Annotated in this window: 59 protein-coding genes (1 of these 59 only partly in view); 40 read left to right on the top strand and 19 right to left on the bottom strand. The window is 62.4% G+C overall.

Annotation, left to right across the window (positions count from 1 at the left end):
* The 7 genes from AC07VH_RS03055 to AC07VH_RS03085 all read left to right on the top strand — a co-directional run.
* On the top strand, positions 1-101 hold the 3' portion of the coding sequence (locus tag AC07VH_RS03055; protein WP_493046236.1) for an NRDE family protein. It extends 637 nt beyond the left edge of the window; only the last 101 of its 738 coding nucleotides appear in the window; its start codon lies beyond the left edge, outside the window; the stop codon is at positions 99-101.
* A 266-nt stretch (positions 102-367) separates the two neighbouring features.
* Positions 368-1369, top strand: a complete 1002-nt coding sequence (locus AC07VH_RS03060; RefSeq protein ID WP_494786737.1) for a LacI family DNA-binding transcriptional regulator — start codon at positions 368-370, stop codon at positions 1367-1369.
* Positions 1370-1400: 31 nt separating this feature from the next.
* Complete coding sequence (gene xylB, locus AC07VH_RS03065; protein ID WP_494787109.1) at positions 1401-2885, top strand: xylulokinase; 1485 nt, start codon at positions 1401-1403, stop codon at positions 2883-2885.
* Positions 2886-2887: 2 nt separating this feature from the next.
* A complete protein-coding gene (tal, locus tag AC07VH_RS03070) occupies positions 2888-3838 on the top strand; it encodes a transaldolase (protein WP_489627224.1) in 951 nt (316 codons plus the stop codon).
* 66 nt (positions 3839-3904) lie between these two features.
* Positions 3905-4840: an ABC transporter substrate-binding protein gene (locus AC07VH_RS03075; RefSeq protein WP_121669532.1), complete on the top strand. Its 936-nt coding sequence runs from the start codon at positions 3905-3907 to the stop codon at positions 4838-4840.
* Positions 4841-4915: 75 nt separating this feature from the next.
* The gene (locus AC07VH_RS03080; protein ID WP_475414360.1) at positions 4916-6415 is read left to right on the top strand and encodes a sugar ABC transporter ATP-binding protein; all 1500 of its coding nucleotides are present in this window, start codon (positions 4916-4918) and stop codon (positions 6413-6415) included.
* 173 nt (positions 6416-6588) lie between these two features.
* Positions 6589-7599, top strand: a complete 1011-nt coding sequence (locus AC07VH_RS03085; protein ID WP_494786738.1) for an ABC transporter permease subunit — start codon at positions 6589-6591, stop codon at positions 7597-7599.
* A gap of 119 nt (positions 7600-7718) precedes the next feature.
* Here the strand turns inward: AC07VH_RS03085 and AC07VH_RS03090 are convergent, their stop codons facing one another.
* From AC07VH_RS03090 to AC07VH_RS03105, 4 genes are all read right to left on the bottom strand, one after another.
* Positions 7719-8144: a GNAT family N-acetyltransferase gene (locus tag AC07VH_RS03090; protein WP_475414358.1), complete on the bottom strand. Its 426-nt coding sequence runs from the start codon at positions 8142-8144 to the stop codon at positions 7719-7721.
* A 60-nt stretch (positions 8145-8204) separates the two neighbouring features.
* A complete protein-coding gene (locus AC07VH_RS03095) occupies positions 8205-9200 on the bottom strand; it encodes an NADP-dependent oxidoreductase (protein ID WP_494786739.1) in 996 nt (331 codons plus the stop codon).
* 84 nt (positions 9201-9284) lie between these two features.
* On the bottom strand, positions 9285-9587 hold the full coding sequence (locus tag AC07VH_RS03100; RefSeq protein ID WP_475414356.1) for a Dabb family protein: 303 nt from the start codon (positions 9585-9587) through the stop codon (positions 9285-9287).
* Positions 9588-9713: 126 nt separating this feature from the next.
* Complete coding sequence (locus tag AC07VH_RS03105; RefSeq protein WP_494786740.1) at positions 9714-10892, bottom strand: acetyl-CoA C-acyltransferase; 1179 nt, start codon at positions 10890-10892, stop codon at positions 9714-9716.
* 232 nt (positions 10893-11124) lie between these two features.
* Between AC07VH_RS03105 and AC07VH_RS03110 the strand changes: the two genes are divergently transcribed.
* Positions 11125-12825, top strand: a complete 1701-nt coding sequence (locus AC07VH_RS03110; RefSeq protein ID WP_489627221.1) for an MFS transporter — start codon at positions 11125-11127, stop codon at positions 12823-12825.
* Between the two features lie 109 nt (positions 12826-12934).
* Here AC07VH_RS03110 and AC07VH_RS03115 read toward each other — a convergent pair whose 3' ends face one another.
* Both AC07VH_RS03115 and AC07VH_RS03120 read right to left on the bottom strand, forming a co-directional pair.
* Positions 12935-13138: a hypothetical protein gene (locus AC07VH_RS03115; RefSeq protein WP_475414353.1), complete on the bottom strand. Its 204-nt coding sequence runs from the start codon at positions 13136-13138 to the stop codon at positions 12935-12937.
* Positions 13139-13253: 115 nt separating this feature from the next.
* Positions 13254-14207: a LysR family transcriptional regulator gene (locus AC07VH_RS03120; RefSeq protein ID WP_489627220.1), complete on the bottom strand. Its 954-nt coding sequence runs from the start codon at positions 14205-14207 to the stop codon at positions 13254-13256.
* Positions 14208-14317: 110 nt separating this feature from the next.
* On the opposite strand from AC07VH_RS03120, the gene AC07VH_RS03125 reads away from it, so the two are divergent.
* The 3 genes from AC07VH_RS03125 (at position 14318) to AC07VH_RS03135 (ending at position 16014) form a co-directional block, all read left to right on the top strand.
* Positions 14318-14557 (top strand): DUF2798 domain-containing protein, encoded by a 240-nt coding sequence (locus AC07VH_RS03125; protein WP_494786741.1) that lies wholly within the window; start codon positions 14318-14320, stop codon positions 14555-14557.
* A 101-nt stretch (positions 14558-14658) separates the two neighbouring features.
* Positions 14659-15057, top strand: coding sequence for a VOC family protein (locus AC07VH_RS03130; RefSeq protein WP_494786742.1), 399 nt, complete (start codon positions 14659-14661; stop codon positions 15055-15057).
* A 108-nt stretch (positions 15058-15165) separates the two neighbouring features.
* Positions 15166-16014, top strand: coding sequence for an alpha/beta fold hydrolase (locus AC07VH_RS03135; RefSeq protein WP_494786743.1), 849 nt, complete (start codon positions 15166-15168; stop codon positions 16012-16014).
* 146 nt (positions 16015-16160) lie between these two features.
* On the opposite strand, the gene AC07VH_RS03140 is transcribed toward AC07VH_RS03135, so the two are convergent.
* Entirely contained in the window at positions 16161-18248 is a 2088-nt protein-coding gene (locus AC07VH_RS03140) for a 3-hydroxyacyl-CoA dehydrogenase NAD-binding domain-containing protein (protein ID WP_494786744.1), read from the bottom strand.
* 554 nt (positions 18249-18802) lie between these two features.
* On the opposite strand from AC07VH_RS03140, the gene AC07VH_RS03145 reads away from it, so the two are divergent.
* Genes AC07VH_RS03145 through AC07VH_RS03160 form a run of 4 tightly spaced genes read left to right on the top strand, consistent with a single transcriptional unit; the run spans position 18803 to position 23743 of the window.
* On the top strand, positions 18803-20866 hold the full coding sequence (locus AC07VH_RS03145) for a methyl-accepting chemotaxis protein (RefSeq protein ID WP_494786746.1): 2064 nt from the start codon (positions 18803-18805) through the stop codon (positions 20864-20866).
* Positions 20867-20869: 3 nt separating this feature from the next.
* Positions 20870-21694, top strand: a complete 825-nt coding sequence (locus AC07VH_RS03150; RefSeq protein WP_489627215.1) for a CheR family methyltransferase — start codon at positions 20870-20872, stop codon at positions 21692-21694.
* Positions 21691-22221, top strand: a complete 531-nt coding sequence (locus tag AC07VH_RS03155; RefSeq protein WP_494786747.1) for a chemotaxis protein CheD — start codon at positions 21691-21693, stop codon at positions 22219-22221. Before AC07VH_RS03150 ends, AC07VH_RS03155 begins: the two co-directional genes overlap by 4 nt.
* On the top strand, positions 22208-23743 hold the full coding sequence (locus AC07VH_RS03160) for a chemotaxis protein CheW (RefSeq protein WP_494786748.1): 1536 nt from the start codon (positions 22208-22210) through the stop codon (positions 23741-23743). Before AC07VH_RS03155 ends, AC07VH_RS03160 begins: the two co-directional genes overlap by 14 nt.
* Positions 23744-23749: 6 nt before the next feature.
* On the opposite strand, the gene AC07VH_RS03165 is transcribed toward AC07VH_RS03160, so the two are convergent.
* Complete coding sequence (locus AC07VH_RS03165) at positions 23750-25402, bottom strand: 3-(methylthio)propionyl-CoA ligase (protein ID WP_489627212.1); 1653 nt, start codon at positions 25400-25402, stop codon at positions 23750-23752.
* A gap of 211 nt (positions 25403-25613) precedes the next feature.
* Between AC07VH_RS03165 and AC07VH_RS03170 the strand changes: the two genes are divergently transcribed.
* The 7 genes from AC07VH_RS03170 to AC07VH_RS03200 all read left to right on the top strand — a co-directional run bounded on the left by AC07VH_RS03170 (position 25614) and on the right by AC07VH_RS03200 (position 31151).
* Complete coding sequence (locus AC07VH_RS03170) at positions 25614-27119, top strand: protein adenylyltransferase SelO (RefSeq protein ID WP_494787110.1); 1506 nt, start codon at positions 25614-25616, stop codon at positions 27117-27119.
* A 9-nt stretch (positions 27120-27128) separates the two neighbouring features.
* Positions 27129-27530 (top strand): peptide-methionine (R)-S-oxide reductase MsrB, encoded by a 402-nt coding sequence (gene msrB, locus AC07VH_RS03175; RefSeq protein WP_070288499.1) that lies wholly within the window; start codon positions 27129-27131, stop codon positions 27528-27530.
* Positions 27531-27613: 83 nt separating this feature from the next.
* Positions 27614-28243 (top strand): septation protein A, encoded by a 630-nt coding sequence (locus AC07VH_RS03180; protein ID WP_489627211.1) that lies wholly within the window; start codon positions 27614-27616, stop codon positions 28241-28243.
* On the top strand, positions 28240-28542 hold the full coding sequence (locus AC07VH_RS03185; RefSeq protein WP_475414341.1) for a BolA family protein: 303 nt from the start codon (positions 28240-28242) through the stop codon (positions 28540-28542). Before AC07VH_RS03180 ends, AC07VH_RS03185 begins: the two co-directional genes overlap by 4 nt.
* Positions 28543-28626: 84 nt before the next feature.
* Positions 28627-29406, top strand: a complete 780-nt coding sequence (locus AC07VH_RS03190; RefSeq protein ID WP_475414340.1) for a peptidylprolyl isomerase — start codon at positions 28627-28629, stop codon at positions 29404-29406.
* A gap of 111 nt (positions 29407-29517) precedes the next feature.
* The gene (locus tag AC07VH_RS03195; protein WP_436474411.1) at positions 29518-30294 is read left to right on the top strand and encodes a peptidylprolyl isomerase; all 777 of its coding nucleotides are present in this window, start codon (positions 29518-29520) and stop codon (positions 30292-30294) included.
* A 176-nt stretch (positions 30295-30470) separates the two neighbouring features.
* On the top strand, positions 30471-31151 hold the full coding sequence (locus AC07VH_RS03200; RefSeq protein WP_494786749.1) for a DNA alkylation repair protein: 681 nt from the start codon (positions 30471-30473) through the stop codon (positions 31149-31151).
* Here the strand turns inward: AC07VH_RS03200 and AC07VH_RS03205 are convergent.
* Positions 31114-31800, bottom strand: coding sequence for a TetR/AcrR family transcriptional regulator (locus AC07VH_RS03205; RefSeq protein ID WP_489627209.1), 687 nt, complete (start codon positions 31798-31800; stop codon positions 31114-31116). The two genes, AC07VH_RS03200 and AC07VH_RS03205, sit on opposite strands and share 38 nt — an antisense overlap.
* A 107-nt stretch (positions 31801-31907) precedes the next feature.
* On the opposite strand from AC07VH_RS03205, the gene AC07VH_RS03210 reads away from it, so the two are divergent.
* Positions 31908-32612: a DAPG hydrolase family protein gene (locus AC07VH_RS03210; protein WP_489627208.1), complete on the top strand. Its 705-nt coding sequence runs from the start codon at positions 31908-31910 to the stop codon at positions 32610-32612.
* Between the two features lie 6 nt (positions 32613-32618).
* On the opposite strand, the gene AC07VH_RS03215 is transcribed toward AC07VH_RS03210, so the two are convergent.
* On the bottom strand, positions 32619-33512 hold the full coding sequence (locus AC07VH_RS03215) for a GNAT family N-acetyltransferase (RefSeq protein WP_489627207.1): 894 nt from the start codon (positions 33510-33512) through the stop codon (positions 32619-32621).
* A 167-nt stretch (positions 33513-33679) separates the two neighbouring features.
* On the opposite strand from AC07VH_RS03215, the gene ypfJ reads away from it, so the two are divergent.
* On the top strand, positions 33680-34576 hold the full coding sequence (gene ypfJ, locus AC07VH_RS03220) for a KPN_02809 family neutral zinc metallopeptidase (RefSeq protein WP_475414335.1): 897 nt from the start codon (positions 33680-33682) through the stop codon (positions 34574-34576).
* Between the two features lie 48 nt (positions 34577-34624).
* Here the strand turns inward: ypfJ and AC07VH_RS03225 are convergent, their stop codons facing one another.
* From AC07VH_RS03225 to AC07VH_RS03245, 5 genes are all read right to left on the bottom strand, one after another.
* A complete protein-coding gene (locus tag AC07VH_RS03225; RefSeq protein ID WP_489627206.1) occupies positions 34625-35704 on the bottom strand; it encodes a TIGR03118 family protein in 1080 nt (359 codons plus the stop codon).
* Between the two features lie 106 nt (positions 35705-35810).
* The gene (locus tag AC07VH_RS03230) at positions 35811-36518 is read right to left on the bottom strand and encodes a substrate-binding periplasmic protein (protein WP_475414333.1); all 708 of its coding nucleotides are present in this window, start codon (positions 36516-36518) and stop codon (positions 35811-35813) included.
* Between the two features lie 56 nt (positions 36519-36574).
* Positions 36575-37441: a carboxylating nicotinate-nucleotide diphosphorylase gene (gene nadC, locus AC07VH_RS03235; protein WP_475414332.1), complete on the bottom strand. Its 867-nt coding sequence runs from the start codon at positions 37439-37441 to the stop codon at positions 36575-36577.
* Positions 37438-38571, bottom strand: coding sequence for a quinolinate synthase NadA (nadA, locus tag AC07VH_RS03240; RefSeq protein WP_034756048.1), 1134 nt, complete (start codon positions 38569-38571; stop codon positions 37438-37440). The genes nadC and nadA overlap by 4 nt, the downstream gene beginning before the upstream one ends.
* Before the next feature lie 235 nt (positions 38572-38806).
* Positions 38807-40405: an ABC-F family ATPase gene (locus tag AC07VH_RS03245; protein WP_034756044.1), complete on the bottom strand. Its 1599-nt coding sequence runs from the start codon at positions 40403-40405 to the stop codon at positions 38807-38809.
* Between the two features lie 207 nt (positions 40406-40612).
* Between AC07VH_RS03245 and AC07VH_RS03250 the strand changes: the two genes are divergently transcribed.
* From AC07VH_RS03250 to AC07VH_RS03270, 5 genes are all read left to right on the top strand, one after another.
* Positions 40613-41167 carry a DUF2939 domain-containing protein gene (locus tag AC07VH_RS03250; protein WP_494786750.1) on the top strand — a complete coding sequence of 185 codons (555 nt, stop codon included), beginning with the start codon at positions 40613-40615 and terminating at the stop codon, positions 41165-41167.
* Between the two features lie 115 nt (positions 41168-41282).
* Positions 41283-41510 (top strand): hypothetical protein, encoded by a 228-nt coding sequence (locus AC07VH_RS03255; RefSeq protein ID WP_494786751.1) that lies wholly within the window; start codon positions 41283-41285, stop codon positions 41508-41510.
* A 102-nt stretch (positions 41511-41612) separates the two neighbouring features.
* Complete coding sequence (locus AC07VH_RS03260) at positions 41613-42179, top strand: hypothetical protein (RefSeq protein WP_494786752.1); 567 nt, start codon at positions 41613-41615, stop codon at positions 42177-42179.
* A 155-nt stretch (positions 42180-42334) separates the two neighbouring features.
* A complete protein-coding gene (locus AC07VH_RS03265) occupies positions 42335-43006 on the top strand; it encodes a hypothetical protein (protein WP_475415065.1) in 672 nt (223 codons plus the stop codon).
* A 48-nt stretch (positions 43007-43054) separates the two neighbouring features.
* Positions 43055-43507: a GNAT family N-acetyltransferase gene (locus AC07VH_RS03270; RefSeq protein WP_436497190.1), complete on the top strand. Its 453-nt coding sequence runs from the start codon at positions 43055-43057 to the stop codon at positions 43505-43507.
* A 43-nt stretch (positions 43508-43550) separates the two neighbouring features.
* On the opposite strand, the gene AC07VH_RS03275 is transcribed toward AC07VH_RS03270, so the two are convergent.
* Complete coding sequence (locus AC07VH_RS03275) at positions 43551-44243, bottom strand: DUF3334 family protein (RefSeq protein ID WP_494786753.1); 693 nt, start codon at positions 44241-44243, stop codon at positions 43551-43553.
* Positions 44244-44549: 306 nt separating this feature from the next.
* Positions 44550-44807: a DUF1488 family protein gene (locus AC07VH_RS03280; protein WP_494786754.1), complete on the bottom strand. Its 258-nt coding sequence runs from the start codon at positions 44805-44807 to the stop codon at positions 44550-44552.
* A gap of 390 nt (positions 44808-45197) precedes the next feature.
* Between AC07VH_RS03280 and AC07VH_RS03285 the strand changes: the two genes are divergently transcribed.
* The 5 genes from AC07VH_RS03285 (at position 45198) to AC07VH_RS03305 (ending at position 49703) form a co-directional block, all read left to right on the top strand.
* Positions 45198-46868, top strand: coding sequence for a DUF6138 family protein (locus AC07VH_RS03285; RefSeq protein WP_494786755.1), 1671 nt, complete (start codon positions 45198-45200; stop codon positions 46866-46868).
* Between the two features lie 111 nt (positions 46869-46979).
* Positions 46980-47669 carry a hypothetical protein gene (locus AC07VH_RS03290; RefSeq protein ID WP_494786756.1) on the top strand — a complete coding sequence of 230 codons (690 nt, stop codon included), beginning with the start codon at positions 46980-46982 and terminating at the stop codon, positions 47667-47669.
* Positions 47670-47694: 25 nt separating this feature from the next.
* Entirely contained in the window at positions 47695-48021 is a 327-nt protein-coding gene (locus AC07VH_RS03295) for a hypothetical protein (protein WP_494786757.1), read from the top strand.
* Positions 48022-48106: 85 nt separating this feature from the next.
* Positions 48107-48748, top strand: coding sequence for a hypothetical protein (locus AC07VH_RS03300; RefSeq protein WP_494786758.1), 642 nt, complete (start codon positions 48107-48109; stop codon positions 48746-48748).
* Positions 48749-48833: 85 nt separating this feature from the next.
* Positions 48834-49703, top strand: a complete 870-nt coding sequence (locus tag AC07VH_RS03305) for an alpha/beta hydrolase (protein ID WP_494786759.1) — start codon at positions 48834-48836, stop codon at positions 49701-49703.
* Between the two features lie 9 nt (positions 49704-49712).
* Here the strand turns inward: AC07VH_RS03305 and AC07VH_RS03310 are convergent, their stop codons facing one another.
* Positions 49713-50606 carry a LysR substrate-binding domain-containing protein gene (locus AC07VH_RS03310; RefSeq protein ID WP_475415057.1) on the bottom strand — a complete coding sequence of 298 codons (894 nt, stop codon included), beginning with the start codon at positions 50604-50606 and terminating at the stop codon, positions 49713-49715.
* A 169-nt stretch (positions 50607-50775) separates the two neighbouring features.
* Here AC07VH_RS03310 and AC07VH_RS03315 point away from each other — a divergent pair, with 169 nt between their 5' ends.
* The 6 genes from AC07VH_RS03315 (at position 50776) to AC07VH_RS03340 (ending at position 54129) form a co-directional block, all read left to right on the top strand.
* Positions 50776-51396, top strand: coding sequence for a LysE family translocator (locus tag AC07VH_RS03315; RefSeq protein ID WP_494786760.1), 621 nt, complete (start codon positions 50776-50778; stop codon positions 51394-51396).
* 77 nt (positions 51397-51473) lie between these two features.
* Entirely contained in the window at positions 51474-52328 is an 855-nt protein-coding gene (locus AC07VH_RS03320; protein ID WP_494786761.1) for an undecaprenyl-diphosphate phosphatase, read from the top strand.
* Between the two features lie 60 nt (positions 52329-52388).
* Positions 52389-52958, top strand: a complete 570-nt coding sequence (gene mntP, locus AC07VH_RS03325) for a manganese efflux pump MntP (RefSeq protein ID WP_099411820.1) — start codon at positions 52389-52391, stop codon at positions 52956-52958.
* Positions 52959-53064: 106 nt separating this feature from the next.
* Entirely contained in the window at positions 53065-53271 is a 207-nt protein-coding gene (locus tag AC07VH_RS03330) for a hypothetical protein (RefSeq protein WP_289904861.1), read from the top strand.
* Positions 53272-53504: 233 nt separating this feature from the next.
* Entirely contained in the window at positions 53505-53810 is a 306-nt protein-coding gene (locus AC07VH_RS03335) for a hypothetical protein (RefSeq protein WP_494786762.1), read from the top strand.
* 73 nt (positions 53811-53883) lie between these two features.
* Entirely contained in the window at positions 53884-54129 is a 246-nt protein-coding gene (locus tag AC07VH_RS03340) for a hypothetical protein (protein WP_494786763.1), read from the top strand.
* Between the two features lie 7 nt (positions 54130-54136).
* Here the strand turns inward: AC07VH_RS03340 and AC07VH_RS03345 are convergent, their stop codons facing one another.
* Positions 54137-54358 (bottom strand): hypothetical protein, encoded by a 222-nt coding sequence (locus tag AC07VH_RS03345; protein ID WP_475415051.1) that lies wholly within the window; start codon positions 54356-54358, stop codon positions 54137-54139.
* Between the last annotated feature and the right edge of the window lie 104 nt (positions 54359-54462).

Below are 54462 nucleotides of genomic sequence, written 5' to 3' on the forward strand. Positions count from 1 at the left end.
CCGTCTGCATCGAAACGCCGGGCTACGGCACGCGCACGTCCACCGTGGTGAAACTGTTCCCGGACTCGCCCGGCGAACTGCATGAGCTGGTGATCCAGTAGGTCGGGTTAGCGCGCAAGCGCGTAAGCCGACACCACCACACCGGCATCACCGCCGTCCCCGCTGTCGGATTACGCGCGCCTCCGGCGCGCTAATCCGACCTACGCAAGCTTCCCCTATCCTCATCGAAAACCCACCCACGACCCATCCGCACAAAAAAGAAAGCGCTTGCGCAAGCGCTTTCTTTTGTTTACGATAGCTTCAATCGCGGCGACACAGCCGCACACTATCGCAGCACACAATAAGAATAAAACCATCAGGAGACACCATGGCCACCATGGAAGATGTAGCGCGGGCGGCGGACGTATCGCTGTCGACCGTTTCGCACGTACTCAACGGCACCCGCAAGGTCAGTCCGAAAACCGTCGCCGCCGTCAACGCGGCCATGCAGCAGATCGGCTATGTGCCGAACATGCTGGCGCGCGCACTGGCCGGTTCCTCGTCGGGCACCATCGGCGTGGCCATTTCCGCCTTCACCAATCATTATTTCAGCGAAACCGTGCGCGCCATCGAGGCGGCCTGCACGCGCCACGGCTTGATGATGCTGTTTTCCGATACGCATGACGATCCCGAACAGGAACTCAAGGTGGTGCAGAACCTGCACCAGCGCCGGGTCGACGGCATCGTGCTGGCGCCCTCGGGCGACGCGCACAACCGCACGCTCGACTACTTGACCAGCAACAAGATCGCTTCCGTGCTGGTCGACCGCATGTCGCCGCAGCCGTTCGACCAGGTGGGCGTGGAAAACATCGAGGCGACGGCAGAACTGGTCAGCCATCTGATCGCGGCCCACTGCCACCGCCGCATCGGCTTCATCAGCGGCGCGCCCGGCCTGTCGACGACGCACGAGCGTATCGAAGGCTACCGCCTGGCCCTGCAGCGCGCCGATATCGCCTTCGACCCGGACCTGCTGCGCTCGGGCGACTCCAACCTGGAGCGCAGCGGCGCGGCCACGCGGGAACTGCTTGCGCTGCCGCAGCGTCCGACGGCCATCGTGGCCGGGAATAACCTGATGACCATCGGCACCATGCACGCCTTGCGCGACGCCCACATTGCGGTGCCGCAAGACGTGGCGCTGGCCGGCTTCGATGATTTCGACTGGGCCGATTATTTCAGCCCCCGCCTGACCGTGATGGCGCAGCCGCTCGAAGAGCTGGGCGCCATGGCCGTCGACCTGCTGATCGACCGTATCGCCAACCCGGGCCGCGCCCAGCACGTGCAGCGTTTGTCGCCGACCTTGCGCGTGCGCAATTCCTGCGGCTGCCCCTGACCTTTCACCATAAATCAACATGCATCCAGCGATTTCCCTCGGTATCGACCTCGGTACCTCCGAACTGAAAACCGTGCTGATGGACGGCACCGGCGCCGTGCGCGGCCAGGCCTCCGTGCGCATCGATACCAGCCGCCCGCAGCCGGGCTGGTCCGAACAGTCGCCGCAGGACTGGTGGGCCGCCTGCGTCAACGCACTGGCGCAGCTGCGCGCCGGCTGGCCGCAGGACTATGCGCAGATCGCCTGCATCGGCCTGTCCGGCCAGATGCATGGCGCCGTGCTGCTCGATAGTCACGATAACGTGATCCGCCCCGCCATCCTGTGGAACGATGCGCGCGCCGAAGCCGAAGCAGCCAGCCTGGCGCGCGACTATCCCGCCTACGCGGACGTGACGGGCAGCCTGCCCATGGCGGGCCTGACGGCGCCGAAACTGCTGTGGCTGCAAAAACATGAGCCGGCCGCCTTTGCCGCCATCGCCTGCCTGCTGTCGCCGAAAGACTATCTGCGCCTGCGCTTGACGGGGGTCAAGCTGACGGACATGTCCGACGCGGCCGGCACCCTGTGGCTGGACGAGGCCGCTCGCGCCTGGTACGCCCCCATGCTGGCCGCCTGCGGTTTGCGTGCGGAACAGATGCCGGCGCTGGCCGAAGGCGACGCGGCCACGGGCACCGTGCCGGCCGCCATCACCGACAAGCTGGGCTTGCCCATGGACGTGGTGGTGGCGGGCGGCGGCGGAGATAATCCCGTCTCGGCCGTGGGCATCGGTGCCGTCAACGGCGGCGACAGTTTCATTTCGCTGGGCACCAGCGCCGCCATCATCAGTGTGACCGAAGCGCCCCTGGGCAACCCTGCCGGCGGCGTGCACAGCTTTTGCCACGCCCTGCCCGGCCGCTGGTATGCGATGGGCGCGATCCTGTCGGGCGCCAGCTGCCTGCGCTGGGCCACTGGCGTGCTGGGCCAGCCCGACGAGGCAGCCCTGCTGGCCCTGGTGGAAAGCGCCCTGCCACTCGATGCGCCCATCGCGCCATCCGCCCCCCTGTTCCTGCCCTACCTGTCGGGCGAGCGCACGCCGCACAACGACCCGCAAGTGCGCGGCGCCTTCCTGCAGCTGGGCCACGACAGCACCCCGGCGCAGCTCGGCTACGCCGTGCTCGAAGGCGTGGCGTTTGCCTTGCGCGACGCCATGGCAGCCGTCACCTCGACGGGTGCCGTCGTGCCGCACTGCATGCTGGTGGGCGGCGGCGCGCGCAGCCAGTACTGGGCGCAGCTGCTGGCCAATGTGCTGGGACGCGAAATGCGCACCTTGCACAACAGCGAGCTGTCGGCCAGCCTCGGTGCGGCCAAGCTGGGCTTTGCCGCCATCGGCGACGCCAGCCTGCTGACGCAGGGCTTGCCTATCAAAAATACTTTCCTGCCCGATGCCGCGCACAGCGCAGCCTTGAGCATCCGCTACGGCCGCTACCGTAGCCTGTTTCCCGCCGTGCAAGCCCTGCACCAACTCAGTGATAAGGAATAGCAATGAATCAGCTGCAACAATTGAAGCAAACCAGCACCGTCGTCGCCGACACGGGCGACTTTTTGCAACTGGCCCGTTTCGCGCCGCAAGACGCCACCACCAACCCGTCGCTGATCTTGAAGGCCGTGCTGCAGCCCGATTACGCGCCCTTGCTGGAAAGCACGGTTGCCGCGCACAAAACCGCGTCGCTGGACGATATCGTCGACCAGGTGCTGGTGCGTTTTGGTCTGGAAATCCTGAAAGTGGTGCCGGGACGCGTGTCGACGGAAGTCGATGCCCGTTTGAGCTTTGACCGCGACGCCACCGTGGCCCGCGGACGCCGCCTGATCGCGCTGTACGAGCAAGCCGGCATTGGCCGCGAGCGCGTGCTGATCAAGGTCGCCGCCACCTGGGAAGGCATCCAGGCCGCGCGCGAGCTGGAAAAAGACGGCATCTTTTGCAACCTGACCCTGCTGTTCGCGTTTTGCCAGGCCGTCGCCTGCGCCGACGCGAAGGTGCGCCTGATTTCGCCGTTCGTGGGCCGCATCTACGACTGGCATAAAAAATCGCTGGGCGCGGCATGGGACGAAGCGGCGCGCAGCCTGTCCAACGATCCGGGCGTGCAATCGGTCACGCGCATCTTTAATTACTACAAGCAACATGGCATCGCCACGCAAGTGATGGGCGCCAGCTTCCGCAATGTGGGGCAGATCACGGCCCTGTCCGGCTGCGACTTGCTGACCATCAGCCCGGATCTGCTGGCGAAACTGGAAGCGCTTGACGCCCCGTTCGAGCGCGCGCTGGGCGGCGACCTGGGCGCGGCGCAGCCGGCCGTCACGTATGACGAAGCCGCCTTCCGCTACGCCCTGAACGACGATGCGATGGCCACCGAGAAGCTGGCCGAAGGCATCCGCGGCTTTGCCGTCGATGCGGGCAAGCTGGATGCCATGATCGAGAAATTGCGCAGCCAGTAAGTTTGCACCCAGTTTTTTTACCCGTAGCACCGTTTGTTTTTACAATAAAAACCCTAGGAGATCCTCATGAAAAAAGTCATTACTGCCACCCTGCTGCTGTCCGCCGCCTGCGGCGCCTTCGCCGCCGACAAACCGCTGAAATCCATCGGCGTGAGCGTGGGCGACCTGGCCAACCCGTTCTTCGTGGCGATTGGCCGCGGCGCGGAAGAAAGCGCGAAAAAGCTGGGCGGGCCCGGCGTGAAAGTCACGACTGTTTCCAGCAAGTATGACCTGAACACCCAGGTGGACCAGATCGAGAACTTTATCGCCAACAAGACCGACATCATCATCCTGAACGCCGTCGACTCGAAGGGCATCGCCCCGGCCATCAAGAAAGCGCGCAATGCGGGCGTGGTCGTGATCGCCGTCGACGTAGGCGCCGTCGGCGCTTCGGCCACCGTGATGTCCGACAACACCATGGCCGGCGACGTCTCGTGCGCCTACCTGGCCAAGCAGATCGGCGGCAAGGGCAATGTGGTGATCCTCAACGGGCCGCCCGTCACCTCCGTGATCGACCGCGTGAATGGCTGCAAGAAGACCCTGGCCGCCTTCAAGGATATCAAGATCCTGTCCGACAACCAGAACGCGGGCGGCAGCCGCGACGGCGGCATGACCGTGATGTCGAACCTGCTGACGGCCCATCCGAAGATCGACGGCGTGTTCGCCATCAACGATCCGACCGGCATCGGCGCCGAACTGGCGATCAAGCAATCGAAGCGCACGGACGTGAAACTGATCACGGCCGTCGATGGCGCGCCCGATGGCCAAAACGCCCTGAAAAACAAGGCCGGCCTGTTTGCCGCCACCTCGGCGCAAAACCCGTACCGCATGGCCACCGATGCCGTGCAGATGGGCTACGACATCATGAACGGCCGCACGCCGAAACAGACCATGGTGCTGTTGCCGACCCCGGCCATCACCAAGGAAAACGTCGCCACCTACACCGGCTGGGTAAAGAACTGATCTGCCTGACCTGAACCACGTGGCGCCGCCGGCCAGTTCGCGGGCGGCGCCAGTTTCACCAGCAAGGATATTCCCATGAGCGACGATATTATTTTTGAAATGCGCGGCATCGAGAAGCGCTTCGGCGCCACGCGCGCGCTGCGCGGCGTGCACCTGACGGTGCGCAGCGGCGAAATCCATGCCGTGATGGGCGAAAACGGCGCCGGCAAGAGCACCCTGATGAAGATCCTGTCGGGCGTGTACACGCCGGACGCCGGTGAAATCATTCTCGACGGCAAGCCAATTCGCATCCGCAACCCGGGCGAGGCCCGCGCGCTGGGCATCAATCTGATCTACCAAGAACTGAGCGTGGCCAAGAACATGACGGTGGCGCAGAACGTCTTCATGGGCAGCGAACCGCAAGGACCGTTCTGGACCGTCAAGGGCGGCGAAATGCGCGCGCGCACGAACGCCATCCTGGCCGACCTCGGTTCCCGTTTCGACGCGGACACCATGGTATCGAGCCTGTCGATCGCCGAGCAGCAGCAGGTGGAAATCGCCCGCGCCCTCGTGCACGAAAGCCGCATCCTGATCATGGACGAGCCCACTGCCGCCCTGTCCGACCGGGAAACCGAACAATTGTTCCGCATCATCGAAGAGCAGCGCGACAAGGGCCTGGCCGTGCTCTACATCAGCCACCGCATGGCCGAGGTGGAACGCCTGGCGCGCCGCATCACGGTGCTGCGCGACGGCGCCTATGTCGGCGAGCTGGGCAAGGATGAGCTGGATCAAAAGAAAGTCGTACAAATGATGGTGGGCCGCCCCGCCGACGACTTCTATTCGCACCAGCGCCGCAGCACGCGGGGCGCCGAGCGCCTGCGCGTGGAAAACGTGGGCGGCGGCAAGGTCAAGCCCGCCTCGTTCGCCCTGCATGCGGGCGAAGTGACGGGACTTGCCGGCCTCGTCGGCGCGGGCCGCACGGAACTGGCGCGCCTGATCTTTGGCGCCGACAGGAAGCAATCGGGGCAAGTGTGGCTCGACGGCCAGGAAGTGCACATCCAGCGGCCGCTGGCGGCCATCCGCCATGGCATCGGCTATTTGCCGGAAGACCGCAAGAGCCTGGGCTTGTTCATGCAATTATCGGCCATGGAAAACATGTCGATGAATATCCTGTCCAAGCATGCGACGGCGGGCGTGGTCAACCGTGGCGCCCTGACCCAGCTCACGCGCGAGGCGATTGCCAACCTGAACGTCAAGGTCTCGGGCCCGGAAGGCATCGTGGGGGGGTTGTCCGGCGGCAACCAGCAGAAAGTCTTGCTGGCGCGCTGGCTGGCCATCGCGCCCAAGGTCCTCATCCTCGACGAACCGACGCGGGGCGTGGACGTGGGCGCGAAGAGCGAAATCTACAAGATCATCCACCAGCTGGCGGACGCGGGCACGGCCGTGCTGTGCATTTCCAGCGAACTGGCCGAGCTGGTCGGCATCTGCGACCGCGTGATGGTGATGTGCGAAGGACGCCTGACGGGCGAAGTGACGGGCGACGACATCACGCAGGAAAACATCCTCGCTTACGCCACCCAGCTGGAAGCGGCATAAAAACACCTATCAAAACCTACTGCGCGTCGCGGGTCGCGGTTTCCGATGCTCACTGACTCGGCGTCCCCGTGCTTCGCACAGTTCCGCGTCTCAACCACAACCCACTTCCGCTCGCTACGGTTTTGTTAGGCGTTTTAAGAATACGCCTTAAATAATCATTCAGGAGATAGACCATGACAACGAGTACCACCCGCGGCGCGGCGCGCGCCGGCGAACCCTTCAATGCCTCGAACCTGATGCGCCGCCTGGGCATGCTGCCCGTGCTGGTCGTGCTGTACCTGGCCATGTACGGCCTGACCGTGTATTTCTCGGCCGACGGCACGTCGACCTTCATGACCAGCAACAACACCATGAACATCTTCCGCCAGGTGTCGATCAATATCGTGCTGGCGTCCGGCATGACCTTCGTCATTCTGACCAGCGGCATCGACCTGTCCGTCGGCTCCGTGCTGGCCGTCTCGGCCGTGGCAGGCATGCTGATGTCCTTGTCGGCCCAGTTCGCCGGCTTTTCGATCCCCACCTTCCTCATCGTCGGCCTGCTGCTGGGTGCGCTGAACGGCGTGCTCGTCGCCCTCGTCGGCCTCAATCCGTTCGTCGTGACCCTGGGCACCATGACGGCCCTGCGCGGCGCGGCCTATTTGCTGGCCGACGGCACCAGCGTGCTGAACACGGAAATCCCGAGCTTCGAATGGATGGGCAACGGCAGCTTCCTGGCCGTGCCCTGGCTGATCTGGCTGGCCGCCGCCGTCGTCTTGCTGACCTGGTTTATTTTGCGCAAGACCACCCTGGGCCTGCATATCTACGCCGTCGGCGGCAATATCCAGGCGGCACGTTTGACGGGCATCAAGGTCGGTCTCGTGCTGATGTTTGTCTACACCATCAGCGGCCTGTTCGCGGGCCTGGGCGGCGCCATGTCGGCCAGCCGCCTGTACGCGGCCAACGGCAACTGGGGTACCGGTTATGAACTGGACGCCATCGCGGCCGTCGTGCTCGGCGGCACGAGCCTGATGGGCGGCGTCGGTTCCGTGTGGGGCACCGTCATCGGCGCCCTGATCATCGGCGTGATGAACAATGGCTTGACGATCCTGGGATTGTCGTCGTTCTGGCAGTACGTGGCCAAGGGTGTCGTGATCGTGCTGGCCGTGATCCTGGACAAATGGCGTCAGTCGCACGCGCAGAACTGATGGTGCTGGTGGTGTCGGGTTACGCGCTTTGCGCTAACCCGACCTATCATAGCCGCCACAGGCCGGCGTAGGTCGGATCAGGACCGAAGGGCCGTAATCAGACAACACCTGAGCACCGTTCAAAACGCCAGCCGCATCTCCACATGCGCAATCCCCGCCTCTTCAAATACCTCCCCCTGCTGCACGAAACCGTGGCGCGCATAGAATGGCGCGGCCACGGTTTGCGCGTTCAGCACCACCGCTAGGTCGCCGCGTTCGCGCGCCTTGTCCATCAGCAAGGTCAAAATGGCGCCGCCCACGCCCGTGCCGCGGCCCGCCTGGCGCACGGCCATGCGGCCGATGTGGCCATCGGGCAATAGCCGGCCCGTGCCGACGGCGTTGCCCGCGTCGTCATAGGCGACGGCGTGCAGGCAGACGGCGTCCATGTCGTCGAGTTCGATCTCGGCCGGCACTTTCTGTTCATCGACGAAGACTTCAAAACGGATGGCGGTGGCATGGGGGCCGAGGGTGGCCCAGTCGCCGAGGCGGATGGTGTGCTTGGTCATGGTGTAATGAAGAAAGAGACAGGCCGTTATTGTCGCACGGCCCGCCTTTCCAGACAGAGATCAGCCGAGCTTGACCAGCTGCTTGCCGAAGTTACGGCCTTTCAACAGGCCGATGAAGGCTTCCGGCGCGCTGGCCAGGCCCTCGGCCACGGATTCGCGAAATTTCAGCTTGCCCGTCGCCACCAGGGTACCCAGTTCCGCCAGGCCTTGCGGCCAGAATTCCGGCTGCTCCGAGACGATGAAACCGCGCACGGTCAGGCGGTTGGTGAGGATGAAGCGCGCATTGTCGAGCGGCGTCGGCTCGCCGTTGTAACCGGCGATCCAGCCGCACACGGCCACGCGGCCAAACGCGTTGGTGCGGGCCAGGGCCGCGTCGAACACGGCGCCGCCCACGTTTTCAAAGATGGCGTCGATGCCGTCCAGCGTGGCCGCCGCCAGGTCGGCCGCCAGATTGCCCGCCTTGTAGTCGACGCAGGCATCGAAACCCAGCTCATCGACGACATACGCGCATTTCTCCGCCCCGCCTGCGATGCCGACGACCCTGCAACCCTTGAGTTTCGCCAGCTGGCCCACGACGCTGCCGACGGCGCCGCTGGCGGCCGACACGACCACCGTTTCGCCCGCTTTCGGCGCCATGATTTCGTTCAAGCCATACCAGGCCGTCATGCCCGGCATGCCGACGGCGCCCAGGTAGGCGGACGCGGGGATGTGCGTCGTATCGACCTTGCGCAGCATGGTGCCGTCCGATACGGCCACTTCCGTCCAGCCCAGGGTCCCCACCACCATGTCGCCTGCGGCGAACTTCGGATGCCTCGATTCCAGCACCACGCCCACCGTGCCGCCTATCATGGTTTCATCGAGCGCCTGCGGCGCCGCATAGCTTTTATTCGTGCTCATGCGCCCGCGCATGTAGGGATCGAGCGACAAGTACTGGTTGCGCACCAGCAACTGGCCATCCGTGATGGCGGGAATTTCCTTGATTTCCAGGCGGAAGTTATCCGGCTGCACTTCTCCCGTGGGGCGCGAGGCGAGGACGATGCGTTGGTAGCTGGTCATATGGGTTCCTGTTTGTGGGGTGAATTCAGAATTTAGCCCGTAACGCAAGAGCTGGGGTCAGACCCGGCGGGTCTGACCCCGGATTTACACTTCGTAGTCCATACATTGTCTGGCTTCCCGCACCGCCCCAAAAAACGGCTTGATCTTCACGTGCTCGGGATGGTTCTGGTAGGCATCGAGCGCTGCGCGGCTGGCAAACTCGCTGTACAGCACGATGTCGTAGGTGGCTTCCAGGCCCGGCTGGGCCACGGCGGCCTCGAATGTCACGATGCCGGGCACCAGATCCGAACAGGAATCGAGCAGGGCTTTCAGTTTCAGGGCATTCGTGGCGCGGTCGGCGCCTTCGGCGTGGTCTTTGAGTTTCCAGAAAACGATGTGCTTGATCATGGTGGCAGGCTGGTTGTTTATTAATGAAGCATTACTGTAACCGCTATCGGCGTGCCTTGCAGAAAGTGAGCTGCAAAAGAAAACGGGCGGCCCTGGAAGCCGCCCGAGGACTGGGTTGTATCTACATCACAGCACTTCGAACAGACCGGCCGCGCCCTGGCCGCCGCCGATGCACATGGTTACCACCACATATTTGACGCCGCGGCGCTTGCCTTCGATCAAGGCGTGGCCCGTCAGGCGCGCGCCCGACACGCCGTATGGGTGGCCGACGGCAATCGCGCCACCGTTCACGTTCAGGCGGTCCATGGGGATGCCCAGGGTGTCGGCGCAATACAGCACTTGCACGGCAAACGCTTCATTGAGTTCCCACAGGCCGATGTCGGCCACCGTCAAGCCCGCCTTTTTCAGCAGTTTCGGAATGGCAAACACGGGGCCGATGCCCATTTCATCAGGTTCGCAGCCGGCCACGGCAAAGCCGCGGAAGATGCCCAGCGGCTGCAAGCCTTTCGCTTCGGCCACCTTCGCGTTCATGACGATGGCCATAGCCGCGCCGTCGGAGAACTGGCTGGCGTTGCCGGCGCTGATGACGCCGCCCGGAATGGCCGGGCGAATCTTCGCCACGCCGTCGTAGGTCGTGTCCGCGCGGATGCCTTCGTCGGCGGCAATCGTCACTTCGCGCGACACCAGCATGCCGCTGGCCTTGTCGGCCACGCCCATGATGGTAGTCATCGGCACGATTTCCGCGTCGAACAGGCCGGCAGCCAGGGCGCTTGCTGCGCGCTGCTGGCTTTGCGCGCCATAGGCGTCCTGGCGCTCGCGCGAAATCTGGTAGCGCTTGGCCACGGTTTCCGCCGTCTGCAGCATGGGCCAGTACACTTCCGGCTTGTGCTGCTGCAGCCAGACCTCGCGGTACATATGCGTATTCATTTCATTTTGCACGCAGGAAATCGACTCCACCCCGCCCGCCGCATAGATATCGCCTTCGCCAGCGATGATGCGCTGCGCCGCCAGGGCGATGGCCTGCAAGCCCGAGGAACAGAAGCGGTTGACGGTCATGCCCGCCGTGGTGACGGGGCAGCCGCCGCGCAAGGCCACCTGGCGCGCGATATTGCCGCCCGTGGCGCCTTCGGGGAAGGCGCAGCCGACCAGCACGTCTTCCACTTCCTCCGCCTCGATGCGCGCGCGCTCGACGGCGGCCGCCAGCACATGGCCGCCCAGGGTGGCGCCATGCGTCATGTTGAACGCGCCCTTCCAGGACTTGGCCAGGCCCGTGCGGGCGGTCGATACGATGACGGCTTCATTCATGCTGTGTCTCCTTGTGGGAATGTTATGTGGTCAATGATGGTAGCTTGTAAGCAGAATAGCACATTTAAGTACGGTCGTTCGCAAAGTTCGGATGGCCGGCAATTTGTAAGCTTGGCGTAAGTTTCAAGCAAGCATGACGTAAGGTTCGGAGAACACACTCGCCCCAAGCTGTTGCAAGAATGGTCAAAAAGACCTCGGCACCAGTTCACTATAAAACATAGGGAGACAAACCATGGCATCATCATCCGGCCCGGCCGACGTACGGAAAATTTCCACCAAGGGTACGCCGATCACGCCCGAGGAACGCAAGGTCATCTTTGCGTCCTCCTTGGGCACCGTTTTTGAATGGTACGATTTTTACCTGTACGGTTCGCTAGCATCCATCATCGCCAAGCAATTCTTCATCGGCGACCCCACCACCACCTTCATTTTCGCGCTGCTGGCCTTTGCCGCCGGCTTCATCGTGCGTCCGTTCGGCGCGCTTGTCTTCGGCCGCCTGGGCGACATGATCGGCCGCAAGTACACCTTCCTGATCACGATTCTGATCATGGGCGGCTCCACCTTCATCGTCGGCTTGCTGCCGGGCCATGCGTCCATCGGCATCGCCGCACCGATCATCCTCGTCATCCTGCGCATCCTGCAAGGCCTGGCGCTGGGCGGCGAATACGGCGGCGCAGCCACCTACGTGGCAGAGCACGCCCCTGAAGGCAAGCGCGGCGCGTTCACGGCGTGGATACAAACGACGGCAACCTTGGGCTTCTTCCTGTCGCTGATGGTCATCCTGGGCACCCGCCTGGCGACCGGCGAGAAGGATTTCGAGGCCTGGGGCTGGCGCATTCCCTTCCTGGTCTCCGTGATCCTGCTGGGTATTTCCGTGTGGATCCGCCTGGCCATGAATGAGTCGCCGGCGTTTGCCAAGATGAAGGCCGAGGGCAAGACTTCGAAAGCCCCGCTGACGGAAGCGTTCGGCAAGTGGAAAAACCTGAAGATCGTCATCCTGGCCCTGATCGGCCTGACCGCCGGCCAGGCCGTCGTCTGGTACACGGGCCAGTTCTATGCCCTGTTCTTCATGATCCAGACCCTGAAAGTGGACCTGGCCACGGCCAACGTGCTCGTCGCCATCGCCCTGCTGCTGGCTACGCCGTTCTTCCTGTTCTTCGGCAGCCTGTCCGACCGCATCGGCCGCAAGTACATCATCCTCGGCGGCTGCCTGATCGCCGCGGCCACCTACTTCCCGATCTTCAACGGCCTGACCCACTTCGCCAATCCGCAGCTGGAAGCTGCACTGAAGAACTCGCCAGTGGTGGTGGTCGCCGATCCCGCGTCCTGCCACTTCCAGTTCAACATGACGGGCACGAAGAAGTTCCCATCGTCGTGCGACATCGCCACGGGCTTCCTGTCGAACAGCTCGGTGAACTACACGAAGGAAGACGCACCGGCCGGCTCAATCGCCAAGGTACGCATCGGCACGAAGGAATTCACGTCGTTTAACGCCGTCATGACGGCCGACGGCCTGAACTTCGATGCGGAAAGCAAGGCCCATGAAGCAGCGCTGAAGAAGGAAATCGGCGCCGGCATCAAGGAAGCGGGCTACCCTGCAAAAGCCGATCCGGACCAGATCAACAAGCCGATGGTCGTCTTGCTGCTGTTCATCCTGGTGCTGTACGTCACCATGGTGTATGGTCCGATCGCCGCCATGCTGGTGGAAATGTTCCCGACGCGTATCCGTTACACCTCGATGTCCCTGCCCTACCACATCGGTAACGGCTGGTTCGGCGGCTTGCTGCCGACCACGGCCTTCGCGCTGGTAGCCTTCAAGGGCGACATTTATTACGGCCTGTGGTATCCGATCGTCGTCGCTCTGGCGACTGTCGTGATCGGCACCCTGTTCGTCAAGGAAACCAAGGACAACAATATCTACGCCGACGATTGATCCGTTGCAAGCCCTGGCCGCAAGGCCGGGGCCCGCAAAGCAAAACGCCGCTGACTGGTCAGCGGCGTTTGTTTTTTAAGCAGCGTATGCGGCGCAGGCGGCGGCAGGCTTATTTGTCGCTCTTGCCCTTTTTTACCTGGTCGCGCTGCTGCACGTATTCCTGGTAGCTGGTCTGGTTGCGCTTGCGGCAGGCATTGCGGTCGTCGAAATTGTTCAGGCTATTGCAGTACTCGCCGATCTTGTCCCGGTTCGCGTCATACAGTACTTCGCAGCCGGTCATCGCCAGCAAGAAGGGAACGATCAGATATTTCATTGCTACTCTCATGGATAGGGACGGATTGCGCGAAAAAACACCAGATTGCCCGCCGGATAAGCGTGCAGCTTTATCTTAACGCGATCCTGGCGAAAAGTACAAGCGCTCGGTATTACTAAATAGAAAGGATTCCCGGCGCGCCGCGCGCCAGTGCAGCCACCTCATCGGCACCGGCACCCTCATTCAACAGCGGATTGCCCGCCGCAAACGCCGCCAGGTGCTCGAGCAGCACGCGCACGCGGGCCGGCAGGTAGCGCCGCTGCGTCCACACGGCATAGACGTGGCGCGGCTGCGGCATCCAGTCGGGCAGCACGCGCACCAGCGAACCGCGCGCCACCTCGTCGCGGCACTGCAAAAGCGGGCACAGCAGGATGCCGATGCCCGCGTCGGCCATTTCCACGGCCAGGCGCATTTCATTGACGCGCAGGCGCGCCTGCGGTTCGATCAGCATTTCGGCGCCGTCGCCGGGCCGCCGCAAGCGCCAGCTGCGCAGCGGTTCGGCCACGATCAGCTCGTGCTTTTCCAGTTCCTGCAAGTCGCGCGGCACGCCGGCGCGCGCCAGGTAGCCGGGCGCGGCCACCATCACCAGCGCGGCGCTGCCCAGACGGCGCTGCATCAGCGAAGAATCGTCGAGCGCGCCCACGCGGATGGCCAGGTCGGCGCCGCTGCCCACCAGGTCTTGCAGCAGGTTCGACAGTTCCAGCTCCAGGCGGATGTCCGGGTATTTCTGCATGAAACTGACCCAGGCGGGCGTCAGCAAGCCGCTGGCGAAGTTGACGGGCGCCAGCACGCGGATGCTGCCCGAGACGGCCGACAGGCTGGCGTCGAGCTGCTGCGTCGCCTGCCGCAAGGCGTGGACCAGGGGACGGCACTGCTCGTAGTATTGCCAGCCTTCCGCCGTCGGCTGCAAGCGGCGCGCGCTGCGGTTCAGCAAACGGTAGCCGAGCTGGCTTTCCAGCTTTTGCAGCCGGCGCGTGACGGTGGCGGCGGGCAAGTCTTCCTTGACGGCGGCCGCATGCAGGCTGCCCGCCTCCACGATGGCGACAAACAGGGCTAGGTCATCGAGCATGATTCGTCGAGCATGATTGCATTTTCGGAATTTGAAATTAAAAATATGGCTCTAGTATAGATTGCTGCAAGTCGTTACGCTGCATATCTTCACCATTTTGAAAGTGCCCCATGTCCGATGCCCTGCGTTTGCGCTGCGTATTTGCCTTCCTGATGTCGCTGCTCATGACCCTGCTGATGAGCGCCTGGGTCACCTGGCTCAATATCGGCCTGCAGGCGGACTTCCTGCCCCGCTGGCGCCATGCCTTCCTGGCCGCCTGGCCCGTGGCCTTCTGCGCCGTGATGCTGTTCGCGCCCCGCGTGCAGCTGATGAGCCGCGGCATCGTGGCGCGCCTCGCCAGCCGCCCTTAACCGGCAGTCGGCCGCCGCCGGTGTCACTCGGTCACTCCCGCCCACGGCCGCCCTGATCCGGGCTATGCTATGGCCGTCCTTGTTTTTACAGCGGAGTGCCCATGCTCGATCACGTCTCCCTCACCGTCAGCGACCTGGAACGCGCCGAGCGCTTCTACGACGCCATCTTCGCCGCGCTGGACGTGCCCAAGGTGGGCAGCGACCATGCCAACGCCTGGATAGGCTATGGCGAACGCAGCGATGCGGAGCACCCCGAACGCAGCTATTTTTCCGTGCGCCTGGGCCCCCACCCCGACGACGCGCCGCGCCGCCACTGCTGCTTCAAGGCCCCCTCGCGCGCGGCCGTGGAAGCGTTCTGGCAGGCCGGACTGGCGCATGGCGGCATCGACCTGGGCGCGCCCGGCCTGCGCCACTACCACGCCAGCTATTACGCGGCCTTTCTGTTCGATCCGGACGGCAACCGCATCGAAGCCGTCTGCCACCAGGCCGACGCCGGCTGACAGGCGGGGAAATCCGCTTCTGTTCGGCATTTCCACTTCTATATGGTTTTGCCTATAATGGCTGGCACGCCATACTGGTCCCCGGTCCCCGCATCAAGAAGGAGATTCATGCATCATCTATTCGTCGGCCGCCCCGCGCGCACCATGCTCCTCTCCAGCGCCGGCCTGCTGCTGGCAGGCTGTTTTTCCGGCTGCTCCCTGTTGCCATCGACCCCGGCCACGCCAGGCGTGCCCGCCACGGCCGCCCTGCCCGACGCCAGCATCGCGTATACCCTGAGCGGCCAGGGCGGATTGCCCGTCGTGTTCCAGTCGGCCATGGGCGACGGCAAGGATGTATGGGCCAAGGTGGTGCCCGAAGTGGCCCGGCAGCACCGCGTGCTCGTCTACGACCGTCCCGGCTACGGCGACAGCCAGAAGTCCAGCACGCCGCGCGATCCCTGCACCATCGCCGCCCAGCAGCGCGCCCTGCTGGCGCAAGCGGGCCTGAAGCCGCCGTATGTGCTGGTCGGCCACGGCTTGGGCGGACTGTACCAGTATGTGTATGCCAGGCTGTACCCGCAGGACGTGGCCGGCCTGGTCCTGCTCGACCCCACGCACCCGCAGCAGTGGAACCGCCTGCAGACGGACGCGTCCACCTACGCCATGCTCGTGAAGACGCGGCGCAAACTCATGTTCAACAGTACGGAATCGGCCGAATTCGATGCCCAGACGCAATGCCTGCAGCACGTCGACATGAACAGCCCGCTGCGCGTGCCCGCCATGCTGCTGGTGCGCGACAAGTTCGGCATCGAGGAAATGGGCTCGTTCGAGAACGTCGTGCGGGCCCAGGAAAAGGATTGGCAGCGCCTGTCCGGCGCGCCGGCCATCGAGCGCATCACGGGCGCCGGCTACTACATCCAGAAAGACAACCCCGTCATCGTCAACGAGGCGGTCAAGATGGTGGCGAAGAAGAAGTAAACATGCTTGCTGGCGTCCGTGGTGGTGTCGGATTACGCGGCGTGCGCCGCTAATCCGACCTACCCGGCTCTTCAGCCCTCGTAGAGGCGCAGGTCGGATTAGCGTGGCAAAGCCGCGCGTAATCCGACAATATTGTTGGCGTCGGCTTAGCTATTGAAACCCTTGCCCTCGCCCGCCAGTTTCACCAGCAGGGGCGCCGGCGTCCACGCTTCGCCGTGGCGGCCTTTCGCGTAGCCATTGATGGTATCGAGCACGTTCGGCAAGCCCACCGTGTCCGCGTAGAACATGGGGCCGCCGCGGAACAGCGGGAAGCCGTAGCCCGTCAGATACACCATGTCGATATCCGAGGCGCGCAGGGCGATGCCCTCTTCCAGGATGCGCGCACCTTCGTTGACCAGCGCATACACGAGGCGTTCGACGATTTCCTGATCGCTGATCTTGCGCCGCGCCACGCCGATGTCGGCGCAATGCTGAACGATCATCGCGTTGACCTGTTCCGACGGATACGCCTTGCGGTCGCCCGCCTTGTAGTCATACCAGCCGGCGCCCGTCTTCTGGCCGTAGCGCCCCAATTCGCACAGCAGGTCGGCCGTCTTCGAATACGTGACGTCCGGCTTTTCCACGTAGCGGCGCTTGCGGATGGCCCAGCCGATGTCGTTGCCGGCCAGGTCGCCCATGCGGAACGGCCCCATGGCAAAACCGAACTTCTCGACGGCCTTGTCGACCTGCTCCGGCAAGCAGCCTTCCTCCAGCAGGAAACCGGCTTGCCGGCTGTACTGCTCGATCATGCGGTTGCCGATGAAACCGTCGCACACGCCCGAGACGACGCCCGTCTTCTTCAGCTTTTTCGACAGCGCCAGCGCCGTGGCCAGCACGTCCTTGCCCGTTTCCTTGCCGCGAACGATTTCCAGCAGTTTCATGACGTTCGCGGGGCTGAAGAAATGCGTGCCGATCACGTCTTGCGGACGCTGCGTGAACGCGGCGATCTTGTCCAGGTCCAAAGTGGACGTGTTCGAGGCGAGGATGGCGCCCAGCTTCATGACGGCGTCGAGCTGTTTGAACACGGTTTCCTTCACGCCCAGCTCTTCGAAGACGGCTTCGATGACGATGTCCGCCTGCGCGATGTCGGCATACGCCAACGTGCCGGAAACGAGCGCGATGCGCTGCTCGGCCTTCTCTTGCGTCAGCTTGCCCTTCTTCACCGTATTTTCATAATTCTTGCGGATCGTGGCCAGGCCCTTGTCCAGCGCTTCCTGCTTCGTTTCCAGCAGCAGCACGGGGATGCCCGCGTTGGCGAAATTCATGGCGATGCCGCCGCCCATGGTGCCGGCGCCCACGATGGCCGCCTTGGCGATCGCGCGCACGGGCGTGTCGGACGGCACGTCGGGCACCTTGCTGGCGATCCTCTCGGCAAAGAAGGCGTGGCGCAGGGCTTTCGATTCCGGCGACTGCACCAGCTGCATGAACAGTTCGCGCTCGTACTTCAAGCCGTCGTCAAATTTCATCGTCACGGCCGCCGCCACGGCGTCGACGCATTTCAGCGGCGCGGGAAACGGGCCGGACATGGCTTTGACGGTATTGCGCGAAAACTGCAGGAACGCTTCATGGTTCGGGTAATCGACCTTGCGCTCGCGCACTTTCGGCAGCGGGCGCACGTCGGCTATCTTCGTCGCGAAGGCCACGGCGGCGGCCAGCAAGTCGGCGCCGGGAGCGATGACTTCATCGAACAGGGCCGTGCCAGCCAGTTTTTCGGACGCGACGGGCGTGCCCGAGACGATCATGTTGAGGGCCATTTCCAGGCCCAGCACCCTGGGCAGGCGCTGCGTGCCGCCCGCGCCCGGCAAGATGCCCAGCTTGACTTCAGGCAGGGCCATCTGCGCGCCGGGCGCGGCCACACGGTAGTTGCAGCCCAGCGCCAGCTCCAGGCCGCCACCCATGCAGACGCTGTGGATGGCCGCCACGACGGGCTTGGTCGACTGTTCGACGACGTTGATCAAGGTGTGCAGGGTCGGTTCCGTGAGCGCCTTGGGCGAATTGAATTCCTTGATATCGGCGCCACCGGAGAATGCCTTGCCGGCGCCCGTGATGACGATGGCTTTGACGGCCTCATCCGCCAGCGCCTGGCGGATGCCGGCCACGGCGGCCGTGCGCGTCGCCAGGCCCAGGCCATTGACGGGCGGATTGGCGAGGGTAATGACGGCAACGGCGCCGTTCACTTGATATTCAGCACTCATGTCTCTTCCTTATTGATTTTGCTCAGCGATGAGGTGGTTGCAAGGGATGAAGCTTCACTATACCGCATAAAAGAACGCTCGTATTATTTTTGTCGCGCGCGCGCGGCCGCCAGCATGGTACGCCATGGTACAACATCGTTTGCGGAAAGATTCTGCTGCAAGCAGCAGGCTGCGGTAGAAGCTATCACTTGGATATTCATTTAAATAATAAAACAGCAATATTAATAACGGCGTTTTATTCTGCGAAAGAAGGCGTTTTTTATATACCGGCATGGGCCAATTGCGACAATTTTTACATTATTTATTCCCGCCCCTTGTTTTTCGCCGGACGCTGGGGAATAATAAAATTATTGATTCAAATCAATACTCTACAATTTATCGACTATAAGGCAAACCGCAGGGTAAACACTGGCGGCCGTTCGTCGCGCACATTCTCACCGATTATCACCAAAGGCCGGCCGCTGCAATAACATCCCTGTCCGATATAAATAGCAGAAAAAATAATAACAGCAGCCTATCGCCCCCATTCCTCTTCTCACCCCGAAGGAAATACTATGGACGCAGCCAGCCATGTCAGCCACTCCCAGGATCTGGACTTACAAGCGATAAATACTGCATTGAACCGTGTCCAGGCCGTCATCGAATTCGAACTCGACGGCACCATCCTGCATGCGAATGACAATTTCCTGCGCGTCGTCGGCTATACCCTGGCCGAAGTGCAAGGCAAGCACCATGCCATCTTCTGCGACCCCGAGTATGTGAAAACGGCCGAATACGCCGACTTCTGGGCCAAGCTGGGACGCGGCGAGTTCGACCATGGCGAATACAAGCGCCGCGCCAAGGATGGGCGCGAAGTGTGGATCAACGCGTCCTACAACCCCATCCTCGACGCGGACGGCAAGCCGTATAAAGTCATCAAGTTTGCCACCGACATCACGGCCAGCAAGCGCCGCAACGCCGATTACGAAGGCAAGATCGACGCCATCAGCAAGGCCCAGGCCGTAATCGAGTTCCGGCTCGACGGCACCATCCTCGACGCCAACGACAATTTCCTCAAGTCCGTCGGCTATACGCTCGATGAGATCAAGGGCAAGCACCACCGCATGTTTTGCCTGCCCGAGTACGCCAAGAGCGAGGAATACGCGCAGTTCTGGCAGAAGCTGGGACAAGGCCAGTTCGACTCGGGCGAATACAAGCGCGTTACCAAGGACGGCCGCGAAATCTGGCTCAATGCCTCGTACAACCCCATTTTCGACGCGGAAGGCCGGCCCTTCAAGGTGGTCAAGTTCGCCAGCGACGTGACGGCCCTGAAAAAGCGCAATGCCGAATACGAAGGCAAGGTCAGCGCCATCGGCAAGGCGCAGGCCGTGATCGAATTCGACATGCAGGGCAATGTACTGGACGCTAACGACAATTTCCTCGCCGTCATGGACTACGACTTGAGCGATATCCAGGGCGAGCACCACCGCATGTTCTGCGAACCCGAGTATGCCAGCAGCGCCGAGTACAAGAAATTCTGGCAAAAGCTCAACCGGGGCGAATTCGACGCGGGCCGCTACAAGCGCCTGGGCAACCATGGCAAGGTGGTCTGGATACAGGCGACCTACAATCCCATCCTGGACCTGAACGGCAAGCCATATAAAGTGGTCAAGTTCGCCATCGACATCACGGACCAGGTGAACCTGGAAAACAGCATCCAGGCCAAGGCCGCCAGCGACAGCCGCAAGGTCGACGCCCTGCTCGGCTCGGTGGCGCGCGCGGCGCAAGGCGACCTGACCTGCAATATCGTGCCCGAAGGCGACGAGCCGATCGACCTGCTGGCCGGCGGCATCAGCAAGATGATCGTCGACTTGCGCGGCGTGATCGGCAACGTGGTGTCGGCCGCGAACGGCTTTGCCGACGCCTCGCACGCGATCGCCGAACGGGCCACGGGCGTGGCCGTGGGCACGCAGGCGCTGGGCGCCACGGTGGAAGAAATGAACGCGTCCATCGACGGTTTGACGTTCTCCATCAATTCCATCGCGGAAAACACCTCGAATGCCGATTCCCTGGCGAAAGCCACGCAGCAGGAAGCGGAAGCGGGCGCGCGCGCCGTCGCCAAGTCGATCGAGGCGATGGACCTGATCAACCGCTCGTCGGAAGACATCGGCGAAATTGTCAAGGTCATCAGCGAGATCGCCAACCAGACGAACATGCTGGCCTTCAACGCGGCCATCGAGGCGGCGCGCGCGGGTGAGCACGGCCTGGGCTTTTCCGTCGTCGCCGACGAGGTGCGCAAGCTGGCCGAGCGCTCCTCGCAAGCCACCAAGGAAATCTCCAAGCTGATCAACGAGTCCGTCAAGCGCGTCTCGACGGGCAGCGAGATTTCGCGCCAGGCCAGCGATGCCTTCGACAAGATCGTCTCGGGCGTGGCCAAGACCACGCTGGCCATTTCCGATATCTCGAAGGCGGCCAACGAGCAGCTGCTGACGGCGCGCGAAGTGTCGACGGCGATCCAGTACATCGCCGAGGAAACGGAAAAGTCGGCCGCCAACTGCGACAGCATCGCCCGTTCGACGGATGGCTTGAACGAGCGCGCGGGCAGCCTGAACCAGACTGTCTCCGGCTTCGTGGTGTAGGCCATGAGCCACGCGGCCACCTTGACGCCCGAAGTGCTGACGAACCTGATCGCGCTGGTGCGCCAGCATACGGGCATCGCCATGACCGCGCGCAAGAGTGTCTTGCTGGAACGGCGCTTGCAGCCACGGCTGCGGGCGCTGTCCCTGCACAGCTACCAGGCTTATCTGGACCGGGTGGCCAGCGACCGCGACGAGGTGGCCCATTTCATCGACCTGGTGACCACCAACGATACCCTGTTCTTCCGCACGCCGCAGGTCTGGGATTACTTCCGCGACCGCTACCTGCCCGCCTGGGCGCGCGCCCATCCCGATGGCTGCCTGAGCATCTGGTCGGCCGCGGCCGCCAGCGGCGAGGAGCTGTATTCGATCGCCATGCTGTGCGAGCAATTCAGGCTGCAAGCGCCCGCTTTCCGCTACCAGATCCTGGCCAGCGACATTTCGCAGCAGATCCTCGGTGCGGCGCGGGCCGGCCAGTACAGCGGGCGCTCCGTCGAGCGCATCCGCTTGTCGCACCCGGACTTGCTGCGCAGATATTTCACACCCTCGCCGTATGGCGTCAAGGTCAACGAAGAGCTGCGGCAACACGTCAGCTTTGCCCAGCATAACCTGCTCGAAGCACTGCGCCCGGCGCGGCAGTTCGACCTCGTGTTCCTGCGCAATGTACTGATTTATTTCGATGCCGAGCATCAGGAAACCGTGCTGCGCCAGGCGCGCCTGAGCCTCAAGGATGAGGGCCGGCTGATCCTGGGCGAGTCGGAAACCATCGCCCGCCTCGGCACCGGCTATCAATTCGAATTTCCCATGATTTACAAGGCGGGTAGCGCATGAGCATCATCATCGAACATGGCCTGCCGCCGCACCATGTTGGTATGGGGCAACTTAGCGTGGGCACGCATGGCGAGCAGCTGCAAGCGCTGCTCGGCTCCTGCATCGGTATCGGCTTCATCTGGAAGAATGGCCCCTGCTGCGGCCTGGCCCACTGTCTGCTGCCGGAGGCGCCCGGGGCCGAGCATGCCCTTGGCGCGCGCTATGTCAGCCAGGCCGTACCCTCGCTGCTGCGCCTGATGGGCGTGCGCCAGGCCGATTATGCCGATATCGAGGTGGTGCTGGCGGGCGGCGCCAGCATGTTCGGCCCCGCCCACGTCCATGGCCGCCTGCAGGTGGGCCGGCAAAACGCGGAAGCTGCGCAAAAATACCTGCACCAGTGCGGCTTGCACGTCAGTTTTTGCGCGCTGGGCGGGCGCCACGGGCGCCAGCTGCTGATCGATTGCGCCCGGCACAGCTACGCCGTCACCGATGTGGTGGCGCCACCCGAATTGATTCCACGCAAGGAAGGCGCATATGGATATGCATGAAGCGACGGGTTTGCAGGCGCAGGGCACAAGCGATACGGCCACCGAACTGTTCGGTTCATTCCACCTGGGCGACGATGAATTCGCCCTGCCCGCCAGCTGCATCCGCGAAGTGGTCAATTATCCCGCGAAAGTCACAGCCCTGCCCCTGTCGCCCGCGTATCTGGAAGGCATGTTCACCTTGCGCGGCAGCGTCATTCCGGTGGTCAACCTGGGCCGCTTGTTCCGCGCCGACGCGCCGCGCGCCGTCGCCACCGACAAGATCGCCATCCTCGACTTCCAGCAAGTGCTGATCGGCATCGTCTTTCAGGATACGGGCGAAATCCTGCGCGTGCCCGCCAGCGCGCGCAGCGCCCTGCAGTATGCGGCCGGCGACAGCCACGCCGTCATCGCCGGCACGATTTTGCTCGACGGCGGCGCGCGCCTGCTGCAGATACTCGACCCGCACGCCCTGCTGCGCATCGAAAACGTGCCCCATGTGCTGGCCCTGCAGGCGACGGGCGCCAAGCTGAGCACGGCCCGCTACCATGCGCAAAGCGAACGCCGGCAGTGTGTCAGCTTCCATGCGGCCGGCGCCACGTTCGCCTTCGAAATGCTGGCCATCCAGGAAATCATCAAGGTGCCGGAACTGCACAGCTCCCTGCTGAATAGCGAGCTGTGCCTTGGCCGCATGCATTTTCGCGGCAACCAGGTGGCCGTCGTCGACTTCGGCACCCTGCTGCAAGCGGCAGGGTCCGGCACGGCGGCCAAGGAAACCACGCCGGACCAGCGCGTCATCGTCGTGCGCCTGAATGACACGACCGTGGGCTTCCTCGTCGACTCCGTCGACAGCATCGTGCATTTCTTTGGCGACGAAGTGCTGCCGATTCCCCTGCTGAGCAAGGCGCGCGCCGCCATGTTTGCCGGCTGCATCACGAAAGAGGGCTTGGGCGACATCATTTTCCTGAACCACAAGGAAATCCTGTCGCAAGCGGAGATCGTCGAGATGCGCGACGGCCACGCGCGCCTGTACCCGGCCGATACGGAAACGGCCGGCGCCGCCACGCACAAGGCGCAGCGCCGCGTCTACATCACGTTTACGGTGGAAACCCGCTTCGCCGTGGAAATCGGGCAAGTGCGCGAAATCATCGATTTCAGCCACGCCATCACGACGCCGCCGGGCATGCCGCCCTGCATGCGCGGCATGCTCAACTTGCGCCAGCAAATGATCAGCATCATCGACTTGCGCCAGCTGTACGCGATGCCGCCCTTGCCGGACGCCAGCAGCGGCAAGATCCTGATCGTGGAACGGGGTGCCGAGCGCTATGGCTTCCTCGTCGACCACGTCGACAACATCATGACCATTTCCGACAGCCAGCGCTTTGCGGCGCCGCAAATCATCCGCACGGGAGAACATGACGACTTGCGCAGCGAAATGGATGAAATGATCGATATCGGCACGGATGCGCAGCGCCAGACCCTGTCCGTCTTCCAGTGCGATCATCTGCTGGAAAAGCTGGGAACGGCGCTGCCGCGAGCGGCCTAGGCTGCCTTACATCCCCGGCAGCCGGTGCCCCTTGAACTGCTCGCGCAGCTTGTTCTTCTGGATCTTGCCCGTGGCGCCCATGGGCAAGGCGTCGATGAACAGCACGTCGTCGGGCGTCCACCACTTGGCGATCTTGCCCTCGAAAAATTGCAGCAAGGCGTCGCGCGTGACCTCCATGCCGGGACGCAGCACCACCACCAGCACGGGACGCTCGTCCCATTTCGGGTGGAACACGCCGATGCAGGCCGCCTGCAGCACGGCCGGGTGCGCCATGGCCAGGTTTTCCAGGTCGATGGTGCCGATCCACTCGCCGCCCGACTTGATCACGTCCTTGCTGCGGTCCGTGATCTGCATGTAGCCGTCCGCGTCGATGGTGGCCACGTCGCCCGTGGGGAACCAGCCATCCTGCAGCACCTCGCCGCCCTCGTTCTTGTAGTACGAGGAGATGATCCACGGCCCCTTCACCAGCAAATGGCCGTACGCCACGCCATCCCACGGCAATTCCTTGCCATCGTCGTCGACGATCTTCATGTCCACGCCGTAGATGGCATGGCCCTGCTTTTGCAGGATCTTGCGCTGCTCGGTCTTCGGCAAGTCCAGGTGCTTGGTCTGCAAGCCACCGGCCGTGCCCAGCGGCGACATTTCCGTCATGCCCCAGGCGTGGATGACCTCGATGTCGAACTTGTCGATCAGGGTATCCATCATGGCCGGCGGGCACGCCGCGCCGCCGATCACCGTGCGGCGGAAGGTGGAGAATGTCAAGTCATTCTGCAGCGCATGGTTCAGCAAACCCAACCAGACGGTGGGCACGCCGGCCGAGAACGTCACTTTTTCCGCCTCGAACAATTCGTACAGCGACTTGCCGTCCAGCGCTGCGCCGGGAAACACCATGCGCGCGCCGGACAGGGGCACGGAATACGGCAAGCCCCAGGCATTCACGTGGAACATGGGTACGACGGGCAGCACCGTGTCCGAGGCGCGCACGTTCAGGGCGCTGGGCATGGCCGACGCATACGCGTGCAGCACGGTCGAACGGTGCGAATACAGGGCGCCCTTGGGATTGCCCGTGGTGCCCGACGTGTAGCACAGGGTGGCGGCCGCGTTCTCGTCGAACAATGGCCATGCATAGTCGTCCGAATGCGTGGCGATCAGGTCTTCATAGCACAGCAGGTCGGGGATGGTGCTGCTGGCGGGCATGCGCTCGCGGTCGCACATCAGCACGAAATGGCGGACAAAGGTGCAGTCGGCGGCGATTTTCTCCACCACGGGGAGGAAGGTCAGGTCGAACAGCAAGACCTGGTCTTGCGCGTGGTTCGAGATGTAGGCGATCTGGTCGGGAAACAGGCGCGGATTGATGGTGTGCAAGACGGCACCCGAGCCGGACACGGCATAGTAGGCTTCCAGGTGGCGATAACCATTCCAGGCCAGGGTGGCGACCCGGTCGCCCATGCCGACGCCGAGGCCATGCAGGGCATTGGCCAGCCGGCGCGCGCGCTGGTGGCAATCGCGGTAGGTGTAGCGGTGCATATCGCCTTCCACCCGCCGCGAAATGATTTCACTGCCGCCATAATGACGCGCTGCAAACTCGATAATGCTGGAAATCAGCAGGGGCTGATTCATCATCTGGCCCATCACTGGACTCAAGGGAAATGCCGACATCGTGTCTCCTGGGGTGGATACTCGGTTATTGTTGGAATTTAAAGATTTTTCCTAGTTTCGTACGGTCGTGCGGAAATCGTCAACGCATTTCGATATTGCATTGCAGCATGGAATTTTTGATTCCGTTTTTCACCCTGTCCAGGCCCGCCACGGCAGGCCCGAAGGCGCCCGCCGCACGCCCTGGCGCCGTGCGGTAAAATCGCATTCCAGGCTGGCGCTTCCCGCCGCCACATCTTATTTGAATGGAACTGCCATCACCGCTCATACCTTACCACTGGATAACGGCTTTGCGGCCCTGCCGCCCGCGTTCTATACGCGCCTGATGCCTACGCCCCTGCCCTCGCCCTACTTTGTCGCCGCCAGCGCACCGGCTGCCAGCCTGGTGGGCCTTGATGCGGCGCGCCTTGCCGAGCCCGACTACGTGGCGCTGCTGGCCGGCAATGCCGTGGCCGAGCGCTCGCAGCCCCTGTCGGCCGTGTATTCGGGCCATCAGTTCGGCGTCTGGGCCGGCCAGCTGGGCGACGGCCGCGCCATCCTGCTGGGCGATATCGCCACGGCAAGCGGTCCGATGGAACTGCAGCTGAAAGGTGCTGGCGCCACGCCGTATTCGCGCATGGGGGACGGGCGTGCCGTGCTGCGTTCGTCCATCCGCGAATTCCTGTGCTCGGAAGCCATGGCGGCGCTGGGCATTCCCACCTCGCGCGCGCTCTCCATCATGGGTTCGCAGCAAGGCATCATGCGCGAAACGGTGGAAACGGCGGCCGTCGTCACACGCATGGCGCCCACGTTTGTGCGCTTCGGCTCGTTCGAGCACTGGTTTTACCGCAAGAAGCCGGAAGAACTGAAAATCCTCGCCGATTACGTCATCGACGGTTTTTATCCCGATTTGCGCGCCGCAGCAAATCCATACCAGGCCTTGCTGGCCGAAGTGTGCGTGCGCACGGCGCACATGATCGCGCAGTGGCAAGCCGTCGGCTTCATGCATGGCGTCATGAATACGGACAATATGTCGATCCTGGGCCTGACGCTCGATTACGGCCCGTTCGGCTTCATGGAAGCGTTTGACGCCGAACACATCTGCAACCATACGGACCAGCAGGGCCGCTATTCCTACGCCAACCAGCCGCAGGTGGGCCACTGGAACTGCTACGCGCTGGGCCAGGCCCTGCTGCCGCTGATCGGCGAAGTGGAACTGGCGCAGGCGGCGCTGGACAGCTACCAACCCGCCTTCGCCGAGAAGATGAATAGCTTGCTGCGCGCCAAGCTGGGCTTGCAAACGAGCCAGGACGACGATACGGCCCTGTTCGACAACATGTTTGCGCTGATGCAAGCCAATCACGTGGATTTCACCAACTTCTTCCGCGCCTTGGCTACACTGCAGGTGGCGGCGCCCGAACATGACACCATGCTGCGCGACATGTTCATCGACCGCCCCGCCTTCGATGCGTGGGCGGCGACGTACCGGGCGCGCCTGTTGCTGGAGAATAGCATCGATGCCGAACGGCAAGCGGCCATGGACGGCGTCAACCCGAAATACGTGCTGCGCAACTACCTGGCGCAAGTGGCCATCGAGAAAGCCCAGCAGCAGGACTACACGGAAGTGGCGACATTGCTGGAAGTTTTGCAAAAGCCATTTGACGAACAGCCCGAACACCAGCACTATGCGGCCCTGCCGCCCGACTGGGCCAGCCACCTTGAAGTCAGCTGCTCATCCTAAGGAGTCATTATGACCACCAATAAAGTCAAGAAAACCGACGCCGAATGGCGCGCCATGCTCGATTCGATGCAATACGAAGTCACGCGCCACGCGGCCACGGAACGCGCCTTCACGGGCAAGTTCTGGGACCACCATGAACACGGCATCTACACCTGCGTCTGCTGCAACACGCCCCTGTTCGCGTCGGACACCAAGTTCGACTCGGGCTGCGGCTGGCCCAGCTACTTCCAGGCACTGGACCCGGCCAACGTGACGGAAATCACCGACCGCAGCCACGGCATGCTGCGCACGGAAATCGTCTGCGCCGTCTGCGACGCCCACCTGGGCCACGTCTTCCCGGACGGCCCGCCGCCGACCGGCTTGCGCTATTGCATCAATTCGGCCTCCTTGCGCTTCGATCCGCAGCCGTGAGACACAGGATCGCCTGGGAGCAACTCGGTTGCTCCTAAGCCATTCCTAAGATGATTTTAATAAGACCAGTGTAAAGTCTCGCCATGAAATTTCTATTCGACCTCTTCCCCCTGATCGCCTTCTTCGCCGCCTTCAAATTGGGCGGCATGTATGAAGCGGCCACGCACGATTTCGTGCAGCAATATTTGTCCGGCTTCGTGTCAGGCGGCCTGATCAAGGCTGACCAGGCGCCGTGGATACTCGCCACCCTCGTCGGCATCGTCGCCACCGCCTGCCAGGTCAGCTATCTGCTGCTGCGCAAGCGCAAGGTGGACGGCATGCTGTGGCTGTCGTTGTTCATCTTTGTCGTGTTCGGCGGCGCCAGCATCTACCTGCATGACGATTTCTTCCTGAAATGGAAGCCGACCCTGATCTACTGGCTGTCCGGTCTGGCCCTGCTGATCGCCCACGTGGGTTTCAAGAAAAACCTGATCCGCAAGACCATGGAAGCGCAAGTGCAATTGCCCGATGCCGTATGGAACCAGCTGCTGGCCGCCTGGATCATCTTCTTCGGCGCCATCGGCGCGCTGAACCTGTTTGTCGCCTTCGTGCTGTACAAGGGCGACATGGCCGCCTGGGTCAGTTTTAAAGCGTTTGGCGCGACGGGCATCTTCTTTGCCTTCATCGTGGCGCAAACCCTGTTCCTGGCCAAACATATCAAGGAAGACGCATGATGCATACCACCACCGAGAATACCTCGCCGGAAACGCGCATGCAGCGCATCCGTACCCGCCTGGAAACGGCACTTTCCCCTCTGGAATGCGTACTGGAAGACGACTCGGCGCGCCACCGGGGCCATGCGGGCGCCGCCTCGGGCGGAGGCCATTACAATCTGCGCATTATTTCTAGCCGATTTGAGGGGCTCAGGCTCGTCATGCGCCATCGACTGGTGTATGATTCCGTGCACGATATGATGCATAATGAGATACATGCATTGGCGATTGTGGCCCTGGCGCCGTCCGAAGTAGTGTAAGGATGGCGTTTTGGCGTACCCGAGCCATGTGATGGATTTCTTCCCATGCGTTTTTTACGAAACTTTCCCTAACAGGATTTAATAATGACTTTTAAGCCAGCCCGCTTGCTGATCGCACTACTCGCCGTTGTCGCGGTACCTGTTTTTGCGCAAAATGTTGCCGTTGTTAATGGCAAGCCTATCCCATCGTCGCGCGTTGATGCAGTCGTCAAGCAAGTCGTCGCCCAAGGCCAGCAACCGGATTCGCCGCAATTGCGCGAAATGATCAAGAAGGACTTGATCGGCCGTGAAGTGCTGATGCAAGAAGCGGAAAACAAAGGTTTCGGTAAAGATGCAGCCGTCAAGCAGCAAATCGAGAACGCGCGCCAGGCCATCGTCATCAACGCCCTGGTCGGCGACTACCTGAAAAAGAACCCCGTCAACGACGCTGAAATCAAGGCCGAGTACGACCGCTTCGTGGCACAGACGGGCGACAAGGAATACCACGTGCGCCACATCCTGGTGGCCACCGAAGCGGAAGCGAAAGACATCATCGCCAAGCTGAAAGGCGGCGCCAAGTTCGAAGACCTGGCCAAGCAATCGAAAGATGCGGGCTCGGCCGACAACGGCGGCGACCTGGACTGGGCAGCCCCATCGTCGTTCCCGAAAGTGTTCTCGGACGCCTTCGTGAAACTGCAAAAAGGCCAGGTCACGGAAACGCCGGTGCAAACGCCTAACGGTTTCCACGTGATCAAGCTGGACGACACCCGCGCGGCAAAACTGCCGACCCTGGAAGAAGTCAAGCCACAGATCGCCGAAGCGCTGCAGCAAAAGAAATTGCAAGCGTATCAGGAAGAAATGATCAAAAAAGCGAAAGTTCAGTAAGAACTGACCTCCCCGGCGCCCTTTTCGGCGCCGGTCGTGTATTCTGCGCCTGAATGCGCACTGCGCGACATTCGCGCATATCGATTTTTAGTATATTTATTAGGAATGAACATGATTTTGAAGCCAGCCCGCCTGATCTTAGCCCTGGTCGCCGTCGTTGCGATCCCTGCGTTCGCGCAAAACGTCGCCACCGTGAATGGCAAGGCCATCCCATCGTCGCGCGTCGACCAGGTCGTCAAGCAAGTCGTCGCCCAAGGCAAGCAAGCCGATTCGCCGCAACTGCGCGAAGCCATCAAGAAAGACCTGATCGGCCGCGAAGTGCTGATCCAGGAAGCCGACAAGCAAGGCTACGGCACGCGTCCGGAAGTCAAGTCGCAGATCGACAATGCCCGTCAAAGCATCATCATCAACGCCCTGCTGGCCGACTACGTCAAGAAGAACCCTGTCAAGGACGCTGAAATCAAGGCCGAATACGACAAGTTCAAGGCCCAGGCCGGCGACAAGGAATACCACGCACGCCACATCCTGGTGGCCACCGAAGCGGAAGCGAAAGACATCATCGCCAAGCTGAAAGGCGGCGCCAAGTTCGAAGAACTGGCGAAAGTATCGAAAGACGGTTCCGCAGCCAATGGCGGCGACCTGGACTGGGCCAGCCCGGCTTCCTACGTGAAGCCATTCTCCGACGCCATGGTGGCCCTGAAACCAGGCCAGGTCACGCAAACGCCCGTGCAGTCGCAATTCGGCTTCCACGTGATCAAGCTGGAAGAAACCCGTCCGACGAAGCTGCCGGCACTGGACGAAGTCAAGGGCCAGGTAGCTGAGTCGCTGCAACAGAAAAAACTGGCCGCCTACCGCGATGAGTTGATGAAAAAAGCCAAAATCCAATAAAAACGCCTGATATAAGCTACTGCGCGTCGCGCTTTGCGGCCTGCGATGCTCACCGTACCTTTGTACGGTTGCGCTTCTCGGCCACAAATCGCTGCCGCTCGCTACGCTTCTATCAGCCGTTTGGCTAGCTGGACAAGAGCGCTCCCTGGAGCGCTTTTTTTACGCCTGGAGATGCCATGAATCTACATGCAGAATTGAAAGCCGCACTGGAGGCGGCCGCCGAACCGGGCCGTGCGGCGCCCATGCAGGCGTATATGCGCGACCAGTTCATATTCCTGGGCGTGGGCGCGCCGCAGCGGCGGATGGCCGCCAGGGACTTGCTGGCGGGCCTGAAGGGCATCGATGCCGATACGCTGCTGGCACATGCGCAACTGCTGTGGCAGCAGCCCGAACGCGAGTACCAGCACGTGGCGCTCGACATGCTGGCCTTGCACCGGCGGCAACTGGGCGCCGAACACCTCCCCGCCCTGCTCGGCCTGGCGCGCCAGCGCGCGTGGTGGGACAGCGTCGACGGCATGGCGGGCATCGTGGGCGACGTGCTGCAGGCGGAGCACCAGCGCGGCGGCGATGGCCACGCGCACATGGATGGCGCCTTGCGGCACGCGGATTTCTGGCTGCGCCGCATCGCCATGCTGCACCAGCTGGGCTGGCGCGCCGACACGGATGCCGGCTGGCTGTTCGGCGCGGCGCTGGCGCTGGCGCACGAAGACGAGTTTTTCATCCGCAAGGCCATCGGCTGGGCCCTGCGCGATTACGCGCGCCACGCACCCGAGGCCGTGACGGCGTTTGCCTGCGGGCACCGCCAGCAACTATCGCCGCTCAGCTACCGCGAAGCACTGAAGCATCAGCCACCTTGAACGACTGGCCGCCCAGCAATCGCAGCGCCGCGTCGATGCGCGGTGCCGCATCCCAGGCCGGCACGGGCGCCAGCAAGCCCAGCGCCATCTGCCGCAGCGGCTCGGCGATCACCATCGCCAGCAGCAAGCCAGCCAACTCTGGCCCATTCTGCAACGCCAGGTGGCCGCGCGCGGCCTGGCGCTGCAACCACTCGGTCAGCAAGGCCGTGCCCCGCTCGATGCCGTTGCGCTGATACACGGCCAGCAAGTCCGCCCGGGCGGGAAACTCCGTGCACAGCAGGCGGAACAGGCCCACGGCGTCCGCCGTCAACACGCGCGCCGCCATCGCCTGCAATATCTCTTTTAGTAATGGCAGCACTTCACCGGGCGCGGCCGCATCGTGCGCCATCGCCGGTAAAAAGGCGTCCGTCCAGCCGCGCACCACCAGCGCCACGAGTTCCTCGCGGTTGGCCGCATACTGATACAGCGACTTCTTTGCCATGCCCGCATGGCGCGCCACCGCTTCCATGGTCGTGGCGGCATAACCTTCATTCAACAGCAGCCAGGTGGCCGCCTGCACGGCCGCATCGCGCGCCTCCTCGGGCGGACGCGCCGGACGGCCCCGTCCACGCACAGCCTTGCTCTCTGCCTTGCTCCCTTCTTCCTGCATGCCGGCTCCAAGTTTGATCGATGGACAATTTTACACTGAAACACATTTAGGAAACGATACATGTTTCTTTAATATATAATTGGCTCACCCCAACAAAGGAGAACGACATGACGAGCTACACGCACAATGCATTCCCATGGAGCATTACCAGCACGGGCGACTTGCTCGACCCGTTTCCCCTGCACCTGGAAACGGGCATCACGCGCCTCGACGATGGCTGCCTGCTGGTGGCGGCGCGCACCGAGCTGCACGGCTGCAGCGGGCGCATGCTGGACTGGTGGTTTACCTTTTTCGAGACGACGCAGCACATCAAGTGGTGGCATCCGCACGACCACGTGGCCCATCACGGCTGGAACAATGCATGGAAAAAGGGAGAAAGCTATTACGGCGCCTCGATCGAGGCGGTGGAGTCGCTGGGCGATATTCCGCCCGTGAAAGCCAAGCTGAAGTTCCATGATCCGAAGGAAGTCTTTGACCCGGTGCAGCTGCGGCAGGCAAGGGACAGCGGCGCCCTGTCGGCCGCCGTCTGCGCCCGCATCGGCTTTGGCGATTACGTCGTGCTCGATCCGTACGGCGATCCGCTCGATGGCGAAATGCTGCACCTGACGCGCGATACGCCGACGGGCTGCGTGCTGCGCAGCCGCTTCTTGCTGGGCCGCAACAGCCTCAATCCCGTGCGCGACGTGCCCGACGTGCTGGGCCTGAATTTGCTGCGCCATTGCTACAGCGAATTTACCTATCTGTCGCGCTTTTTGCCGTCGCTGTACTACGGCGAGCACGCCAACGGAGAAAAGGCGCCGCTGCCCTGGTAGGCGGCCTTACAGCCGCTTGTGCATGCGCGCCAGCGGCAGTTGTATTTCGCCCGGCAAGTCCAGGTGAAAATCTTCCGTCACGGCAAAGCCGCTGGCCAGGTACAGCGGCACACCCGGCAAGGTGGCGGCCAGTTCCAGTGCCGTAAAACCGGCGGCCCGCGCCTGCCGTTCGCAATGGCGCATCAGCATGCTGCCCAGGCCCTGGCGCGCCGCGGCCGGTTCCACGAAGAAGGCGCGGATGCGGCCCGGCTGGCTGGCCGGGTCGAGCAGCGGGTCCGGCCCGCTCTTGGCGCGGTCGGCGCCATACAGGGTGGCGCGCCGGCTCCAGCCGCCGCAGGCCAGCATGGCGCCATCGCGTTCGATGACGAAATACGTGCGGTCGGCAACGAGCTGCGTATCGACGCCGAACACGTGGCGCGTCACGGCCTCGGCCTGTTCCGGCGTATAGAATCCCGCGCTCAGCGCCACCCCGGAACGGGCGATCAGCGCATTCATGGCGGGCACATCGGCCGGCAGCGCCACACGCAGGCAGGTCGAGGCGCCAAAGCTGAACCAGGCACGGCGGATGCGTCCCTGCTCCACCTCGTAGGTGGCCACTAATTCCTGCGCGGAAACACCGTCCGGCGTGTCGCCATGGACGATTTCATGGTCGATCACCAGCTTGCCGCAGGCGATACGGTTGAGCAACTGCGCCTGCGGCTGGCTGGCGGCGAAACGGGCCGTGAAGCGGGGGCCGATCTGCGCGCTGCCCGTGGCCAGCAAGGTATCGGGGTGCTGGAATTGCTGTGCGTCATCAGCATAGATGGCCAGCAAGGCCGCCACGTCGTGGGCATTGTAGGCGTCCAGTTGGGCCTGGACCACCGCCGTGGGCGAAATGCGTGTATCGTTGGCAAGCGCCATGCGTGTACCTGTTGTGGAGTCGATAGAAAGTTGCAAAGGGTAACATTGTCGCCCCTGTCGCGGCGTGGTTTACTGCGATAATAACAAGATTCGTCGCAAGAAGCATATTCAGGCGTCATCCATCAACCGTAGAGCGCAATCGCACAAGCACAGCAGGAGTAGATATCATGAAATGGGAAGGCAATCGCGAAAGCGACAATGTGGAAGACCGCCGTGGCGAAGACGGCGGCGGGGGCGGCGGTGGGGGCGGCTTCGGTTTTGGCGGGCGCTCGATCGGCATCGGCACCATCGTCATCGCCCTCGTCGGCTCGTATGTGCTGGGCGTCAATCCCCTGACCCTGCTCAACCTGCTCAGCGGCGGTGGCGGCGGCCAGATCAGTACCCAGCAAAGCCAGTCACCCGCGCGCCAGCCGCCCGAATCGGACGAGATGGCCCGCTTCGTGAAAACCGTGCTGGCCGATACGGAAGACACCTGGGGCGCCCTGTTCAAGGCCGAAGGCGGCAGCTATGTAAAACCCACGCTGGTGCTGTTTTCCGGCAGCACGCCGACGGCGTGCGGCACGGGCCAGAGCGCCAGCGGGCCCTTCTATTGCCCCGGCGACCAGAAAGTCTACCTGGACCTCGATTTCTTCAAGCTGATGCAGCAGCGCTTCAAGGTCTCGGGCGAATTCGCGGAAGCGTATGTGATCGCCCATGAAGTGGGCCACCACGTGCAGAACCTGCTGGGCTTGTCCGAGAAGGTCGACAAGGCGCGCCGCACGCAATCGGAGCGCCAGGCCAACGCCATGTCCGTGCGCCTGGAATTGCAGGCCGACTGCTTTGCCGGCGTGTGGGCATTCCACGCCAACCAGGACCGCAAGATCCTGGAACAGGGCGACGTGGAAGCGGCCCTGAAAGCGGCCACGGCCATCGGCGACGATGCGCTGCAGCGCCAGTCGCAAGGCCATGTCGTGCCCGACTCGTTTACGCATGGCACCTCGGAACAGCGCGTGCGCTGGTTCAGCAAGGGCATCGAAAGCGGCCAGATTGCCCAGTGCAATACGTTTGAGGCGCGCCAGCTGTAAGCATGGCCATCCCCGTGCCGCCCTTGCGGGCGCACGGGGACGTTCCACCTACTTCAAATCGATGCGCCCGTATTGCCCATGCGTCTCGTCATCTGGCCCGGCCGCATAGAACAGCGTATTGACGGGCTGGCTGTTGAGGCCATTGCCGAAGGCGATGCCCCACAAGCCATCGATCGCCAGCGGCGTGCCATCCGTCTTGCGCAGCGCACCAGCGGCGGTGCCCGTGTCGGGGTCATAGGCATTGATCTTGCCATCGCCAAAATTCCCTATCAACAACATATTGCTGGCCGTGCCGAAATCGGCGGGCGCCAGCGCCATGCCCCAGGGCGCATTCAGGGCGCCACCGCTCACCAGCCGTTTGAGCAAGTTGCCGCCCGTATCATATACATTCACGATGCCGAGGCCGGCGCCGGCCTCTTCATCGTCGCCGCTGGCTTCCCGCTTCGCGTACGCGACATAGATGCGCTCGCCAATGGCCTGGATGCCGAACGGCGCATAGCCGGCCGGCAAGCCGGGGTCGCTGAATGCGCCAGGCAGGGCGACCCTGGCAAAGCTGGCATCGAAGACGTCGACGCGCCCGTTGTGGAAATCGGCCGCATACAGGTAATTGGCGCCCGCGTAGCGCGAGATGGCCAGGCCCTTGTAGGCGCTGCCGCCCGCGCTGCCGTCGAACACGACCAGGGCCGTCGTCGGGCTGACCGTGGGCGACCAGGCGGAAATAGTCCCGCTTTCACTGGCGAAGATGAACGGGCTGGGCGCCGTCACGCCGTTCTGGCTCAGTTTGAAGTCTTGCGTGCCGTTGAATACGATGCCCGTCGGGCCTGCTGGCGTGCTGACCACCAGCGATTGCGGCACGCCATTGCCATCGTACAAGGTGGACTTCGCCGTGCCATTCGCGGCCACCCAGACGAATCCGCGTGGATTGAAGGCCACGCCCCAGGCGTTGACGAGGTTGGGGTCCGTGTGCGCGGCCGGCAAGGCGGGCGTGTCCGACACCAGGCTGGTGACCGCATAGGCGCTCGCGGCCGGTGGGTGGTGATGATGGCCGCCGCCGCAGGCAAACAGGGCCGCGGCCAGCGAGATGGCGAAAACGGTGCAGATCAGTTGCTTGATGCGCTGCGTATCCATGGCATTCCCCTCGGCGTGATGGCGGTGTGGCACCGCCTGCTTTCAGGGTAGAACCCGGCCATGCAGCATGCTTGAGGCGCGTCAAACGCGGCAAAGATAGCCAGTGTCAGGGTATGCCGACGTCGTAGCGTTTGCCCAGCCGTTTCAGTTCGCCCGTCTCGATCAGGCTATTCAATTCCTGGTCGAACTGCAGGCGCAGCTTGTCGAACGCGGGCGAGCGGGGATAGGCGAAATAGCCATTCTGCACTTCGATGACCTTGGGCAGCGGTTTCACCTGGCGGCCATAGCCGAGACGGGCGACGACGGGATCGGTATTGCGGCGGTTGCTGATGAACACGTCGACGTGGTTGTGCACCAGCATCTTCAAGCCATTTTCCACCGTGTTGGCCACGCTGACCTGCAAACCGGGCCGCACGCGTTCCCACTCGGCGCCATAGGCCCAGCCATTGAGCAGCACCACCCGGCGGTTCTTCAGCGCCGCGTAGTCGCCATCCCAGCCGAAGCTGGCGTCCTGGCGCGTATAAAAGACCATCTGGTCCTGATAGAAGGGCTTATCGGAAAACGCCATGCTGGCGATGCGCTCGGGCGTCTTGTAGGGGCCGATCAGGATATCGGCCTGCCCCTGCACCAGCATGGCTTGCGCGCGCGCCCACGGCACCATGCGGAAACGCACGGTGTTACCCGTGCGCGCCGCCATCAGGCGCAGCAGTTCCGCGCCCAGGCCGCCATACTCGCCGCCGTCCTGGTATTCGAACACGCGCTCGAACTGCGCGCCCACGGCCAGCAGTTCCCGGGCTGGGGCCTGCGATGGCACAACTAGCGCCGGCCATAGCAGCGCCAAGGCCAGCAAGCGCCGCCCTGCTCTCCTCATCAGCCGACGATGCGCAAGGAGTAATCGGTGGCCCGCACGTCCTTCGTCAGGCTGCCGATCGAGATGCGGTCCACGCCCGTTTCGGCAATGGCCCGCACGGTGTCGGCATTGATGCCGCCCGACGCTTCGAGCAAGGCGCGGCCATGCGTCAATGCCACGGCCTCGCGCAGCATGTCGTTGCTGAAGTTATCGAGCAAGACGGAGACGGCGCCCGCATCGAGCGCTTCCTGCAATTGCGCCAGGGTTTCCACCTCGATCTGCACGGGCACGCCCGCGTCGAGGTTGCGCGCGTTTTCCAGGGCCTGGCTGACGCCGCCGGCCGCCGCGATATGGTTTTCCTTGATCAGGATGCCGTCGTACAGGGCCAGGCGCTGATTCTTGCCGCCGCCCACGCGCACCGCATACTTTTGCGCCAGGCGCAGCCCAGGCAAGGTCTTGCGCGTGTCCAGGATGGACGCGTTGGTGCCGGCCACCACGTCGACATAGCGGCGCGTGGCCGTGGCCACGGCCGACAGCAGTTGCAGGAAGTTGAGGGCACTGCGCTCGGCCGTGAGCAAGGCGCGCGCCGGCGCCTGGATCGTGCAGACGACGCTGTCGGCCGTCATCATGTCGCCTTCGGCGTAATGCCAGACGATATCGATGCTGCGGTCCAGACTTTTCATGATGCCTTCGAACCATGGCGCGCCGCACAGCACGGCCGCTTCGCGCACGATGACACGGGCCGTGACGATATGGTCGGGCGGCACCAGTTCGCCCGTCAGGTCGCACTGGCCCACGTCTTCCAGCAAGGCGGCCAGCAAATTGCCCTCGAAGGCGCGCGCCAGGGCGGGATCGAAGGGAGCGAAAGAATTAACGAGGGTACTCATGCTGGACCGATTCCTTGGAACAATGTGGTTTCTTTTGCCAGGTCCGCGCCCGGCTTGAGGCCCGCCTTCTTGGCGGCGGCGAAGTCGAGCATGCGATTGATCGAACGCACGGCCAGCTGGCCGACGGCGGGATCGACGTGGATTTCGTTGTGCATGTTTTCCAGCGTCTGCGCCAGGTTCAGCAAGCCGTTCATGGCCATCCACGGGCAGTGCGCGCAGCTTTTACAGGTGGCGCTGTTGCCGGCCGTGGGCGCTTCGATGAAACGTTTTCCTGGCGCGGCCGCGCGCATCTTGTGCAGGATGCCGTTGTCGGTGGCGACAATAAAAGTGTCCGTGTCCATGGTTTGCGCTGCCGCAATCATTTGCGACGTGGAACCGACCATGTCGGCCAGGGCCACCACGTTCGCGGGCGACTCCGGATGCACGAGCACCTTGGCTTGTGGATACTCTTCCTTGAGCAAATCGAGTTCGATGCCCTTGAATTCGTCGTGCACGAGGCAGCTGCCCTGCCACAGCAGCATGTCGGCGCCCGTCTGCTTCTGGATGTAGGAACCCAGGTGCTTGTCGGGCGCCCACAGGATTTTCTTGCCCTGCGCATGCAGGTGGGCAACGATGTCGAGGCCGATCGACGAGGTCACCATCCAGTCCGCGCGCGCCTTGACTGCCGCGCTGGTGTTGGCATAGACCACGACCGTGCGGTCCGGATGGGCGTCGCAGAAGGCCGTGAATTCATCCACCGGGCAGCCCAGGTCGAGCGAGCAGGTCGCGTCGAGGTCGGGCATCAGGACGGTTTTTTCGGGACTGAGGATCTTCGCCGTTTCGCCCATGAAGCGCACGCCGGCCACGACCAGGGTCTTGGCCGGATGGTCGCGCCCGAAGCGGGCCATTTCCAGCGAGTCGGAGACGCAGCCGCCCGTGGCTTCCGCCAGGTCTTGCAGGTCGGCATCTACGTAATAGTGGGCAACGAGCACGGCTTCGCGCTCGATCAGCAGGCGCTTGATGCGCGTGATCAGTTCGGCTTTTTCAGCCGGGGACGGCGTCGCTGGCGTGCGTGCCCAGGCGTGGGCAGTGCAGCTGGCTCCGTCTTGTGGATGTTCGTACTCGACGGATTTGATGGCTAAAGTTTGCATGGCTGTGTCAAACAAAAACGGGATAGACCGGCACGATTGCAATGAAGCAGGTGCGCCGGAACGAATGGACCGCGGCGCGTCGGTGTGGTGCTGGGTGGTCAGCCTTGTCATGTCGGATTACGCTGCGCCTCGGCGGCCCCGCAAATCCGACCTACGCGACCAACCCGGGTAACTCACCCTGACGTAGGTCGGATTAGCGCACAGCGCGTAATCCGACGCAACGTTAGCGTACCAATTAATCGATACCCTGGCTCTTGAGGTAATCCTCGTAATTGCCGCGGTAATCGACCACTTCATCTTCCTTGATTTCGATGATGCGGTTGGCCAGCGAAGACACGAATTCGCGGTCATGCGACACGAAGATCAGGGTGCCCGCGTATTTTTCCAGCGCGATGTTCAAGGATTCGATCGATTCCATGTCCATGTGGTTGGTCGGTTCATCGAGCATCAGCACGTTGTGGCGACCCAGCATCAGCTTGCCGTACATCATGCGGCCCTTTTCACCACCGGACAGCACCTTGACGGCCTTTTTCACATCGTCGCCGCCGAACAGCAAGCGGCCCAGGATGGAACGCACGGCCTGGTCGTCGTCGCCCTCTTTCGTCCACTGGCCGATCCAGTCGGTCAGGTTCGTGTCCTTGGCGAAATCTTCCGTCGGGTCTTGCGGCATGTAGCCCACGTTGGCGTTTTCCGCCCACTTCACGCGGCCCTGGTCCGGCTGCAGGCCGGCGATGTCGCCCGCGATGCAGCGCAGCATGGTGGTCTTGCCGGCGCCGTTGGCGCCGATGATGGCGATGCGCTCGCCCGCTTCGACCATGATGCTGAAGTTCTTGAACAGCTGGCGATCAAAACCTTTCGAGATATTCTCGACTTCCACGGCCAGACGGTGCAATTTCTTTTCGCCGTCGAAACGCACGAACGGATAGGCGCGCGACGATGGCTTGATGTCGTCGACCTTGATCTTTTCGATCTGCTTGGCGCGCGACGTCGCCTGGCGGGCCTTGGATTTATTCGCGGCGAAGCGGCGCACGAATTCTTGCAGTTCGGCAACCTTGTCTTTCGCTTTCGCGTTGTTGGCCAGCTGCTGGTTGCGCGCCTGGGTCGAGGCGAACATGTATTCGTCGTAGTTGCCCGGATAAATCTTCAAGGTGCCGTAATCCATGTCGGCCACGTGGGTGCAGACCTGGTTCAGGAAGTGGCGATCATGGGAAATGATGATCATGGTGGAGTTGCGCTCGTTGAGCACGTCTTCCAGCCAGCGAATCGTGTTGATGTCCAGGTTATTCGTCGGTTCGTCGAGCAGCAGGATGTCCGGATTCGAGAACAGCGCCTGCGCCAGCAGCACGCGCAGCTTCCAGCCTGGCGAGACATTGCTCATCGGGCCTTGATGCAGGTCAATGGCGACACCGGCGCCCAGCAGCAGTTCGCCGGCGCGCGATTCGGCCGTGTAGCCGTCGTATTCGGACACTTTGCCTTCCAGTTCGGCGGCCTGCATGTAGTCGTCGTCCGTCGCTTCCGGGTTCGCGTAGATGGCGTCGCGTTGCTGGATGGCGGCCCACATTTCCGTGTGGCCCATCATGACGACGTCGAGCACGCGCATGTCTTCAAACGCGAACTGGTCCTGGCGCAGCTTGCCCAGGCGCTCGTTGGTGTCGAGCATGACGTTGCCGCCCGACGGATCCAGGTCGCCGCCGAGGATCTTCATGAACGTCGACTTGCCGCAGCCGTTGGCGCCGATCAAGCCATAGCGGTTGCCGTCGCCGAACTTGACGGAGATATTCTCAAACAATGGCTTGGCGCCAAACTGCATCGTAATATTTGCGGTTGAAAGCATTAGTGAGGTCTTTATCCAGTGAAAACAGGTAGTTAGGTACTTTTCTCCCATTATACAGCACCCACCCTCATCACTCTATAGCGGCCCGCCAAGGAAGACTCGAGTGCATGCGGAGAAATAATGGCAAGAAAATACGATTGCCGTATTTCAATTTAGCGGATACGCTGCGTGGCATCCGTTTTCCACCTTCTACCTCACAGGCATCACTTGAAAAAAATCCCCATCGCCGCCGCCGTGGCCGCCATTGCCATCGCAGCGACCGCCTTTGCGTCGCCCTACTATGCCTTGCACCAGATCAAGACCGCCCTGGCCGAGCGCAACGCCGACGCCCTGGCCGAACACGTGGACTTCCCCGCCCTGCGCGCCAGCGTCAAGACGCAACTGGAGGCGAGCATGGCGCGCAGCATCGCGGCGACCGCCGGCAGCGATAATCCGCTGGCCGCCCTGGGCCAGTCGATCGCCAGCGCCATGCTGGGCAAGATGGTCGACGCCATGGTCTCGCCCGCCGGCGTGGTGGCGCTGGTCAACAAGAGCGCCGTCAGCCCGCAGGCGGATACGGATACGCGTGCGGACGCGCCCGCCGACGGCGCAGCGAAAAAAGCCGAGTATTCCGCAGGCTATGCCGGCGTGAACACCTTCGTCGTGCGCGCCAAGGACGGCAATGCGCAGGAAGGCGCGCTGGTCCTGCTGCGCCATGGCGTGTGGGGCTGGAAACTGAGTTCGATCGAGATTGCGTCGGCGATGGCTGCGCGCCAGGAGTGAGGTTGCCAATATTATTCGGCATTATTATGCGACGAGTATTTAAGCGCCGAAGCGTTAAGCGCGGAAGCGATGAGGTTTAAAGTAAAAACACAAATTTTCACGACACACATATCCAATGAAAAATCTTGCATTTATTTCCGCATCCTCCATAACAGCACTGCTTATAGCAAGCCACTCGATTGCAGATGATTACGTTCGAAAACCTGCATTCAAGGCCAGCACAGATGGCTTTATCAAAGAAGAAGTTGTTCGCATAAAGAAATTTCAGAGTATTTTAGATCGTGAAACAAAGGCTGCCTTGCCAAGTTATTTGCAAGCCTCTTTCAACTATTCTCAAGACTAACTTCCCAAAAATTTCAAAGGGAATAGTTGCCGTGCAATCGCAAAAGCATTAATCCCTTTCAAACCAGAAAAAGATGCATTTGAAACTTCTGCGGCTTACGAAATGAGGGCAGGGAAAATTCGGGAGGAAAAACTGTACGGCAATGTGAGAGCCAATAGCCTTTTAGCATTTGTAGATCCCATCAATATTGATTGGCGCTCCTATGATCCTGATTCGCAAAAAATGACTGTCAATAAGTCAATATTATTTAGCCAAAAAATTTGGGACAATGGCCCTGACAATAGAGCGGTTGATCTGGATGCAAAAAAGGAATATAGCAAAGCGTATATTGCCAAAACTGGCTTTGGCGAAACCATAAATGCCACAAGCATTCTTTATAATGTTTGCGCTGTAGCATTTGAAAACCTGGATATTTCCGGAGACTCGGACATTTCTTCTTCCTTCGACGTTGCACCAGAAATTGCGCGAAAACTCAAAGGCAATTTACGTGCGCTATACATAGGAAAGCTCACTACTCCCTTCATGGGGGAGTATCACCGATATGCCGACGCTACAGTAATCGATCCCGTTCAACTGATGTCTGGCGGCGACATTATCGTGATCAATCTTGAACAGATATGGCTGTTTGACTCAGAAACGGGAACTATTTTGTCAAAAATACAACGATAAATATTTTTCTCTTCAACAAAGTCCGCGTCGAACTGCAAGACATGGCGCACGCCAGGAAATGTGCAAAACAGCAATCTGATACACAATGCATCTCATTTGTATCTGCGGTCAGGCGCGTCCAAGTCCGCCTGACCGCAAGCATTTCAGGAAATTTCATGCTGAAACACACGGCCTTATCGCTGGCGTTGGCCCTTGCCGGCGCCGCGCCATTCGCCCACGCCCTCGATGGCACAGCCGGGAGCAGCCACTCCGTCGTTTCGCGCATGCAGGCGGAAGCATCGAGCGCGGCCGACCCCGACGCCCCCGCACCGCTGCCCGTGCCCAGCGATATCTCGCTGGCCGAACTGGAGCGCCGCCTGGCACTGGGCCAGGTGCAGGCCGCCGAAAAACACTATGCCAGCGCGCTCGACCCGGCCGTGCTGACGTCCCTGGCGCAGCAGATGGATTGCCGCGATATCGTCGGCATGCAGCCGTTCGGTTTCCCGCTGGACCAGACGCAGCCCACCGTCCTGAGCGGCGCCCACCTGCTGGCGCGCTGCCCGGACCGCGCTTACGTGACGATCACGGCAATGTCGATGGCGGGCAAGGCGGGCAAGCGCGCCTCCCTCAGCCCGCAGGCGTTCAGGCACACGGTCGATGGCAGGCCCGCGCGGCGCCTGTATTACAAGGCGCCCAACGGCCGTCAGAAGGAATCGCTGACCATTGTCGACGGCAACTATGCGTATGCGCTCGAATACTGGTCGCTCGATGACAGCCAGCACAGCGGCATGGTGGGCATGCGCCGCATGGAAACATTGACGTTGCCGCAACGAAATGGGCAGAAATAATCAGAATACTGTATATTCATACAGTTATCGACTATTTTCCTGTCCGCCATGCCTGCACACCCGCATACCGCCTTGCCGTACACCATTTCCGTCAGCGCCACGCTCGACGCGGAAGTCGAGCAAACCATCCTCGATGGCTTGAATGCCTATAACGATGCCATCACCGGCTATAGCGACAGGCAGGTATTGAGCGTGGTCGTGCGCGACCGCGACAGCCAGCGCGTGCTGGGCGGCGCCATGGGACGGACCTCGCTGGGCCTGCTGTTTCTCGATTTGTTTTATTTGCCCGCCGCCTTGCGGGGGCTGGGACTGGGCAGCCAGGTACTGGCGCAGTTCGAGGAGGAAGGACGCCGGCGCGGCTGCGCCTCGGCGGTGCTGTACACCATCAGTTTCCAGGCGCCCGAATTTTACGAGCGTCGCGGCTGGCGCCGCTTCGGCGAGATTGCCTGCCATCCCGACGGCACGAGCCGGGTCTTCATGAGCAAGACACTGCACGATTGAGTGCGCTGGCGGCGGCAACGGTGCCGCCAGCGGCAGAGACAGTTTACATGCCCAGCGATTTGAGCAGGTCGGCGTTGTCGTCGTCTTCCGCTTCCGCCGCAGGCGCCGGGGCGGCGTCGCGTTCGCGGTTAGCATATTCGCTATCCATCAGCGAATCGGCGTCGACTTCGCGCGAATCGAAATCGTGCAGCTTGATGAACTCGGTACGGTCAATCGCCAATTCCAGATAGAAAATATTGTTCTTTTCTGTATAGAAAGTGACGCGGCGCATTTCCGGGCGGTCCAGCGGCGTATCGACGCTGAGCATCACCTGCTTGTTCAGCACCAGCATCTTCGGCTGGCTCTGGGTGATGTTCGTTTGCAGCTCGCGCCGCACCTTGCCCGTGAAGTCGCCCACGATCTGGTTCATCAGCTCGCCCATGATGTTCGACACTTCGTCCGACGTGTAGAAGCTGGCCAGCTCCGACTTCGGCATACCCATGTGCAACATGTAGCGCTCGTAGATTTCCATCGCCGTATCGGCGGCGAAATTGAGCACCACCAGACCCGTGAAACCGCCATCGAACATGACGAAGCAGCCGATGTCCGGCTTCAGGCCCGTCTTGGTGATGCGCTGCACCATGCCCGAATAATTGACCTTGCTTTGCGTTGCCACGTTGAGCACCCGAACCACCGAGTTGCACAAACTCATCAACAAATCTTCTGTACCGTACACAACATCCTTTTCTGCATCCATGAGCAACCTCTCCTACTATTTTAAAGATGACAGCACTGTTCCCTGCCCGCCGCGAGCCGAAACACGAGCGTTTCGCTCAGCAAGCGGACGACTTCACCTTTGCATGCCTGACCTTGCCCGGCAGCGCGCGCCGCGTTGCCGCCGGCTCGAACCGCCCTCTTAACTTTTTCTGTATAGAAATAAGTATCAGATGCGCAGAATACCCAGATGTAACATTTCCGTCCAGCCATACCTGCATTTACTTGACGATCTGTGCGGAAATACCATATCTGGCGCGGGCACGGGCGCCGGCACTGGAAATAGTAACTAAAAATCAAGTGCGCGCAAGACCACGCTGCTGACCAGCAGATCCCGGCTCAGGTAAGCGAAGGCGCGCTGGCCGATGCGCAGGCGGTGGGTATCGAAAATGGCCAGCAGATCGCCGCGCTGTCCCTGGTCCAGGCTGTGCAATGCCGTCGCGGTAATGCGGCAAGTCTTTTCCGCCCTGAAGACGGTCAGATGGAAGCGGATGGCATCGCCCGCCGGCTCAAGCGCGATACTGTCGCGCAAAATTTCATAGGGCATGGCCGGGCACCCCGCTGTGCATACGCTGCGCTGGCCCCGGGCGCCACCTGGCTGACGGAATGGCCGAACAGCGGCGCTCAAGCTGGGCGCGATTTTTCGCTGGGAATAAATGCATCATGGCGTTTCCGGCAATATCAATGTTCAATAACGGGCAAGCGTAGCGCGATGGTTAGTCAACTACCGTCTGTTACCGTACATATTTAACCGCGCGCCTGCCTGGCGCCGTACTGGCCATTCCCTGTGCTATCGGCATCAGCCACCTCGCCGCGCCCACCGGACAACCGTGCGCCCCTTGTCCCATCCAGGCCCGGCCACCTAAAATAGTGCTTTATATTAAACATGATCGTGACGGCAACCGACGGCACTGTCGCGCACAAGGCAAGGAAGTCAATGAGCACACTTTTAGAACAGGCAACGACGGAAATGATGGCGGCCGTGGAGGCGTGGTTTGTCGAGCGCCTGAAGCGCACCGACCTGGAAGACGCCGTCAACCGGACCACCTTGCAGATGGGTATCTTCAATGATTTATTACTCGACTACAAACCCGGACGCACCACGGCGGACGATTTCCATCTGACCGATGCCGCCGATGTCGCAACGCGGACGCCATCGCACCTCGATGAAGCCGTCGTGCGCGACAGCATCGCGCCCCAACTCGCTGCCATGGTGCAAGCGAAGCTGGAAACACTGGCCGACACGCCCTTCGTCGATTACCGATTCAGCTTTCGCGGCAAGTTCCGGACGGCGCAGGGCACGCTGCACCTGAACCTGCTCGAGTATGTCAACGAAGGCAAGCGCACAACCTTGCTCGAGCACATACACAACTACGTCACGCAAAAACTCGAGCGCGGCAAGCGGCCGACGAAAAAGCTGGAAACCTTCTTCCTGGCGCGCCACCTGCTCGACCCCCACCTGTTCCCACAACCCGATATCGCCTGGACGATCGCCCAGTTCCAGCGCATCGAGCAGCTGAACAAGTCGCGTCCGCAAGCGCTGGCCGAGCACCGCAGCGATATCATCCAGGCCGTGTCGGCGTGGGCGGAAAAGCAGTTCCTGCCGCGGTTCTATGACGTGCAGCAATCAAGCTACCGTGCCACCGAATACACCTTGAAAGAGGGCGCGGCGCTTGACACGCAGGCGCTGGCGCCCATCGACCTGCTGCTGTATGGCGCCGTGATGATCTTGCGCCACGAACCGAGCTACGCCAAGTCGACGGGCGTCAAATTCCTCGACATCGCGCGCGAGCTGGGCAGCGAACGGGCCGTGCGCATGCTCAAGGAAGGCAGCGGCACCTTCGCGCCCGACGCCGTCCACCTGAAAAACGCCCAGCTGGAATGCCGCGCCAACGATGTGTTTGCCACGATCAGCATCGCGATTGCTAAGGAAGAGGAAGGCGCGTATGCGCAGGCGCTGGCCTTCATCACGCATTTGCTGAACAACGGTTTCCCGAAAAGCTGCCAGATCAAGCTCAAGTCCAAGGTCAAGGCATACCTGCCGATCAAGGGACTGGCGAAATCCGATACGCACCGCTTCTTTGCCAACGCCCTCGCCTATCCCGCCCTGCAGCCGCAGCTGGAAGCGTATGCGCGCGCCGCCATCGAGCAATTCGAGTTCTATGCCGACACGGAAGGCGAAAAGAATTGCATGCCCGGCAGCTATGCCACGTTCGGTCTGGGCTTGCTCGACGCGCGCTATTTCCCGCTGGTGCAGCACTACATGGCCAACGTCGACGAGGAACACCAGTCCGTGCAGGACCAGTTCACGGCGGCCTTTGCTGAAAAGCATGGCGTGACGCGCGATTCCGCTCCCGTGCTGGCCGCGTGCCTGCGCGCCTGCACGGACAACGCAAAGGTGAAGATCCAGACGGAGCTGGAAGAGGTGGAGAAACTGGAGCTGTTCTGCCAGCAACTGCAAGGGCTGGAAGGTTATCTGCTCGAGCATATGCTGTATCCCATCTGGGGCAAGCTGGAAAAACTGGCCACCCTGGCGCGCAAGGCGGACGGACGGCGCAAGGAACTGCTGCTGGCCTTGCTGGAAGCGGCCAGCAAGGCGGATGCCTGAGGTGCGCAAGCTTCTGTGCGCAACGTTATGACTTTTACCATCTATAATGCGCGCGCCATAGTTGCTATAAAGCATTTTTTGGCGCCTGACATTGAATCGTGGAGAAAATACATGCACCAAACACAAGAAACATCGTGCACTGCCCTGCTGGCGGCAGCCTTGGCTACCGCCGTGGCACTGGCCCAGCCCGCCATCGCCGCGGAAACCGCCGTGGAACTGGCACCCATCGAGGTGGCCAACCTGTACATCAAGACCATCATCAACCAGGATGAAGCGAGCGTCGCCAAGCTCAACGCCTATCTGCGCCCCACCCGCCTGGCGGGCCAGCAGAGCGCCGAATACGCGTCGTACAGCGGCCTGAAGGCGGCCGATGCCAAGTTCCCGACGGAAACCGGCAAGCTGATCGCCGATCTGTTCCCTGCCGCCATGCGCGCGGCCGTGACGCCAGCCGCCGAACAGTTGGCCGCCAATGTCATCGCCGCCAAGAATGGCGCCGTGTGCCAGGCCACCAAGGCGGACCCGGTGACGGTGGAAAACGGCATCCAGACGGCTGCCGTCAGCTTCGAATGCCAGGTCGTCAAGGTGCCGGTGGCATGGGCGCCTGCCGCCCAGCAACTGGCGAAGAGCGGCTGCAAGGTTGAACAATGCACAGCCGGCCTGCAAAAGATCGCCGCCACCTACACGAGCTCGCCGAAGCAGGCGTGGCGCGCCGTGTTTGCCGTCAGCCGCGAAAAGAACTCGGAAGCCTGGCGCAACGATTTCGCCCGCGAAACCTTCGATGAAATCTGGGAATACCTGTAATCGCGGCCTCGTTTAGAATGGCTGGATGGACAAATTGACACCGGCACCACAGCCCGCGGGCCTGGCCTTGCTGCGCTTGATCGACCCCGAGCATGTGGAAGGCGCGGTGGTCGCGCAAGCGCTGGCGCAAGACTTGCCCGCCCTGCACGCCAGGCAATTGCTGGCGCTGCTGCGCCGGCTGCGTGCCGCGCAATCCAATCAGCAGGATTATGCGGGCGCCAGCCCGGCGCAGGCCGAACAGCAGTTCGGCGCCGCCATCGCCGCCGTCAAGGCGGAGCTGGCCACGCGGCCGCACATGCCCAACAAGCAGGAAGCCAAGGCGCTGCGCCAGGCGGCGGCAAAAAAGCGCTGAACGGGTCTGCGGTGCGCGGATGGGAACTGCCCTCCTTTTATAATCGGTGACGATACCTTGTTTCCCGCACTGAAAGGACTCCCCCATGCCCACACGTTTTTCCCGCCACACAGCCGGCTGCGCCATCCTTGCCGTCTGCGGCCTGGTCGCCATGCAGGCGGCCCATGCCCTGGAAACGGGCCCCATCGACGCGCGCGCTGTGTGGCAGGAGCGCTCGCTGTCGGCCTGCCGCAGCGAACAATCGCCCACGGCGCCCGACGTCTGCCTGCTGCGCACCATGCAGCGCTCCGGCGCGCACCCGCAAGCCATCGCCGCCGCCAAAATGCTGGTGAAGGCGAACAAGGCGGGCTTCATCTCGGCCTGGCGCCCGCTGGGCAAGGCGGCCCTGGCCACCGTCACCTATCCTTTCCGCGCCAACACGAATGAAGGCAGTCTGCTGATCGGCAGCGATGGCGCCGCCATCGATGTCGACGAGGACTCCGTGCGCGAGGAAGACCGCGCCACGCCCGCCTGGCGCGCGTTTGCCGCCGCCCACCCGGACGCCGTGCCGTTCGCTCCCGCCGACTTCGTCGGCAGCACGGCGACCGCCGATGGCGGCCAGAGCGCACTGTTTTCCACGCCCCTGATCACCTGCCACGCCTGCGCCGAGGATGGCGCCCTGCTGGTTGCCTACACGATCGACAAGGCGGGGATCGTGCGCGAGCGCAAGCTATTGACGATCAAGTAAGCCTGCCTCAAAGATAAGATAGAATTGCTTGATGGCATGTCTATACGAGTACATGCCATCTATCCACTACTTATTACAGGAAACCATGCGCCGCTCTTGCCTTGCACTGCACCTCACCGCCGCCCTGCTGCTGTCCAGCTCCGTCCACCTCGCCACTGCCGCGCCCGCCGCTACGGCTAACGCTGCCGCCAGCGCGGCCACGCCGCTCGTCATCGGCGAAAGTTTCACGATCGACTCGCAGGCGCTGAAGGAACAGCGCCACATCAATGTGTATGTGGCACGCGCCTGGGATACGCCGCCCGACGCGCCGCTGCCCGTGCTGTACATGCCGGACGGCGGTGTGGCCGAAGACTTCTTGCACGTGGCCGGCTTGCTGCAGGTGTCGGTAGCCAACGGCACCATGCGCCCGTTCATGCTGGTCGGCATGCAGAACACGCAGCGCCGGCGCGACCTGACGGGGCCGACGGACAGCGCGGCAGACCGCAAGATCGCGCCCGTCGTGGGCGGTTCGCAAGCCTACCGGGCCTTCATCCGCGACGAACTGATGCCGGAAGTCAAGCGCCGCTACCGCACGACGGGCGAGACGGCCATCGTCGGCGAATCGCTGGCGGGCCTGTTCGTGGTGGAAACATACCTGCTGGAACCGCAGCTGTTCGACCACTACCTGGCCTTCGACCCCAGCCTGTGGTGGAACCAGGGCGCCCTGCCGCGCCAGGCGACGGCCCTGCTGGCCAAGGGCAAGCCGGGCAAGCACAGCCTGTACCTGGCGTCCAGCAGCGAAGCGGGCATCGCCGTGGAAGTGGCGCGCCTGGCCGACGTGCTGGCAAAACAGGCACCACCCGGCTTGCAATGGCACCAAGAAAAGATGCCGGCCGAAACCCATGGCACCATCTACCATCCGGCAGCGCTAAAAGCGTTCCGCGCCGTGTTCAAGCCGGCCGCCGCGCCCCAGTAAGCAGGACGGCTACGCCACCGGCAGCGCCTGCCCCATCTGCTCGCGCAGCCAGTGCAGCAAGGTGGTGCGACGCGCATCGCCGTCGAACGGCAGCGGCGACAGCAGGAAATAGCCGCTGCCGTCGCGCCGGAAACCCAGCGGCGCGACGAGGCGCCCGCTGTCGAGGTCTTCGCGCGCCATGAAGACGGAGCCGATCGCCACGCCCAGGCCGGCGCAAGCGGCTTGCAGACTCAGATAGAAATGCTCGTAGGTCTGGCTGTCGCCGTGGCCGTGGCAACTACTGCCGTCGTCCGTGCCGGCGGCGCGCCAGTGCGCCCAGGCGGCCGGGCGCGACGCCGTGTGCAGCAGGCGTTGCGCGGACAGATCCAGCTTGCCTTGCCGCAGCAGGGCCGGCGCGCACACGGGCGCGATCCATTCATCGCACACCTTTTCCACATGCAATCCCCCATCCCAGGCAAAATCGTTGCGACGCAGCGCCACGTCCACCGCATCGCGCTGGAACGCCACCGGCCCGCCCGAGGCGAACAGGTGCAGCGGCACTTCCGGATGGCGCCGGTAAAAGTCGCCGAGGCGCGGGATCAGCCATTTCATCGCGATCGTCGGCTCGCATGACACCACCAGCGGCGCCTGACGCGCCGGCTGGCGCACCGCATCGAGGGCGGCGTCGAGCCGTTCGAACGCCTGCTGGACGGCGTCGCGCAACTGCGCGCCCGGCGCGGTCAGGAAGACGCCGCGGTTGCGGCGTTCGAACAGGGCCGTGCCCAGCGACGTTTCCAGCAGGCGAATTTGCCGGCTGACCGCCCCGTGCGTCACGTGCAGCTCGTCCGCCGCCTGGACAAAACTGCCCAGCCTGGCCGCCGCCTCGAAGAAACGCAAGCTGCCGAGTGCTGTCTGTCTGCTCATGATCTGTTATTTTTTCTCACACATATCGGCAAGATAACATCGTTTTTCATCGGCCGCCAGTACCTTGATAATGTGTCTTCCGGCCACCGGCATGGGCGCAGGATCTTGCCCATACAGGCGATGAATACTCACCGATTGCCATGCGGCCGCCACTCCCCGAGGAAGACCTATGATTGCATTGCTTGCCGTTGCATTGATTACCCTGCTGGCCGCCATCGTGCCCGGCCCCGATTTCGCGATGGTCACGCGCAACAGCTATCTGCATGGCCGCCGTGCGGGCCTGCTGGCGGCGCTCGGCATCGCGCTGGGTGTGCAAGTGCACGTGTTCTATACGATGTTTGGCGTAGGACTGATCATCGCCAGTTCACCGGCCTTGTTTACGGTCATCAAGTTTGCCGGCGCCCTGTACCTGATCGTGATCGGCTGGAAAACCTGGGCCAACCGCGCGGGCCTCGTCATCGACCTGCAGGGCGGGGCCCGCGTGCCCCAGCATAAAATCTTGCTCAACGGCTTGCTGACGAATGCCCTGAATCCGAAAACCACCTTGTTCGTCATCAGCACCTACACCCAGGTGGTGCAGTCCGGCACGCCATTGAGCGTCCAGTTCGGCTACGGGCTGTGCATGTCCGCCATCCACCTGGCCTGGTTTGCCCTGGTGGCCATCTTTTTCTCACAAGCAAGCTTTCGTTCGCGCATGGTCAGCCACCAGCGGACCATCGACCGGCTGATCGGCACGCTGCTGATGGCCCTCGGCGTGCTGCTCGCCTGCGCCAACATGGACAAACTGTAATGGCGCGCACGGCTCAGGCACATGCTACGGCGGGTAAAATCGGCGGCCCTGCTTTTCCCGCCTGAGTGCCGTCCGCCATGAGCTTTTTGCAATTATTTATCCTTTCCATCGTCCAGGGCTTCGCCGAGCTGCTGCCCGTATCCAGCTCCGCCCACGTCATCATGGCGGAAAAACTGATGGGGCTGGACCCGACCTCGCCCGAGCTGACCATGCTGCTGGTGATGCTGCATACCGGCACCATGTTCGCCGTTATCGTGTATTTCTGGGCATCCTGGCGCGCCACGTATTTCAGTTCGGCCAGCGCCTTCCGCAGCAATGTCCTGCTGCTCGTGGCCGCCACGGCCTTGACGGGCATCGTCGGCTTCGGCTTGCTGAAAGGCATTACGCACGTCATGAGCAAGGATGCGCCCGGCTTTGAAATCGAGCACCTGTTCGGTAACGCGAAACTGATGGCCGCCGCGCTGGCCGCCGCCGGCGTGCTGATCATCGTCTCCTCGCGCCTGCAGGCGCGCCAGCATGGCACCTTGTCCATCGGCAAGGCGATGGTGATCGGCGCCGTGCAAGGCCTGTGCCTGCCCTTCCGCGGCTTTTCCCGCTCGGGCGCCACCATTTCGGCCGGCATCGCCATGGGCGTGCCGCAGCGCCGCGCCGAAGAGTTCAGCTTTGCCCTGGCCGTCGTGCTGACGCCAGCCGTGCTGGTCAAGGAAGGCTGGCGCTTCTACCAGGCCGTGGCAAATGGCAGCCTGGACCATCGTGAACACGGCAACAGCCTGCTGCACCTGCTCGGTCCCAGCCTGCTGGGCATGCTGCTTTCGTTCCTGGCCGGCTTGCTGGCCTTGCGCTGGCTGTCGCGCTGGCTGGAACAGGGCCGCTGGCATTTCTTTGGCGCATATTGCCTGTTGGCCTCGTTGGTGGTGCTGTACGTAGGGTAGAATCGCCGGGTTTGTCATTTGCCACTCACCATCCCAGCCAGGTTCTACAGAAAGCCAACGATGAATTTCGCCGCCACCGCCGCCCTCTCCCTAGCCATGTCCACCGATGCCTTCGCGGCTGCCGTCGGCAAGGGCGCCGCCCTGCACAAGCCGCAATGGCGCGAGGCGCTGCGCACGGGGCTGATCTTTGGCGTCATCGAGGCGATCACGCCCATCATCGGCTGGGCCCTGGGCAGCGTGGCAGCGCCGTACGTGGAAGCGTGGGATCACTGGATCGCCTTCAGCCTGCTGGGCATCATCGGCCTGTTGATGATACGCAACGCCCTCTCCGACGCCGACGAGGAAGAGGCCCCCGCGCAATCGCACTCGTTCTGGGTGCTGGCCGTCACGGGCCTGGCCACCAGCATCGACGCCATGGTCGTGGGCGCGGGCCTGGCCTTGCTGGGTGCCAACATCGTCGTCACGGCCGCCGCCATCGGCTTTTCCACCTTCGTCATGGTGACCCTGGGCGTGATGCTGGGCCGCGTGCTGGGCACCATCGCGGGCCGGCGCGCCGAACTGGTGGGCGGCCTGGTGCTGATCGTCATCGGTTGCGTGATCCTGTACGAGCATATCGGCCATCCGGCCTGACGAGGGGGCGACCAACAGGCGCGCACGGCACCAGCGCCGGCGTGGGCGGCGGCGCGCTTTGTGCTACATTCCATACTCTGCATTCCTGTCTCGCAAGGTGACCATCATGGAAACTCTGGAGCTGCTTTTTGCCTCGCTGGTGCGCGAAACGGCCGAATCGATACGCGACCACCACGTCCCTTTTGCCATCAAACACGACGAGCGCGCCTATTTCGAGTGGATGGATGGGCACCCGATCGATGGCTACATCCAGGAAGCGTATCGCGAGATCGAGGAAACAGCCCAACAGATCCGCGCCATTCGCGCTGGGTGAGGACGCTTGCCGCAAGCTACTGCGCGGGGGGCTTTGCGGCTGGCGATGCTCACCGCACCAAAGTGCGGTTGCGCTTCTCAGCCACACATCCCCTCCGCTCGCTACGCTTGCAGCAAGTGTCGATACGCTAGTTGAATGCGTTCAAGGGACGTATTGATACAAATCAAACACTCTGCTGTTCGATACGCGTGGCATGGTCTGGCCTATGACAATCAGGTCTGGAGGCGGCAAACATGGATCAGGAACAAAAACACCAGATCAGGGGTTATGAGTTTCATGTGACGGGGGCGCTGGAGAAGGATGGGCGCTACCGGGGCATGATCTTGATCAGCAAGCGCGGCGATACCCTGCAGGTGTACGCCAAGCCCGTGCTGATTGAAACGCCGAGCAGTTTCAAGTCCGTGCATGCGGCCTTGATCGAGGCATCGGCGTATGCCCAGGAACTCATCTATAACGGCGCCATCAAGGCGCTGCTGCCGGCCGACGGGCCACTGGCCGGAAAACAGGCGCCGCAGCCGCCGGACTTCGTCGGCAACTGACGCTGGCAAGCGCATCCGGCCATCCAGGGTGGCGCGTATAATGACGCGCTTTCCCGGATGGAAACTCAACACCATGGAATTTGTGAATTTACCGCTCGTCTTCCTGGTCGGCTGCGCGCTGATCGCCTTGCTGGCCAAGAAAAATGGCTACTCGTGGTACCTGTCTTTCTTCGTGATTGCCGTGCCCGCTCCCCTGTTGCTGCTGGCCTTGCCCCATGTGCTGGGCGTGGAAGCCGCGTCGCTGACCTCCGTACGGCTGGGCGCGGTGCTGCTGTTCCCGCTCGCGGGCTTGCTGCTGGCCCTGCGGGGCAAGCGCTAAGACCGGTTCAGCGCACAGGTACCCCGTCGGCCAGGCGCCAGCCTATCGACAAGGCCACTTGCTGCGCTTCTTTTTCGTTGCTGCAATCATCGTAATCGCAGGTGTCCGCATACGCGCCGCACGCCTGGTTCTGGCTGATGTACGAGCCGACCCAGCGGCCATCGCGACGCTGGCTGGCCGTGGCGCTGATGGTAAAGCCTTTGTGGATGGTGGGGTTTTCAAAAGACATAATTCCTCCGATGCAAAAATAGCGTCAGGGATCTGACTGGATTCCACTGTGCGCCACATGCCGCCACCAGTCTGTACGTTTGATCACACTCACGAAAAGGACGC

The sequence above is a fragment of the Janthinobacterium sp. GW821-FHT03C10 genome, assembly GCF_059420865.1.

Excerpts from the sequence above, each read along its gene's own strand:
- AC07VH_RS03060 (WP_494786737.1), top strand. The coding sequence starts at position 368 with ATGGCCACCATGGAAGATGTAGCGCGGGCGGCGGACGTATCGCTGTCG.
- tal (WP_489627224.1), top strand. The coding sequence starts at position 2,888 with ATGAATCAGCTGCAACAATTGAAGCAAACCAGCACCGTCGTCGCCGAC.
- AC07VH_RS03075 (WP_121669532.1), top strand. The coding sequence starts at position 3,905 with ATGAAAAAAGTCATTACTGCCACCCTGCTGCTGTCCGCCGCCTGCGGC.
- AC07VH_RS03080 (WP_475414360.1), top strand. The coding sequence starts at position 4,916 with ATGAGCGACGATATTATTTTTGAAATGCGCGGCATCGAGAAGCGCTTC.
- AC07VH_RS03085 (WP_494786738.1), top strand. The coding sequence starts at position 6,589 with ATGACAACGAGTACCACCCGCGGCGCGGCGCGCGCCGGCGAACCCTTC.
- AC07VH_RS03090 (WP_475414358.1), bottom strand. The coding sequence starts at position 8,144 with ATGACCAAGCACACCATCCGCCTCGGCGACTGGGCCACCCTCGGCCCC.
- AC07VH_RS03095 (WP_494786739.1), bottom strand. The coding sequence starts at position 9,200 with ATGACCAGCTACCAACGCATCGTCCTCGCCTCGCGCCCCACGGGAGAA.
- AC07VH_RS03100 (WP_475414356.1), bottom strand. The coding sequence starts at position 9,587 with ATGATCAAGCACATCGTTTTCTGGAAACTCAAAGACCACGCCGAAGGC.
- AC07VH_RS03105 (WP_494786740.1), bottom strand. The coding sequence starts at position 10,892 with ATGAATGAAGCCGTCATCGTATCGACCGCCCGCACGGGCCTGGCCAAG.
- AC07VH_RS03110 (WP_489627221.1), top strand. The coding sequence starts at position 11,125 with ATGGCATCATCATCCGGCCCGGCCGACGTACGGAAAATTTCCACCAAG.
- AC07VH_RS03115 (WP_475414353.1), bottom strand. The coding sequence starts at position 13,138 with ATGAAATATCTGATCGTTCCCTTCTTGCTGGCGATGACCGGCTGCGAA.
- AC07VH_RS03120 (WP_489627220.1), bottom strand. The coding sequence starts at position 14,207 with ATGCTCGATGACCTAGCCCTGTTTGTCGCCATCGTGGAGGCGGGCAGC.
- AC07VH_RS03125 (WP_494786741.1), top strand. The coding sequence starts at position 14,318 with ATGTCCGATGCCCTGCGTTTGCGCTGCGTATTTGCCTTCCTGATGTCG.
- AC07VH_RS03130 (WP_494786742.1), top strand. The coding sequence starts at position 14,659 with ATGCTCGATCACGTCTCCCTCACCGTCAGCGACCTGGAACGCGCCGAG.
- AC07VH_RS03135 (WP_494786743.1), top strand. The coding sequence starts at position 15,166 with ATGCATCATCTATTCGTCGGCCGCCCCGCGCGCACCATGCTCCTCTCC.
- AC07VH_RS03140 (WP_494786744.1), bottom strand. The coding sequence starts at position 18,248 with ATGAGTGCTGAATATCAAGTGAACGGCGCCGTTGCCGTCATTACCCTC.
- AC07VH_RS03145 (WP_494786746.1), top strand. The coding sequence starts at position 18,803 with ATGGACGCAGCCAGCCATGTCAGCCACTCCCAGGATCTGGACTTACAA.
- AC07VH_RS03150 (WP_489627215.1), top strand. The coding sequence starts at position 20,870 with ATGAGCCACGCGGCCACCTTGACGCCCGAAGTGCTGACGAACCTGATC.
- AC07VH_RS03155 (WP_494786747.1), top strand. The coding sequence starts at position 21,691 with ATGAGCATCATCATCGAACATGGCCTGCCGCCGCACCATGTTGGTATG.
- AC07VH_RS03160 (WP_494786748.1), top strand. The coding sequence starts at position 22,208 with ATGGATATGCATGAAGCGACGGGTTTGCAGGCGCAGGGCACAAGCGAT.
- AC07VH_RS03165 (WP_489627212.1), bottom strand. The coding sequence starts at position 25,402 with ATGTCGGCATTTCCCTTGAGTCCAGTGATGGGCCAGATGATGAATCAG.
- msrB (WP_070288499.1), top strand. The coding sequence starts at position 27,129 with ATGACCACCAATAAAGTCAAGAAAACCGACGCCGAATGGCGCGCCATG.
- AC07VH_RS03180 (WP_489627211.1), top strand. The coding sequence starts at position 27,614 with ATGAAATTTCTATTCGACCTCTTCCCCCTGATCGCCTTCTTCGCCGCC.
- AC07VH_RS03185 (WP_475414341.1), top strand. The coding sequence starts at position 28,240 with ATGATGCATACCACCACCGAGAATACCTCGCCGGAAACGCGCATGCAG.
- AC07VH_RS03190 (WP_475414340.1), top strand. The coding sequence starts at position 28,627 with ATGACTTTTAAGCCAGCCCGCTTGCTGATCGCACTACTCGCCGTTGTC.
- AC07VH_RS03195 (WP_436474411.1), top strand. The coding sequence starts at position 29,518 with ATGATTTTGAAGCCAGCCCGCCTGATCTTAGCCCTGGTCGCCGTCGTT.
- AC07VH_RS03200 (WP_494786749.1), top strand. The coding sequence starts at position 30,471 with ATGAATCTACATGCAGAATTGAAAGCCGCACTGGAGGCGGCCGCCGAA.
- AC07VH_RS03205 (WP_489627209.1), bottom strand. The coding sequence starts at position 31,800 with ATGCAGGAAGAAGGGAGCAAGGCAGAGAGCAAGGCTGTGCGTGGACGG.
- AC07VH_RS03210 (WP_489627208.1), top strand. The coding sequence starts at position 31,908 with ATGACGAGCTACACGCACAATGCATTCCCATGGAGCATTACCAGCACG.
- AC07VH_RS03215 (WP_489627207.1), bottom strand. The coding sequence starts at position 33,512 with ATGGCGCTTGCCAACGATACACGCATTTCGCCCACGGCGGTGGTCCAG.
- ypfJ (WP_475414335.1), top strand. The coding sequence starts at position 33,680 with ATGAAATGGGAAGGCAATCGCGAAAGCGACAATGTGGAAGACCGCCGT.
- AC07VH_RS03225 (WP_489627206.1), bottom strand. The coding sequence starts at position 35,704 with ATGGATACGCAGCGCATCAAGCAACTGATCTGCACCGTTTTCGCCATC.
- nadC (WP_475414332.1), bottom strand. The coding sequence starts at position 37,441 with ATGAGTACCCTCGTTAATTCTTTCGCTCCCTTCGATCCCGCCCTGGCG.
- nadA (WP_034756048.1), bottom strand. The coding sequence starts at position 38,571 with ATGCAAACTTTAGCCATCAAATCCGTCGAGTACGAACATCCACAAGAC.
- AC07VH_RS03245 (WP_034756044.1), bottom strand. The coding sequence starts at position 40,405 with ATGCTTTCAACCGCAAATATTACGATGCAGTTTGGCGCCAAGCCATTG.
- AC07VH_RS03255 (WP_494786751.1), top strand. The coding sequence starts at position 41,283 with ATGAAAAATCTTGCATTTATTTCCGCATCCTCCATAACAGCACTGCTT.
- AC07VH_RS03260 (WP_494786752.1), top strand. The coding sequence starts at position 41,613 with ATGAGGGCAGGGAAAATTCGGGAGGAAAAACTGTACGGCAATGTGAGA.
- AC07VH_RS03265 (WP_475415065.1), top strand. The coding sequence starts at position 42,335 with ATGCTGAAACACACGGCCTTATCGCTGGCGTTGGCCCTTGCCGGCGCC.
- AC07VH_RS03270 (WP_436497190.1), top strand. The coding sequence starts at position 43,055 with ATGCCTGCACACCCGCATACCGCCTTGCCGTACACCATTTCCGTCAGC.
- AC07VH_RS03275 (WP_494786753.1), bottom strand. The coding sequence starts at position 44,243 with ATGGATGCAGAAAAGGATGTTGTGTACGGTACAGAAGATTTGTTGATG.
- AC07VH_RS03280 (WP_494786754.1), bottom strand. The coding sequence starts at position 44,807 with ATGCCCTATGAAATTTTGCGCGACAGTATCGCGCTTGAGCCGGCGGGC.
- AC07VH_RS03285 (WP_494786755.1), top strand. The coding sequence starts at position 45,198 with ATGAGCACACTTTTAGAACAGGCAACGACGGAAATGATGGCGGCCGTG.
- AC07VH_RS03290 (WP_494786756.1), top strand. The coding sequence starts at position 46,980 with ATGCACCAAACACAAGAAACATCGTGCACTGCCCTGCTGGCGGCAGCC.
- AC07VH_RS03295 (WP_494786757.1), top strand. The coding sequence starts at position 47,695 with ATGGACAAATTGACACCGGCACCACAGCCCGCGGGCCTGGCCTTGCTG.
- AC07VH_RS03300 (WP_494786758.1), top strand. The coding sequence starts at position 48,107 with ATGCCCACACGTTTTTCCCGCCACACAGCCGGCTGCGCCATCCTTGCC.
- AC07VH_RS03305 (WP_494786759.1), top strand. The coding sequence starts at position 48,834 with ATGCGCCGCTCTTGCCTTGCACTGCACCTCACCGCCGCCCTGCTGCTG.
- AC07VH_RS03310 (WP_475415057.1), bottom strand. The coding sequence starts at position 50,606 with ATGAGCAGACAGACAGCACTCGGCAGCTTGCGTTTCTTCGAGGCGGCG.
- AC07VH_RS03315 (WP_494786760.1), top strand. The coding sequence starts at position 50,776 with ATGATTGCATTGCTTGCCGTTGCATTGATTACCCTGCTGGCCGCCATC.
- AC07VH_RS03320 (WP_494786761.1), top strand. The coding sequence starts at position 51,474 with ATGAGCTTTTTGCAATTATTTATCCTTTCCATCGTCCAGGGCTTCGCC.
- mntP (WP_099411820.1), top strand. The coding sequence starts at position 52,389 with ATGAATTTCGCCGCCACCGCCGCCCTCTCCCTAGCCATGTCCACCGAT.
- AC07VH_RS03330 (WP_289904861.1), top strand. The coding sequence starts at position 53,065 with ATGGAAACTCTGGAGCTGCTTTTTGCCTCGCTGGTGCGCGAAACGGCC.
- AC07VH_RS03335 (WP_494786762.1), top strand. The coding sequence starts at position 53,505 with ATGGATCAGGAACAAAAACACCAGATCAGGGGTTATGAGTTTCATGTG.
- AC07VH_RS03340 (WP_494786763.1), top strand. The coding sequence starts at position 53,884 with ATGGAATTTGTGAATTTACCGCTCGTCTTCCTGGTCGGCTGCGCGCTG.
- AC07VH_RS03345 (WP_475415051.1), bottom strand. The coding sequence starts at position 54,358 with ATGTCTTTTGAAAACCCCACCATCCACAAAGGCTTTACCATCAGCGCC.